Here is a 57,671-nt window from a genome sequence, read left to right on the forward strand (position 1 = left end):
GGGTTCTCGGCTAGGGGTGAAGTTTTCATTGTAAATAGCTCGTTTGCTGATGCGAATTTGGTCTAGGTAGCCTTTCATTGAGTAACCGTCTTTTCCGCTATTTCGTGTTCCAATGGCTAACTTTACGTCTTCGGGATAAAAAGCATAATCAATATTGTCGTTGATCGTGTGTTTTTTAACTCCATCCACAAAAATAGAAACCACACCATTTTTCTTCACAAAAGCAGCATGATGCCATTTATTATCACCTACATTCAGATTGTTAGGATATCCGTGGCTCATTCCCGTTTCACGCGATTGAAAGGCATGATAAACCAATACACCATTATAGCTATTGCCTGCTTGATAAATACTTAACGATGACCCTTGACTAGAAGTATTCATCATATCAATAAATAGATTGGCAACGTTGCCAGTGTTTGCTTTAAACCAAAACTCTATCGTAAAGTCTTCTTTACCAAATTGGAATTTATCAACAGGAGTTGTTAAATACGAGTTACCATCTAAATATAGCGCTTTACCTGTTACAGTGTCAGGATCATCTACAATTTGAGGATTACCTACTTTATTCCACTTGGTGCCAGTCTCATCAGTAAAGTCATTAAACTGCAATAATGCAACATCTTTGCCTTTATAATTTTCTACTTCATGATTGTTGAGTTCAAAGCGTTCATCATTAGGAGCGAAGTTTTCTGTATAAATAGCCTCTTTGCTGATACGAACTTGATCAATATAACCTTCTACGGTGCTTGATTCACCAACATTTCGCGCTCCAATTGTTAACTTTGTTGACTCTTTATCAAACTGATAGTTAATTGAATCATTTAAAGTGAGTCTCTTCACTCCATCATAGTAGACCGTTAGGACATTATTCTTTCTAACGTAAGCAATATGGTGCCATTGATCATCTAGTATATTTAAATTGTTCGGGTAGCCATGTACCATTCCAACACTTGCTGACTGATACGCATGATAAACTAAAGCACCTTTTGGGCTGGAATTTGTCGCATAAATGCTAATGCTTGAGTCAGGGGTTGCCATATTCATCATATCAATAAAAACATAGGCTTCTCCTGATGAAGGTACCCTCGGTTTTACTTTTGCTCTAAACTCAATCGTAAAATCTCCTGTACCAAATTGGAACTTATCCATGGAGGTAGTTAAATAAGATTTACCATCAAGGTATAAAGCTTTCCCCATCACAGCATCATCCACAATCTGTGGATTACCTATAGTTTGCCAGATATTGCCTGCCTCATCAGTAAAGTCATCAAATTGCAATAGTGCCACATCTTGACCTTTGTTGATTTCACTCTGATCTTTAAAACCATTGGTATATTCAACTAGTCGTCCATTGCTATCGTATTGGAAGCTTTGTCTTTGTCCATTATTGTTGATTTCTATTGGTAAAGGTAAAGTGTTATGCCATTTAGTCGTGCTTTCATACCTTAAAACACTGCCGTCGAATTTACGTTTGGTTTGTAACCCACGGTCATTGTATTCGTAGTAGATAGTGGCATTGTTTTTGGTATTTTCTGAAACAACCAGTCCTTTCGCATTGTAGTTAAAGGATTGGCTTGTAGCGGTACAGGAGTTAATCGCTTGTCCCTCGATCTTTTTAATTTTCTTTTCTAAACGAATATCTTGGAACGTATAAAGTGCCGACTTACCCAATGGATTGGTTACGCGAGTTTGGTTATTAGGCAGGTATTCAAAGGTGTATTTTTCTGCTCCTCCCGCATGTTCACTGCTAATGGCTTGCCCGTTATCATTGTATGTCCATGTGGCATAACGTATACCACGCTCATCTGTGATACCAGTTAATAGTTGAGGATGTTTGGTATTTTCATAGTGATAGGTTTGTTTATTGCCCTCTTTGGTAAAGCTAATCAGTCTATTTTGTGTATCGTAGCTGTAGATGATGGTACTTCCATTGCTGGCTGTGACATTAGTGATTAAGTTTTTAGCATTGTAAGTCAACGCTAAACTTCGGCCTTTTGTATCCTTTAAACTTATTAGTTGTTGGTTCGCGTTATAAATCAAAGTTACTGTAGGGACACCTGGTTTTTCATAACTAATTAGCTGGCCTAGATGATTGTAAAGCTCTATTTCCCCTGTGGCTGTTTGTACTTTCCAACCTTGGTTATTGGTCAGTTTTGTGATGACTTCTGTATCTTTGCTATCACTTTCCCAACGTCCGTTGCGAGGTGTAAAGATGATGCCTCGACCGTTATCGCGGTATAGTTTAATACGGCCTCTGGATTGGAGTTCTTTGATGTGCATTTGCCAGTTATGCTGCCATGCCAACCCCGTGGTGTCAGTGTCTAAGCGACTGCTCCAGTAGTTTCGAGTAAAGTTGAGTGCTGAATTAGGTAGCGTAATATCTGTAACGATTTCTACTTTTTGACCCGTAGCAATAAAGACTGGATTGCCCGCTATATCTGGACAGCTCTTTGGGTCATTTTGTGGATAACATTGCCCATCAGGATCTTTACCGCTATCTGGACAGTTTTCTTTTTTGGAATTAGGCTCAGGCGGCTCACAGGACATTTGCTTATAATCATAAACTTTTCCAGTAGGGCAGCTATCTCCTAATCTAAAAAAACCAAGTCCCCCAGGAGTATCACACCTTCCAGCTGATGTTCCATTCCAAGAAATTAGCCCGACTGGATCCATATCCAGTATACCTGCGCCTTCGGAAGCACAAAGCTCTTCTGGACTACTAAAGGGTCCAACGAGAGATAGAGGATGATGATACCACCCATAATCTTCACTCAGGGCTGTATTAGCACAAACAGCCAGTGTGAATGGTAGTATATAATGTTTTAGTTTCATTGTATTTTTTACCTTTTTGCTTAAGTTGTTTTGCATAAAGGACTGGTGTGATAACACCGCATCTTTTTATGCCTATAAAAAAACCGCCATTAGGCGGTTTTTTTGGTTGAGTGTATTACTGATTAATGATTGCTCATCCGTTGTTTTATCAGGAGGGATGATTTTCCTTTTTTTGATGCTATTGTTTATCCATTTTTTGATTGATTACTTTTAATAAGTTGTCTCGTAAAGTAGTGACGCCGAGAAAACCTATCGCTCCCCCAATGGTAACAGTTGCACTGCCCGGTAAGTGTAGCATTTCAACAATGCTACTTACGCACAAAGCCAGAGCACCGCACAGAAAGGCTTCGAGAAGTACTCTAAAGAGTTTCGTTTCTTGATCATCATAGAGCACTCTGAGACTAGCAATAATGGTCGCTAAAATCCCTCCTTGCCATGTTTGGTTGGTGATTAGTGCTGTATAAACGGATTGCCAAAAGTTAGGATCTTTGTCTGACATTGCTTCCTCTTTGATTTAGATTGTGTTTGGTTTCTTTTATGATTTGTTCCACGGGGCTTAGGGCCTGTTGGTCTAATGCCTCACAAATACTCAACAATCGGCTGTACAATGGTTGCCAGAACACTTTCCATTCATTACTAACAATAACTGTTTGTCCATAAGCTTGTAGTTGCTGATTAATCTTTTTTAATGTCTTAACCAGTTTTTTTTGTCCCATGATAAAACTACGATAATTATTGATAGCCAGTAAAATGAGATAGTCTAATACTGTTTGCTGCTCTGAGTCAGAAACTATCGGTGCTTGCTGGTTATAAATACATTTAACCAGTTGATGAGCGACTTTAAGATCACGGCTGGTAGACAACGGTGAATAAAGATAGTGTCCGAAACTTTGTAAGGTTTTAGGTAACTTGGAAATTGCCTGCTGTACTTTACCCGCTAAACAGTTGTGTATGAGTTGATAGTCATGATGGTGTTTTAATGCTTTGCAAGGATAATGACTAAAAGCTAATACTTGCTCCCCCCAAACATTAGCTGACTTTATCTGTGGATAATAAGCATCATGCCATGCCTGCCGACTATGTTGTAACTTCATTTTATACCCATACTTCTGTCATGATGGGAAAATATTAACTTTTTTTATTGGAAGGTTATTTTGGCTTGAGCAAGAACTTTTAGACGCTATGAATTAATTCGATGATATAACGGTTTTTGATTATTTAAAATCTCTTATTACCACAAAATGATGAGGTAATACTGGAAGTATTTTGAGAGATTTATTTTAGGGAGTTAGAGAATATTGTGAGCTAATTAATTATTAGCTGAATTGTCTGCTATTGGCACTGAACCGATTGCAAGATACAATTGTATTCATATTGGGCTGTATGTATCCCTTGAAGATAAAAATTAAAATAAGAATAACACTAAATATTAATAATACTCCCATTAGCTTAATACTATTAGGTAGTGTAGAAACATAGATAATCCATAATTGCTGATACAACATACAATATAATATCTACAAGAAAACAATATTCACTGAAAATATTTACATTGCTTTTCTCTGGTTACACATACGAATTAACACTTTCTAGAAAAGTGAGAATCTCAGACGTTTTGTTCATATATACATTGTCCTAGTTATCAATCCCTATTCAATTTTATTTATTTTATCATGCTATTATTTATAGCTTCGTTTTCCTTTGAAATAAATCCTCTTCAGTAGCCAAATCATAACCAATAAATATAGATTCTTTAACTTTCTTAAACTCCCCAGTAAAAGGCAAATAAACTAATATCATCCATTCATCACCTTCTTTTTCTGCTGCATAGGGATGGTAGATTTCGCCAGACTCATCTACTCTATTAATACGAAACAGTCTTTTATGAGGGTAATCACTAAACTGATGTCGTATATCCATCATTTTCCAAACAACTTCAGCAGAAAAACTTGGATGATTTGATTTAATATGGTTTTCTAATCTTTCTGTTATGTGTTCTTCCTCATTTCTGAAACACATTTCCATTTCTTCTTCATCAAATACAACTTCTTTAACGGCATATGGAGGGCCTTTAAACCAATTTTTATCTAGTTTAGGGTCTAATTCAATAGCTAGGATAGTTCTTATCCCAACATCAGTGCATAACCAACATTGTCCTGTTGTTGTATAAAATTTACTTCCTATCTCAAAACTTGCATTCTTCATCTATAGTTATCTTGAAATATTTTTATCTAATTACAATAATTATCAATTACACAATATCCTTTAATATTATTATTTCTTTTAATGACTCTCTAGAAAACACTTTAAGCCTAAGCTTTTTATCACTCAAGTGATCAATAGGATAAATTTCTTTTTTTGCTAAATACGTTATTAACGTACGAGAGGTTATTCTAATAGCTTTAGCTATCTCTGATAAAAAAACATATTCTTTAGTAAATAACTCTAAAAATGTTTCTGATACGAATCTTTTTTTACTGTTGTTATCCAGTTGACAGGTTATTAAACCTATATTCACTAATTGATAAGCAATTTCTTGATTGATATTAAGAAGCTTTGCTACTTGAGGGATGGTTAAGTAGTCTTTCATATCATCATTATCAACAATCCATTGTTTTAGTTGTTCACGCGAAACTCTAAGTGATTTGATATTTTTATAGTTGTCACGTTGTATCGTGACAGAAATAAAACCTTCTTTAATACTTTCTAGTAGTTTAGGTAAAGCAGGTCTTACGCTCCCTCCTACTACTTTCATTGCCTCAGCAATAGTGACAGCTTCTTCTTGTATAGGGGTTTTATTTTTAAATAAACAACGTAAATAGTGTTCAATACTTTCTTTTGAGAACTGCCATTTTATAAAATCATAACCCGGCCTTTTAGCTTCAGGAAAATGATTTGAGCCTATTATCTGACTAAATTGTTTTTTAGTGAGGCCTAATCTTTGTTGTGCCTCTGTAAAATTGACAATGTTACGCAACTTATGTAATTGCATCTTTATTGATTCTGCATGCACCAAGGTAAATATTCTATTTTCTTTTTTACTAATTGAACTAATCACTAACTTTTCTTTTATTGCTTTTTTAAGCAGTGTTGGCGAAATAGAGTACTCTTGCGTAGCTTGTTTAATTGGTATCCAATTATAATTATCTGCAAATTTCTCATTATAAAAAACATTTCGCTTAGTAATCTGCCATTGCCAGTAACAACTAATAAATTTTTCAATAATTTCTCTAAAGATGCGGTATTGAGGTGTATTAAACTGATTATAAAAATCCCTATAGAACTTAACGAAGACAGGTTTATATTTTACTACGCTTTGGTTTGTTTTATCGAACTGATTGAGTTTGTAAAGAAATCGCCAAAAGCCTAATCCTTTAGATAATAAAATACTAGCTAACTCCTCAAGCAAAGGCTTTAGTTCTTTTATCTTATAATGCTTAGAGTAACTTCTCCCTTCTAGTTTCGGAACACTATGGGGCCATTTGATTAGAAATAAAAATAACTCTATTCTTTCTTGAAGCGTTATTTTTGCTTTGTTTGCTAATAAGCTATAAGTGCTTTCAGGTTTAGATAAATATCCACTTAATAAATACTGTTGTAATAAATAAAGTTCCCTTGGTATTTCTTCTGTTATCGCTTGATTTTTTGACACCAGATGACCATTTTTACAGGGGCAATAAAGGTTCGTTTTACTTTGGATTATTTCACCACACTGTGGACAACTATCTATTAGCCAGACTTTATGTTTTAAGCAAGCAAACGATGATTTTAGTTGCCAGATCATCCGATAGTATCTATTTTCTCTTAAACACAGTGGACAATACCTGAGTCCATTATTGACTAAGTTATTAGTCGGCAGCGAACAGAGCTCTTTGATTTTCTCTAAATAGTGAAAGCCTGTCCAAGGGAAGTTAACCAATAGCTGAAACGTTTTATTATAGTTGAGTAAGCCTCCTTTATAGCCACCGCTCTCAGTTCTTATTAACCAACTAGCAGAATTATAACTATTCGCTTCTGCTAAGCGTAGAAGGTAGCTTGTGGGTGACTCATCTTCATAAGCTATAAAAGTTATAAGGGGTTTGTACAAACTAAGCTCTTTAGATTCATTACGTCTTCTCATCACTTAACCTCAAGGATATTTATACTCGCCTTATGAAAAGGCATCCCTCTTTTATCCAGCCGTTGCCATTTAAAGGCATTATTAAATGGGTTAAGATGGCCGATACCATGTACCCAAATACGCTTGGTAAAGGCTACTTCTAGGCAGTATTGGTCTATGCCAAGTAAGTTGTTTTCATAAGCTACTTCATAAGCACCTAATAATAGTTTGACGATATAATCGATGATGCCGTTGGTAGCAAAATGAATACACCTGATAAGGGATTTATCGGTTAGTTCGAGAGGTTTAGGCAGTGCTATTTCTTGATCTATTTTTTTAAGAATTCCTATAAAATATTGCCAGTCTGCTACTTCATCTAAGGCGAAAGGCTTTAAATCAATCCGTCGACTAAACCTTCGCCTAAGTTGCTCATTGACTTGTAAAATTTGCTCACTTCGCTCTAGTCCCATTAACACTGTTGATACCTTGGTTTTATCAATAACGGTTTTAAGCCAATCAGCCACCTTTAACGTATTATGGGTTTTACCTTGATCAATAAAATGTTGTAGCTCATCAAAGACGACGAGTTTGACATGGCACTGTTTGAATAATACCTCGATTCGATTCGTTTTATCGATGGCTGATCCTTTTGAAAACAGTGGATCGCCCAATTTCACTAACACGGCTTCTGCTAGATTTTTAACAGTTGGCATTGCCGGTGTTCCAATCACAAGAACCGAGATAATTGTATTGCCTGATTGTTCAATACGCGGATGGGCTTTTTCCAGTTCTTGCGTTAAAGTAGATTTGCCGGTACCTGCTCCCCCTACACAAACAAGATGTTGAGGAATACCAACCTGACAATTCATGTTATACGCTGTAATTATCTGCTGATACGCTTGCTCAAACTGAGGATGCCTAATCACCAGCTGTTTTACCCTTGCGATGGTGTTAAACAGATTACATGCTTGATCTTTCATTATTGATCCTCATGGGGTGGCATGATAGCAAAATCAGGGATATCCAAGTCATCCAGTAGAAAACCTGCTTCTGCTTTTGGAATATTGGGTAGTTGATCCACATTGATGTCGTAAGCTGCTTTCAATGCAGGTGTATTGAGTCGCTTAGCTCGCGTTCTTTTTCTTAAAGAATTGGTTTGATTGGCTTGTTGGATTTTATGTCTTAGGGCTTCTTTTTGTTGAAACAAACTCTCTGTATCAATACGATCATGTTTATGCGCAATCCGCTCCTTCAATACCGCTTTGTGTTGTCTTAGGGTGATTCCCTCTGCATACTCTGGCTCAGTACAAGGAATTATTAGATACTGGCCTGAATATTGGTCATACACCCATATCTTACCTAGGTTTTCTAAATTAACTCGAATCGTAACACTGGATTGGTTTCCATACCTTATACGGATAGTCCTTAATTCTTCTGTGTTATAAAAAAGCTGTAAAAACTGGATACCTTGATGTGATAATTTACGCTTAACTTCATGACTTAAAATAAGTTCTAGGGCTTGTTTGCTTTCAGGTAAAGAAGGTTCTGTTTGTTTCAGTCCTTCTTGCCAAGCAATCAAAGGATTAGCTGTTAATGCTTTATGGGGGGATTGGCAATAATCATCTATCAGCCATTGGTAGATGATTTCTTTCAGTTGTTCTAAAGTAATACAAGCTTCTTGAGCAGAGTTATAATCACCTCTTTGATTAATATTAGAAAAGGTAGTGCCTTTTAATTGATGGCACACTTGGTTATTGAGTGTGCCTAAGAAACGTTCCACACTGCCTTTGTAGTTTGGTTGTTGTTTAGGACAGTAAATCAGTTCTATATTGAGCTCTGCACAGACCCTTGTTAGTTGTGCTGAATGAAATTCTAAACCGTTATCACACACTAAGGTGTTAGGGATACCAAAAGCAGGCCATGTATTTTTAATCTCAAGATAGCATTGGCTTATAGATTCTTTTGGCAATATCGCTTGCCTCAATGCTCGAATAACTGACAAATAAGAAGGTGGTTCAAAGCCTATTTCTATGCCAAGCGGCATACGTGCTTTTACTTCAAATAAACAAGTTAAATAAGGCCTACCAATAACTAATCCTGTTATTTCATCCACCACCATGACATCCAATGGTGTATGATCTACCTCGACTCGCTCTAAAATATACTCTGGAACAATACCTTTACCCACCGTTCTAAAATATTGTTCTGCCTTTCTACGACCATACTTGGCTGCCATTACGGTGTATTTATCGACATTGTCTAGCATTCTATAGCTAGTAGCTTGACTTGGGATATTTATTGGCTCTCTAGTTATTTGATTATGTTGTTTAATTTTATGGCATAGCGCTAAATGAAAACTTTGCCGAGTACATTTTTCTCTTTTAAGGTAAATAGCTTCTAATAACTCATTAAATAATGCTTTAAACTGATCATTGAACTTGCGATGACCTTTACTTCCCCTCTGATAATTAACAAGTGAGGTAATATTGCGATCGCCCTTTCGCCAACGTTGCCACCAACGATAGACTGTTATTGGTGAGGGAGGATTGTTATCAGCTAGTTGTTGGCTGACCTTGGCAATGATAGACTCAAGTCCTACACAACAAGGTTCTAGATGTTGTTTTTCAGCCTCTTTAATGTATTCATAGCGTTTTAAAGCAATGATTTGTTGCTTTTCAGGGAGTGTCTTTAAATCCATGGCTTGTTTATTCGTATCAGTCGGCTTTTTATCAGTTTCTTTGCCTTGGAAAACTACCTTTTCGATCAAGAATAAATTTATTAACTCTGCTTTTGTGCGAGTCAAGATAGCGCGATCTTTGGTTCTTTCTAGGGAACAGAGATCATTTTCTGTAATCCTAACGATGGTGCAGTGTTCTTGGTCTAAAATCAGGGCTTGTCCTACCTGTAAAGAGGCTATTTTCATGGGTATTTTCCTTAATATAAATAGGTGTATGATCAGTCAGTGGCTGTTCTAAATTGAAAGAGAGATAACCTTGGGCCAGTAAGCTATAGGCCTGTTGGTAAGAACCCGTGTAACGAATTAATTCAGTTAAGTTACAATCGATTTTTTGACTTAACCAATAAATGGCTTGCATGATAAGTGCTTTCGATAAAGGAATATCTTGATAACGCCTTAATCGAACAAGATTGCGTTCACGTATCGGATGGTTTAGTTCTTGGTCAGTAATAATGACAAACGCATAGCCTTTATTGGCTAATTCTTTAGAGGCTGCTTGACAGAAAGCTAATAACGACAAATCTAGCAATTTATTAGCAGGTTTTATTTCTACATACCAAATCTCTCCTGTTTGCAGAATCAACTCAAAATCAGGGGTATATCGCTTTATTACCTCGTTAAAAGGAATATAAAGCCGAATAGGCTGTTCTCGAAAGGCTTCTACTGCTTTACAGAACTCAAAAAGATAACAAGCTCTACGCTCTAATTGCGACTCCCATGCAATCATCCGCCCCATTTTGGTGGAAGGAAATTGCCCTCTTACTTTACCTCTAGATCGGGTAATAGGCTCCCTAACCCTCGTACTTGAGGTGTTTTTTAAGGATGAGTTTATCCTTTGTGCTGTGCTATTTGGCTCAGCAGCATTTTTTAAAGACATAGATAATCCTTACTAAATTAGTAATCAATATGACTGACTATGGTTTATTTAAATAAGGTTAACTTGACGTGTTATATAAGAAGGGGGATACTTAAGGTTCTCAATCGTAAGGTACATCCTTGCAAATATAACGGGGCCAATTAACCATATTGTGCTCCGTTTTTACATTTTAGAACCTCCATTTAGGTTGTGAGCTATCATAGGTTTGATTCATTCTTAAAACTCTATTGATAACTACTACCTGATCTTCATTTAATGTTCCTAATTTGTCCCATAAGTTTTTTATAAGGGCACATTCTTCCAAACTAATATTTTTAGGAAGCTTCCTAATAGGCATAGATTGCTCAACAGCTAGCCAAAGTTCTGTCTGTTGTTCTTCGTTTAGTCTGAATGCATCGATTATCTTTTTGATAACTTTATCAGTAGGTGGGCCTTTTTTACCCTTCTCCATTGCACTTACATAACAAGCAGTTATTCCCAATGCATCAGCAACCTGCTTCTGTTGGAGATTTCTTACTCGTCTTAATTTTTCAAAGTAATTAGCAAATGGTGTCATATCCGTTTAGTTTATTAATGTATTGAATAAGTAAAGGATAAACTTTTTTTGATAAAAATAAAATAAAAATTTTAGTTTTTTAAAATTATAACATATTGTTTTATTTAAAAATTAACCTATGGTTTCTTTATATACTACAGCTTTATTTTTTATATTTTATTAACACAACATAGTTATATTTATTAGCATTCAAATCAAACTCATCAAATTTCACTAAAAAATTATTGACTGTTAATATTTGTTATATTATCTATATTATTAGTCCCTACAAAGATATTAAATCTTTTATTAAGTTTTATTTTTATTTCATTAATCTTGAGAAGATTTATCATTATTTATGAGAAACCATTTCACTTATTATGAGAAATGGTTTCACTATTTTGAGAATTTATTTCATTAATTATGAGAACCGACACAAACAATCAATCAAACATCTAAGTTTGATACAGCTAATGCATTAGTCTCAATAAACTCTCTTCTTGGTTCTACTTGGTCGCCCATTAGGGTATTAAAGATTTGGTCTGCTGCAATAGCGTCTTCAATAGTGACTTGTAGCATACGACGAGTATTAGGATCCATGGTAGTTTCCCATAATTGTTCAGGATTCATTTCTCCTAGTCCTTTATAGCGCTGAATATCGTAGCGTTTGCCACCTTCTGTTTTTAGCCATTCCATAGCTTCTTTGAAGGTAGTTACTGCTTTGGTGCGTTCACCACGCTGGACATAAGCACCGTCTTCAAGAAGGTTATTAAGTTGTTCACCTAGGGTTGTAATTGATTTATAATCATTACTCGCAAAGAATTCGCGATTAAATAATGTATCATGTACTAATCCATGAGAAATTGTTTTTACTTTAGGTAACCATAGATTTTTTTCTTCGTCATGATGCAATGTTACATTGTACTCTAAACCTGATTGATGATCCGCTTTTAAACGTTCCATTAGGTTATTAGCTATCGTTTGCATGGCTTGCTGGTTGCTTAACTCTTCTAATGTAACTTTTGGCATGTACATAAAGTGCTCAGTCAAATCTTTTGGATAAAGCCTTGATAAACGATCTAAGGTTTTCATGATTTGACGATAGTCATTAATTAGCTTTTCAAGCTGTGTACCTGCTAAAGGTGGTGCGTTTTCATTAACATGTAAACTGGCATTTTCTAATGCTAATTGAATTACATACTCTTCTAATGCTTCTTCATCCTTTATGTATTGCTCTTGTTTACCTTTCTTAACTTTATATAAAGGTGGTTGTGCAATATAGATATAACCACGCTCTAATAGCTCTGGCATTTGTCTAAAAAAGAAAGTTAATAATAATGTCCGAATATGTGAACCATCGACATCCGCATCGGTCATGATGATAATATTGTGGTAACGTAACTTTTCTATATTATATTCTTCACGGCCAATTCCACAACCTAATGCTGTAATGAGCGTGCCCACTTCTTGTGAAGATAGCATTTTATCAAAACGTGCTTTTTCTACATTAAGAATTTTACCTTTCAATGGTAGGATAGCTTGTGTTTTACGATCACGCCCTTGTTTAGCTGAACCTCCCGCCGAGTCTCCCTCTACAATGTAGAGTTCTGAAAGCGCTGGGTCTTTTTCTTGGCAATCTGCTAATTTCCCAGGTAGGCCTGCAATATCTAGTGCACCTTTACGACGTGTCATTTCACGTGCTTTTCTTGCTGCTTCACGGGCACGCGCTGCATCAATCATTTTACCAACAATTGTTTTTGCATCATTAGGGCTTTCTAATAAGAAATCAGCAAAGTATTTACCCATTTCTTGTTCAACAGCTGTTTTAACTTCAGATGAAACAAGTTTATCTTTGGTTTGTGAGCTGAATTTAGGGTCAGGTACTTTAACTGAAATGATAGCTGTTAACCCTTCTCGAGCATCATCACCCGTAGTGCTAACTTTAAATTTTTTAGCTAATCCTTCTTGCTCAATGTAGTTATTTAGGTTACGCGTTAGTGCTGAGCGAAATCCTGCTAAGTGTGTACCACCATCTCGTTGGGGGATATTATTGGTAAAACAAAGTATATTTTCGTTAAATCCATCATTCCACTGAAGTGATACTTCAACAGTAATACCATCATCTCGTTGGTTTGATGTGAAGTGGAATATTTGATTAACGGTGGTTTTATTTTTATTAAGGTACTCAACAAATGCACTTAAGCCACCTTCATATTTGAAGCTTTCTTCTTTACTTGTTCTTTCATCTTTTAAGAAAATACCCACACCTGAATTTAAGAATGAAAGTTCTCGTAAACGTTTTGCCAGAATATCCCATACAAACAGTATATTTGAGAAAGTTTCAGATGAAGGTTTAAAGTGAACTTGTGTTCCTGTTCTATCGGTTGTACCTATTTCGTGTAAGGGTGATTGTGGAACTCCGTGTGAATACGTTTGTTCCCAAATTTTTCCATCTCGATGGATAGTTAGAATAAGTTCTTCCGAAAGAGCGTTAACAACAGATACCCCTACGCCATGAAGTCCACCAGATACTTTATAGCTATTATCATCAAATTTACCCCCAGCGTGGAGCACTGTCATAATAACTTCAGCAGCAGATACACCCTCTTCATGCATATCAACAGGAATACCGCGTCCATTATCTGATACAGTAATTGATTCATCACTATGGATAATTACATGGATATCATTGCAATAACCTGCTAGTGCCTCATCAATGGAGTTGTCAACAACTTCAAACACCATATGATGTAATCCTGTACCATCATCTGTATCTCCAATATACATTCCTGGACGCTTGCGTACAGCATCTAATCCTTTTAGAACTTTAATACTGGACGAATCATATTCGTGTTTTTCAGTCATGAAATTACTCCAAATAACGCTTATTAAGCTATTTAAAGATATAATGTTTCACGTGAAACATTATATCTTTTAAAATCTATATTAATCTGGATTAATTATACCATTTTTATTATATTCTTGTTGTTAATCTCTGCAAATTATTGTTTATTATTAGTTTCTAATAATATCATAAATAATATTTTTATCTTTCAGGGAAGTTATTTGTTCTTTAGTTAATGTTATAACATCATTTTCATCATATTTTATTGAATTTCGTTCTAGCATCTTATTTAACCCAGATTTTTTATTTGATGCTTGAGTAGATACAGTAAAATAGTATTTGTCATTGTCTAAAACTTTCTGTAATTTTAATATTCCGTAAGCCTTTTTTTGATCGTCATAACCTGAATTATCAATTTGTGCTAGATTAGCTAGGTATCTATCATTTTCTAGTGGTGTAACTAAATAGCTTTGTATTTGTGCTTGATGTTGTGATGAAGAGTAACTCCCAAACACAATAAATGCTGCAATAATCGCAACAACAATTAACCAACCAAGCTTTCTAATAAAAGGAATATGGTTTTTCTTAAAATATTTTGAAAACTCTTCTTTAGATACTTGATAACCATTATTACAATGGCTACATTCATAAACATATTTTTTTGAAGTTAAAAAACTAAATAAATACCAAAGATGAAAATATCTATAATAAATAACACCTTTCATTTGTGTAATATTTTTACATGTATCACACTGGCAAACCTCCGGCAAATTGCCTTCTTCAGATCTACCACCACCACTCCCCCAGATAAAAAACATACTAATTCCCTTTTATAATATTAAAAGCAGATATTATACTTTAGTGCAAGATTTTTAAAAAATTATATAGTACTTGTTTCACGTGAAACAAATATTTTTATGAAAATGCTGGAAATAAATACGACTGAAATAAAAAAAATTAGCTTAATCTCATTATTATATATTAGATTAAGTTTATACTAATATTGCCAAAATTAAAGAAATTATTAGATTTAAAAGTTAGTTGCAAAATATTCTTTAAGAACTAAATTTATTTAAAGATGAAGATTATTTCTAAATTTTCCTATTGTATATCTGAAACTAATGGTAATGTTAAAATACTATCGTATTATGTATTATTAATATAATAGATCATTTAACTTACCATAATGATTCAGTATATAACTACTATCTAACAATACCACGCGATGAACAATTAAGTAGCGAGTCTAAGAAATTTTTAGCCACATCATATTTTACAGATAATTCTTGAATTTTTTCTTTAGCTTCTTCTAATGTTAACCCATGGCGATAAAGTAATTTATAACAATCTTTAATAATTTGTATATTTTCATCGGAAAAATTATGCCTTTTTAGGCCAATAACATTTATACCAAAGGGTACTGCATGATTTCCTTGCACAATGATGTAAGGAGGAATATCTTTAACCACAAAAGATCCTCCTCCCATCATGACATTGTCTCCGATACGACAAAACTGATGTATTGCACTAAGACCACCAATTATAGTGTAATTTCCTACAGTGACATGTCCAGCTAATGTTGCACTATTAGCAAATACACAGTTATTACCTACCAAGCAATCATGAGCAATATGTGCATTAACCATAAATAAATTATTATTGCCTATAATGGTTTTACCATTATCTTGGACAGTTCCTCTGTGTACAGTTACACCTTCATGAAAGGTATTGTTGTCACCTATTTCTGTTGTTGTTGGTTCACCTGAATATTTTAAATCTTGATTGACTTCACCAATGGATGTAAATTGAAAAAATTTATTATTTTTGCCAACTTTTGTAATACCATTAATAACAACGTGAGACTTTAGAATAGAACCTTCACCTATTTCAACTTGTGAAGCAATAAAGCAAAAAGGGCCTATTTTTACGTTTGGTCCTATTATAGCCCCTTCTTCAATAACTGAAGACGGATGAATTGTAGCTGTTTTATCAATCGTCATTTAAACTGATCCAGTTAATAATTTATATAAATAGAATAAAAATATATTTAATATAATATTTTTAAAATCTTTATCTATATCTACTAATGTAAAGTCAATAGTAATTATAAAGGTAGTATTGTATTTTAATACGCCTTATAAAGCCATTAAAAATAGATGAATATGAATATTTTAATGTTCATTAACAGCAGCTATATGACCATGTTCCACGTGAAACATTGAAATTTTTGTTTGAGATTGCCATAAAGAATAAATAGGTTCTTTTTCAACACCGGTTATAAATATTTGGCATTTTAAATCATCTAATAATCGGCATAATGATGTGCGGTGTTTCTCATCTAATTCTGAGGCTAAATCATCTATCAAGTAGATAACTTGCCCTTTTTTATAATTATCAATGATATATCCTTGTGCTATTTTTAATGCACAGACTACTAACTTTTGTTGCCCTCTTGAAAGCACATCCGCGGCATTAAAACCACCTAATTTTAATCTCAATTCTGCACGTTGCGAGCCTGCTTGAGTATGTCCCATTTGCAAATCTCTTTCTAAAGTATTATTCAAAATGGTTTCTAATTTTGTTTCTTTATCCCAACCTCTATAATAGCTTAAAGTAAAATCTTTTATATCAAGTAACTCAGCTAAAACTTTTTCAAATATAGGCAACAGTTGTTCAATATATTGTTTACGATATAAATCAATTTCTTCACTAGCATTACAAAACTCATTATTCCAAACCGCTAATTCATTAAAGTCTTTTTTATTTTGCCTTAACCATGAGTTTCTTTGTTTTAAAGATTTTTGAACACGTTGCCAAGCAGCTAAAAACCTTTTTTCAGAATGAAATACTCCCCAATCAATAAATTGCCTTCTTAACTTTGGTGAACCCTCTAATAAACGAAAACTATCTGGATTAATAATTTGCAAAGGAAGAATATCAGCAAGTTGTATAGCTGTACGAACCGTTTGTCCATCTAGACGAATTTGTAAATCACCTTGTTTATTTCTATTAATACCTAATTGATGAGTCACATTCGCTGTTTGTTGTACTTTTGCGAAAATAGTACAATCACTAACATCATAATTAATGACCGTATTAATTTTATGGCTTCTAAATGATCTGGCCAAGCTTAGTAAGTAAACAGCCTCTAAAACAGAAGTTTTACCACTTCCATTATTTCCATAAAATATATTGACGTGAGGAGATAGGGACAATGTTACTGGTTTAAGATTACGTAAACCAGTAATATCAAGGCGTATAAGCGACATTTAGCCTTATAAGCGCATAGGCATAACAACATAAGAAGAATCACCATTGTCTTCTTCTTGTATTAATGCACTGCTATTAGAATCTGCTAAAAATATACGTACTTTTTCTGTCGTTATTACATTAAGTACATCTAATAAGTAACTAACATTAAAGCCAATTTCTAGTGAAGCGCCTGTGTATTCAACAGCAACCTCTTCTTCTGCTTCTTCTTGTTCAGGGTTATTAGCTTGTATTTTTAGTAATTCATTTTCTAAATTTAAACGAATTCCACGGTATTTTTCATTGGATAAAATAGCAGCGCGACTAAATGAATTTTTTAATGCTTGACGATCAGCAATGATGATTTTATCACTGCCTTTAGGTAACACTCTTTCATAATCAGGAAACTTACCATCAATGAGTTTTGAGGTAAACGTAAAATCACCCGCTGTGGCACGAATATGATGTTCGCCTAAAACAATTGTCACATTAGCTTCCTGATCAGTTAATAATTTAACTAATTCTAAAATAGCTTTACGAGGTAAAATAATTTGTTGCTTTTCTGAAATTGCATCATTTAATTCTAAAGAAACAGAACAAACAGCCATTCGATGACCATCTGTCGTTACTGTTCTTAAATAATTATTACTTAATTCTAACAGCATCCCATTTAGATAATAACGTACATCTTGCTGAGCCATAGCAAAACTAGTATGTTCAATAATTCTACGTAATTTACTTTGTTCAACTTCAAATTTTAATGAAGTAGGCCCATCATCTACAGTTGGAAAGTCATTCGTTGGTAATGTTGATAATGTAAAACGTGATCTACCTGCTTTAATCAAAAGTTTTTGTTCATCTAACTTTATATCGATTAAAGACTCTGCAGGTAAACTCCTACAAATGTCCATTAATTTTTTAGCAGGTACGGTAATTTCACCTTCTTCTTTTACATTTTCTAAAGAAACCTTACCAATAAGCTCAACCTCTAAATCCGTTCCTAATAGAGATAATTGATTATTTTCTACTGTTAATAAAACATTAGAAAGTATAGGTAGTGTATGACGGCGTTCAATTACACCTGTTACTAATTGTAGAGGTGTTAATAACTGTTCACGTTTAATACTAAAGTGCATATGCATAATCCTATTGATATCTACTTAAAACTTCCTGCTAACCTATACTTTCCATAAAACAAATTTAACTTGCTAATTTTGCCTTTTATTAACCATTCACGCAAGCCATATCATTCTAATTACGTGGTTAATGTTCTAAGTAAATTTTTGTAATCTTCTAATATATCAACATCTGTCTTTTTTAATTCTTCAATTTTTCGACAGGCATGTAATACTGTGGTATGGTCTTTACCCCCAAATGTATTTCCTATTTCAGGTAAACTATGATTAGTTAACTCTTTAGCTAATGCCATAGCCACTTGCCTTGGTCTTGCCACTGATCTTGAACGTCGTTTAGATAATAAATCAGATATTTTTATTTTATAATATTCTGCAACTGTACGTTGAATATTATCAATACTAATCAGTTTATCTTGTAAAGCAAACAGATCCTTTAATGCTTCCTTTATTAGCTCAATAGTAATAGGCTTTCCTGTAAATTGAGCATGTGCCATGACTCTTTTTAAAGACCCTTCTAGCTCTCTAACATTTGATCTAATTCGCTGAGCAATAAAAAAAGCGTCTTGTTGATTTAATAAAATTTTAGCCTGCTCTGCCTTCTTCATTAAAATGGCAACCCTAGTTTCTAACTCAGGTGGTTCAATAGCAACTGTTAATCCCCAACCAAAACGAGATTTTAAACGTTCTTCCAAACCATCAATTTCTTTTGGATAACGATCACTGGTTAGAATAATACGCTGTCCCCCTTCTAAAAGGGCATTAAATGTATGAAAGAACTCTTCTTGAGAACGTTCTTTATTAGCAAAAAATTGAATATCATCAATTAATAAAGCATCAACAGAGCGATAAAACTTTTTAAATTCATTAATTGCATTCATTTGTAATGCTTTAACCATATCAGCAACAAATCGCTCTGAATGCAAATATATAATTTTTGCTTCTGGATTTTTTGATAACATATAATTGCCAACAGCATGCATCAAATGTGTTTTTCCTAAGCCTACACCACCATACAAAAATAAGGGATTATAGCCATGTTTCATATTATCAGCTACTTGCCAAGCAGCAGCTCTGGCCATTTGATTAGATTTGCCTTCAACAAAGTTATCAAAAGTGAAACTTTTATTTAAATAATTTGAATAACGTAATTTTGTAAGTTCTTCAGGTTCTTCAACTTTTAATGTAGTTTCAGCAACTTTATTATCAACAGCAATTTTTTCTTTATTATTATCTGGGCTTGATTTAACCTTATTTATAATAGCTTTACTACCTATTACCAAGGTTAATAGTGGAGGTGTATCTGTGGACCTCTCAGCAATTAATTGCTGTAATCGATCAAAGTACTTTTCATTTACCCAATCTAATACGAATCGATTAGGTGCATAAATAATCAACTCACTTTCATTATTAACATCAACTTGTAGAGGCCTAATCCAAGTATTAAATTGTTGACTTGGTAATTCATCACCTAAAATATTTATACACTGTTGCCAAAGTTCTAATAACACAACACATCCTAAATATATTTAACATATATTATTGATTTTATGAAAATTACCTTTCAATAAATTATAACATAAATATTGATAATACAATCTGTGGATAAATAACTTTAAAACAACTAAATAACCCTGTAAATAAAATACTGAATAACTAGACTGTGAATAAAACAACTTTTTATACACAATAAAATGACATCAATTCCACAAATTAAAAAGAACTTATTAACTGCTTTATAAATTTGTAGAAGCTTTACAATATAGACACATATAGAGGTTATCCACAGAAATACGTTAGTTATATAATAATAACAAAATTAATCTTTTAAAATATATAAATTAATTAATACTACTATTTAATAAAAATATAAAAATTATTTATTAATTGACCTTCTTAACAGCTTCACATAAAATTGGGGGCTATTTTTTAAAAATTAATCTTTTTATTAATTCAAGGTAATAAATATGAAACGTACTTTCCAACCTAGTAATTTAAAACGTGTTCGTGTACACGGTTTCCGTGCTCGTATGGCTACAAAAAATGGTCGTCAAGTTCTTTCACGTCGTCGCGCTAAGGGTCGTAAACGTTTAGCTGTTTAATTATTATTGTGGTAGGTTTAGATTTTTCAAAACAAAAGCGTTTACTTGAAGCACATCAATTTAAGCGTGTTTTTGACTTGCCAGATAAAAAATTATCAACCAGTTATGTATTGTTATTAGCTTGTAAAAATGATTTTAATCATTCACGTTTAGGTCTAGTTATAGGCAAAAAAAACGTAAAATTAGCAGTACAGCGAAATCGACTAAAAAGACAAATACGAGAATTATTTCGTCTTAACCAACATCTAATTTCTAATTATGATGTTGTTGTTATAGCTCGTAGAGGGTTTGACGAAGTTCCAAATGATGAATTGCAAAAACAATTTATGAAATTTTGGAAAAAATTTTGTTTATGAATCCTCTTAATAAATATGGCAACTAGTATGCGAAAAATAGCATTACTGATGATAAAGTTTTACCAATATGCTATTAGTCCTTTAATGGCAAATCATTGCCGTTTTTATCCTAGTTGCTCAAGCTATACTTACGAAGCAATAGAACAATATGGTTTTTTTCGAGGTATCTATTTAGGTATACGTCGTTTGCTTCGTTGCCATCCTTGGAATCCGGGTGGATACGACCCAGTTCCTCCTAAAACTATTTCTAAACATTCATCGAAGATTAAATAACCATGGATATTCAACGTCCTCTTATATTAGTTGCATTAGCCATTGTAGGCTATTTAATGTTATTACAATGGAATGATGATTATCATAAAGTTCCTGAAGAGACAGAACAAGTTGCTACAGTTCAGCAACAACAAAATGAAAATACTTTAGATCAAGGTATTCATCAACCTGCTCCAGATATTGGACAAAATACTAATGATAACCATGTATCCACCGCTAATCAGCCTACAACAACTCAAGTTAATGATGAAAAATTAATTAGTGTAGAAACTGATGTATTAAAAGTAAAAATAAATCCAAAAGGCGGAAATATTGTTCAGTTAGATTTAATACAATATCCAAAAACATTAAATTCGAAAGTACCTTTTAGATTATTTAGTGATTCTGGTAATGTCATTTATTCAGCGGATACACGGGTATTTTCTACAACAGAAGCTAATGACATTCCGCTTTATAAAAGTGTACAAACTAATTACCAATTAGCCAATAATGAAAATGAGTTAAAAGTTAACTTAACTTATAGCAATAATGGTATAAGTTATTTAAAAACTTATACATTTATGCGTGGAATGGATAAAGCTTGTGCTGATAAGAAAAAAGATAGGGTTTCTTGTGTTAATCCAAAATCTTATGAAGTAAAAGTAGATTATCAAATTATTAATAACAGTGATAAAGAGTGGAAAGGTTATTTTTTAGCCTCTTTAACACGTAATAATGCTGCTGACCCTTCTTCAACTACTGCTACGAGTATGACAACCTTTTTAGGTATGGCTTATTGGACACCAGATAAGCCTTATACTAGAGTATCAACAAAAAATGTTGATAGCATCATGAATGAAGCTAATCAGAAAAAAGCAGAAGAAAATCTTAATTATCTACCAATACCCTCTGCTACAGTTCAAGGTGGTTGGATTGCATGGTTACAACATTATTTCGTAACAGCATGGATTGGTGAAAAAGGCCAAAACCATATTGTTAAAACTTATAAAAATCAACAAGGTAATTATATTATTAGCTTTACAACACCACTAATGACAGCAAAAGTGGGTGGTGAAGTAAAAGAAGATTTCACACTTTATGCAGGACCAAAATTACAAGATAGTCTAAAAGAACTATCGCCTGGTTTAGATTTAACTATTGACTACGGTATTCTTAGTGTCATTGGAAAGCCAATTTTCTGGTTACTACAAATTATTCATTCATTTGTTGGTAATTGGGGATGGTCAATTATTATATTGACGATTATTATTAAACTGATCTTTTTCCCTCTTTCTGCCACAAGTTATAAATCAATGGCAAGAATGCGTGCAGCTTCACCGAAAATGCAAGCAATAAAAGAGCGTTATGGTGATGACAGAGCAAAAATGTCAGAAGCCATGATGAAACTTTATAAAGAAGAAAAGCTCAATCCTTTAAGTGGCTGTTTACCTATTATTATTCAAATGCCAGTATTTATCGCTTTATACTGGGTATTATTAGAAAGTGTTGAAATACGTCAAGCCCCTTGGTTAGGTTGGATTCATGATTTATCAGTGAGTGATCCATACTTGATATTACCTATTATTATGGGTGCTACAATGTTCTTGCAACAGCGTTTAAATCCAACACCTCCAGATCCTATACAAGCAAAAGTATTTAAAATTATGCCAATAATGTTTACTTTCTTCTTTATATGGTTCCCTGCTGGTTTGGTTCTTTATTGGATCGTTAACAACATCTTATCAATACTGCAACAATGGGTTATTACTCGACAAATTGAAGCAGGAAAGAAAAAGTAAAATAAGTAAAAAACGCCTCATAAGAGGCGTTTTTTATAATGGTTAAACTAGGAAATTTTATTTAAAATTTTAACTGAAAAAACTATCCAGTGGACAAATAATGTGACTTTATCCATTTTATTTATTTATGCTATAGCAAGTTTTTCTGTCATTATTATTCCAGGTCCAACAATGTTATTAGCATTAACCAATGGGACTACTCGTAATAAAAAAATAGTGATGGCAGGTATTCTTGGCGCTGTAATGGCTGATCTAGTCTTAATGACGATAGTATTTTTAGGTTTGGGAACACTTTTAATGGCATCTGAGATGCTATTTAATTTAGTTAAATGGTTAGGTGTTGGTTATTTAATTTTTTTATCAATACAGCTTTGGTTATCTAATAATCAGCTAAAAAAAATAACAGTAGTGGCTGATAAACAAGTGAAAAAAGCGTTTTCTAGAGCTTTGTTTGTAGCTATTTTTAATCCTAAAGCATTATTATTTTATTCAGCTTTTTTTCCACAATTTATTAATATATCAGTTCCACAAGTACCACAATACATGGTTTTAGCAATTATAACAGTTATTATTAATATGGTTATTATGACTTGCTATGCTTTGGGTGGATTTCATGCAGCAAGATTATTAGCTAATAATGGATTGAAGCGAATGAATCAAGCTTGTGCGCTGATCATGTTAAGTTTAGCTATATTTTTAGCACTTTATCGCAAAAGTAACTAAATTAAAAATTAGGAACTATTAAATAAATGATATATAAAAAAGATACTATTGTAGCCATAGCTACTGCACAAGGTAGAGGAAGTGTAGGTATTATTAGAATATCAGGCTCATTAGCTAAGGAAATAGGTCTAAAATTATCTAAAAAGGCAGACTTAACGCCTAGATATGCTCACTACGGTCCTTGGTATAACAAACAAGATCAAGTAATAGATCAAGGTATTTTACTTTACTTTGCAGCGCCTAATTCATTTACGGGTGAAGATGTATTAGAGTTACAAGGTCATGGTGGCCCTATTGTTTTAGATTTATTGTTAGAAGCTTGTTTAGAAATGGGAGCAAGGCAAGCAAATCCTGGTGAATTTAGTGAACGTGCATTTTTAAATGATAAATTAGATTTGGCTCAAGCAGAAGCTATTGCAGATTTAATTGATGCCAGTTCAAAACAAGCGGCACAAAATGCAATTAAATCTTTGCAAGGAGAGTTTTCCAATAAAATTAATTTCTTAACAGAAAGCCTTATAGCTTTGCGTATCTATGTTGAAGCAGCTATTGATTTCCCAGAAGAGGAAATTGATTTTCTTTCAGATGGGCATGTATTAAACAAAACGGAACAATTATTACAACAGCTAAAAAAAATAGAAAAAGAAGCTTCACTAGGTACATTGTTACGTGATGGTATGAATGTTGTCATAGCAGGTTTACCTAATGCGGGGAAATCAAGCCTGTTAAATGCATTAGCAGGCCATGAGGCTGCCATTGTAACGGATATTGAAGGAACAACCAGAGATATTCTTAAAGAACATATTCAAATAGATGGTATGCCACTGCATGTTATTGATACAGCGGGATTAAGAGATACTCATGATCCTGTAGAAAAAATAGGTGTAGAGCGAGCGTTAACTGCTATTAACGGAGCAGATCAAATATTACTAGTGGTTGACTCAACAAAGCCAGAAGTTAATGATCCACTAAGTATTTGGCCAAAATTTCTGAATGCAAAGCCGTCCATGGAAAAAGTAACTGTTATTTGCAATAAGGCAGATTTAAGTGGTAAACAAATTACTTTAAATACTAATCAAGACGGTCATACAACAATCTATTTAAGTGCAAAAGTAAATAATGGAATAGATTTGCTAAGAAATCATCTAAAATCTTGCATGGGTTATCAACAAACCACAGAAAGTAGTTTTAGTGCAAGACGTAGACACTTACAAGCTTTACAAGAGGCTAAAACAGCGATTGAGCATGGTTATAAACAACTGACAGAGCAAGGAGCAGGTGAATTACTTGCCGAAGATTTAAGGCAAGCACAACAGCATTTAGGAAATATAACTGGCGAATTTACTTCAGATGATTTATTAGGAAAAATATTTTCTAGTTTTTGTATAGGTAAATAATAAAGTGAATGGCTTCACTTTTTAGGATGGATTATGTCATTTTTAATAAATAAAAAATTGTGGTTAAAGATTAATGCTATAAAGTGGAATCTATTAACATTTATAGCATTAATATTCACAATAAATTATATGGGGAGTAAAGATACTCTAAGTATTATTTCTAACTATTTAGTTATTTTTTTATTTATTTTTACTATTGCTCGATTATTTATTATTAATTTTATTTTAGCATTTATCATCAGTGTACTCATCTCACTAGAATTGACATTTTTTGTTGTTACAGGCGAAAGAGTTAGTGTAACAGTATTAAGCGCTAGTATTGATACAGATTTGTCTATTGCATCAGGGACGAGTCAACCTTTTTTAATAAAATCTATTCCTTTCCTATTAGCTTTTAGCTTTCTATTTATAATGTCTCTAGTAGAAATAAGAAAGCTTAATTATAAGAAATATTTTACATTATTATTTTGTGTAGCCTTAATCACTATTACTAGTATTTATTACAAATTAGAGGTATATAAGGCTTATTTAGTTGAGTGGGGTGGTTATACAGAGAATGATTATGGTAGTAAAAAATTATATTTTCAGAAGTTATTTTATCATCAATATTATCCTGCTTTATTAGGTGATGCTTTTTATATAGGTTCTGAGTTTTATGAACTTTGGCAGGCTAAAAAATTAATGAATCATGAGGCTCTACCAGAAGGTGTTGTGTTTAATAAAGTAAAAAACTCACCACTAAAAGTGATTATTATTATAGGAGAGAGCTCTACTAATAGTCATTATTCACTCTATGGTTATCCTTATAAAACAACACCCAGACTTGAACAATATTATGCTAATAAAGAAATTATAAAATTAGATAATATAATTTCAGGAGCAGCACTAACTAGGGATTCATTAAGATTTATACTATCTTATGCAGTACCTTTAGATAATAGTCGTTTTTTCAAATATAAAAATACCATGGACATGGCGAGAGCAGCAGGTTATAAAACTGTTTGGATTTCGAGTACTTATGAGAGTGGGCCTTATACAGGGTATGTTGCTTCTATAGAACAAAGCAGTGATAGGTATTTCAATAATAGAAACAATGATATTCTAAAAGATAAAGATGATTTATCAATACCCAAAGTTTTAGCAAATGAATATAAAAAAGGTGAAAAACAATTTTTTATTCTTCATATGCTTGGTAGTCATATTCCTTATAGCATACGTTCTGATGAAAAAGATAAGCATTTAGTTACTACTAAAGAAGCGACAGACTATGATAGATCCATTCATCATACAGATCGTATGTTGGATAAAGTAATAAAGCTTGTTAAAGAACAAAATGAAAATACAATAGTTTATTATTTTCCTGATCATGGTGACCTTGTTAACAGAGGTCATGGTTTAGTTTTTGGTGATGTTATAGAACAATACAATATTCCTATTATTATTTTTCAAAATAAAAACAAGCTGGATATGGAAAAATTAATTGATAAATATAGAACTAAAGAAGGTCTATTTAACACAATTAATAACCATTATGTAATACCTGAGATATTAGGTTTTGATATTAGTTCTGAGGTAGTTAAAGAAGCCAAAGAGGACGGACAATATATCTATCACCCTAATGGAGAAGTTTATAAGTATATAGAGGTACTTGAAAATGGATTTAATAAGAGCCGAACATATAGTCAATGATCAGTTAATTGAAAAGAAAGAGTTTATTCCAGCAGGCTATCTTTATAAAAAAATAACCAAGAAACCTGAAGATTTAAATATTGATAATGCTGTTGAATATATTTTTTCAGCATTCAGTTGCATGTCTGCCTTTTTTCAAGATTATACAAATTATTGGCAACATAATGCCTATTGTATATTTAATAAACCTTCTATCATGCAAGAAATTGCGAAAAATGAAGGGATAGATCTATCATCATGTTGGTTATTTTATTATGAAGTCTATGAATTATCGTTTGATGATAGTAATAATACATGGATCCCACTAGTGCTAGATAATAATGATTATCTTCAAGCTCCAGATGTTGTTATTCCAGCGCATAAAATATTAAAAGGTTTTGATGTTGTTATTTTTTCAATGGGATATCTACCTCCAGAATGTTCGCCCCTTTCATGTAATGAACTAGCTGCAACGATTAAGGTTAATAAATATTGTTTATTTGATACCTTTAATGAAGCAAAAGCAGCATTAGATAATGGATTATTTAACGATGCAGAGCCTGGATCTTATAGAATTTTAGCTACTTATCAAATAGATTAAAGTTTATTTTGTAAAAAAACGACATAGCCTTTGAAATAAGGATTTTTTTCTAAAGAAAGCAAAGGTTGCCAATCGCCATACTGGATAATACCTATTTTAAAAGGGAGTTTGATTGCTTCTAGTTTCTTTAAATAGACTTGATAATCTTGAATCGTTTCTTTTCCTTGATAGGTTTGGAAAATAATTTCATCAACTGTGTTGGAAAGTTGATTAATAATAATGGGATCACTGTTACTCCCCCAGTCTAATAAACCAGTAATACTGAGTTGATAGTTTTTGGGTAACCATGTTCGAATCTTTTCTAAAAAGGTAATGTAATCAGACAACTTTTGGGTGGGCACATCAAAATCAATTTGTATGCCTTTAATTGGAATATTATTAACCTGCCAATGTTTCAATTCTCTATTGATAGCGGTAAATATAGATTGATCCCAATTTAGGGTATGAGCCCTATAAACTAACCAAATGTGTTGATTAAAATGGGGTGTAATAAAGTTTCTTTGATTTATTAAATGGATATTATTATTGTAATTAGTAACTATTTGTCCTTTGAGTAGGTAAATGGTAGAGGCTTTCTCTAATACAGGCTGTGCTTTAACTCCACTCCATAGCCAAAATTCGTTGTAGTGAGTGACATCTAATTGAGCAAAACAATGAGTGTTTATTAATAAGTAGCCGATAAAAAGAGTTACCAATAGATGGGTTGTTGTTTTGCCCATGTTGTTTTTGCATATTTTGTGTGCAGTTGTTGAAACCATTCTCTTCTTTTAGCCTGTGGTATTATCTGTTTATCACATCGATTATAGCCAGACCCTGAAAAGCAACGGATAGCCTTGTAGAGTGCATATGCTTTATCTTCTTCTGAAGCATTTTTATCATCAATAACGAATTGGTAACCTTTCAGAGGGGAATAAAGGTATTGTCCAAATGTTGTTGGATTATTACTACCTAATTCTCCAATATCCTTCGGTGAGGGAAGCATATAACGGGTGTAGGGTAATTTATAAAACTGACTAAATTCACCTAAACAATTAAGTGATCTGGCTTCTTTAGGGTTTAACTTTAGTATATTGGCCAAAATGATGGGTGATGGGCAAGAATAGTCTGGATGACTAGGAATAGATTCTGAAAATAAGGTTAAATAAGCTTTTCCATAAAGTGAAATGTTTTCTAGTGGTGTCGTGTCTAATTGATTATTTGTTAGTAAGGCGGTGTCTTCTAAGAAATCATCATAATGTTGTGATAACAAATCTTTATAAAGAATCAAATAAATAATAGAAGACTTTTCAGTGCTACTTAATGCATTATTTAATAATAATTGCTTAAGTTGTTCTCTACTTGCACTTTTCCTCAATAAAATATAACGTAATTGTGCTGTTTTAATAGGAGAGTTTGTATTAAAAGCAGCGATTATTCGGTTGGTTTTTTCATAGTTTAAAGCAAGCCCTAATTCAACCAACGATAATTGATAAGGAGAGCTTACAGTACTATTTAAGTGCTCCCATAAATTTTCAGCTGCTAGCCATTGTCCTGTATTTTCTAAAGCTAGAGCACGCAATACTTGGAGACTGAATAGAGTAGAATCATTAAGATCATGTCTGTCTTCTAGTTGGTTAGATAATAGTAAAACTTTATCAGGGTTGGGTTCGTTATAAGTAAAGTAAGTGGCTTGTAAAAAAGTAAAAAGCTTAGGATATTTTTTGAAGAATTTCTCTTGGCTATCTAAATCTTCTTTACTAAGTTGATTTGACCTCATTTTAAGTAAATCATAAACAGCCAGTAATTTAGGTGTTTTAGATAAAGAATAAGATAGTTTAAATTGGTTATTAAAGAAAATTTTATTATCAATTTCTAGTATTAAGTCAGCATAGCTATTTGATGGGTTGTTTTTACTTAATAAAGTTTCATAACTCTTAGCCAATGCAAATTGGTTACTATTTAACCAGTAAATTCTTCGTAATAAAGCATAGGCTGAATAGGTATATTTACCTGTTGGGTATTTTTTTAAATAGTGATTAAATGCATAGTAACTTTGAGTCATTATTTTTTTATTAATTTTTTTAAAATCTATTTCATACCAATGATTAAAAGCACCGTTTTGGCCTTTATTTAATAAAGTTCTTGCTATCATGTAAAGTGACGCTTCTTTAACCCATGGCTGAGATGCAGTACTGGCGTCAGTAAAATACTTGAGTGCTTTATCATAGTCCTTTTTGTAAAAATGACTGATACCTTGTAGATAGTTAACAAAATATTGTGCTGTAAAGCTTTTGCTGTTATTGATGAAAGAACTTATATCGGCTGTTGGGTTATCAAATAAGAGATAACGAGCAGAAAAGAGATCTTTACGCTCTTGCTCATTTAGCCCATAAGTTTTAGAAATTTGCTCAATAAAAGGTAATGCAGGAGAAGATAAAAAATCATTATTATCTAATAGAGAGTCATTCTTCATGACATCCAAGATAAGATGTTTTGTTTTTTCATCTATTTGTTTTTTTATTTTATTGATTTTTAATTGCTTAGCATATTCTACTTCATCAAGATAAGCATCATAGATAGTAAATTCAAAGGGTATTTGAGCAATATTTTTGCGAATATCGTTTGGTAAATAAGGTGCTTTATTTTGAGGAGATGAAAGTGATCTAAAAATGGCTTTTTGTGTGTTAACATTATCTATTAATAGCGTTAAATTAGTACGGCTATCATTGAAGGGGCTTAAAAAAGGTAAATTACTGCAAATATCATTCTTAGTATTGGTTAATGACAAAGAAAAATTACAGTAATTAATATCGTTACTTGCATTAGCAAATAATATAAAAAAGTTATTAAATATAAAGCTATAAAATAATAACTTTAATAATTTCATAAAAATAAAGCCTTGATAGCAGAGTTAATCATTAAGTGGTTTATTGACGCTATATTGTAGTAGGTATGAATAGACATGTGTTTACAAATAAAACAGATATTATAAGACTTTATGATAAAAAACATAATCACTAAACAAAAATTACTTACAATTGCAGGATTAGGTTGGTTATTTGATGCCATGGATGTTGGCCTTTTATCTTTTGTTTTAGCAGCCTTAGCAAGTGACTGGCAGCTGACTTCAAAAACTATTGCATGGATTGGTAGTATAAATTCTATTGGTATGGCTGTAGGGGCATTTCTATTTGGATTATTAGCAGATCGTTTTGGTCGACGAGCTATTTTTATTTTTACATTACTTTTATTTAGTATTGCCAGTGGACTAACTGCATTAACAACAGGGCTAACACTTTTTTTGATCTTACGTTTTTTCATTGGTTTAGGGCTAGGAGGAGAACTTCCCGTTGCGTCTACACTAGTTGCAGAGAGTGTTGAGTCCCATGAAAGAGGAAAAATTATTGTATTGCTTGAAAGCTTCTGGGCATTTGGTTGGATTATTGCAGCATTAATCGGCTATTTTATTATCACCGATTATGGTTGGCGTATTGCTATGCTACTCAGTGCATTACCTGCCTTTTATGCTGTGTACTTACGGATTAATTTACCCGATTCACCTCATTATAATGCGCAAAAAATAAAGCCAAAAATCATCAATAATTTAAAAATGTTGTGGAGTAAAGATTACAAGAAAGCCACATTAATGCTCGGGATTGTTTGGTTTTGTGTTGTGTTTTCTTACTATGGTATGTTTTTGTGGTTACCCTCTGTTGTCATATTAAAAGGATTTGATTTGGTTAAAAGTTTCGAATACGTATTAATAATGACATTAGCACAACTACCAGGGTATTTCACAGCCGCTTGGCTTATTGATAGAGTCGGACGTAAATTTGTGCTTATTACCTATTTATTAGGGACTGCTATTTCAGCTTACTTTTTTGGTATTGCAGAAACGGTGATACAGCTTGTTATATCAGGTATGTTTTTATCTTTCTTTAATTTAGGTGCATGGGGTGCTTTATATGCCTATACTCCAGAGCAATACCCTACAACAATACGTGCAACAGGTGCTGGAACAGCAGCAGGAATAGGGCGTATTGGTGGTATATTAGGCCCTTTGATGATTGGTTACATGGTGAGCTATCAGTTTAGCACCAGTACCATTTTTACTATTTTCTGTTTGGTTGTCATGATTGCAGTAATAGCAATTATTTTTCTCGGTAAAGAAACCAAACAAGCCCATTTACTATGAGTTATTCAAACAATGCCTCTAAAGCTTGGTCGAGCCTTGTAACAGCAACCACAGTTAAACCTTCAGGAGCTGTTTTAGGTGCGTTGGCTTTGGGGATAATAGCTCGTTTAAAACCATGTTTTGCCGCTTCCTTTAAACGTTCTTGACCACTAGGAACAGGTCGGATTTCACCTGATAATCCCACCTCACCAAAAACTAATAGGTCGTGTGATAAAGGTCGATTACGTAAACTAGAAATAACCGTCGCTAATAGCGCTAAATCAGCCGCCGTTTCAAGCACTTTAACGCCACCCACCACATTAATAAAAACATCTTGATCGTAAGTAGGAACACCACCGTGACGATGTAACACAGCTAATAGCATAGCTAATCTATTTTGATCTAAGCCAAGTGTAACACGGCGTGGATTTCCTAAGTGGCTCGTATCAACCAGTGCTTGAACTTCAACCAACATGGGGCGTGATCCCTCCCATGTAGCCATAACAACACTACCGGGTACGGCTTCTTGAGTACGGCTTAAAAAAATGGCTGATGGATTAGAGATTTCTTTTAATCCTTTATCTGTCATTGCAAATACACCGAGTTCATTGACTGCACCAAAACGGTTTTTAACAGCCCTTAAAAGGCGTAAGCGACCATCGGATTCACCTTCGAAATAAAGCACTGTATCGACCATGTGTTCTAGAACACGAGGGCCAGCTAAAGCCCCTTCTTTGGTGACGTGACCAACTAAGAAAATAGCGGTGTCGTTTTGTTTAGCATAGCGTGTTAGTAAGGCAGCACTTTCCCTTACTTGAGCAACCCCACCGGGTGCAGATTGTAATTGTTCGGTAAAAATAGTTTGAATCGAGTCAATCACCATTACTTTAGGTTTTTCCTGTTTGGCGGTGTGAATAATTGACTCAATACACGTTTCAGTCATTACTTTTAGCTTATCTTCGGGTAAGCTAAGACGGCGAGCACGCATCGCTACTTGCTGCTGTGACTCCTCACCTGTCACATAAAGGGCGGAATGATAATTGGCAATATTACATAAGGTTTGTAATAAGATAGTTGATTTACCAATACCGGGATCACCACCGATAAGTACAATAGAACCATCCACTAAACCACCGCCTAATACACGATCTAATTCAGATGAATGGGTTGTAAAGCGAGGTGTTTCTTCAGTGCTGACTTCAGCTAACGTTTTTATTTGTGCACTTTGCCCTGTCCAGCTTTTACTGCTACTAGACATAGGGGAATTATCAATGACTGTTTCAACCATTGTATTCCAAGCACCACACTCAGGGCATTGACCTGACCATTTAGGAAAAGTAGCTCCACATTCAGTACACCCATATAAACGTTTAGCTTTAGCCATATGCCCCTTCTGTATAAAATAGAGAATTTTACTAAAATGCTATTGTAAAGGATTCTAAGCTATAGCATCATTAAAAATTGAATTTTAATTAGAGAGTTTTATTATGAGTTTAGCGCAAGAGTTTAAAAAATTTGCAATGCGTGGCAATGTGATGGATATGGCGGTGGGTATCATCATTGGTGCAGCATTTGGTAAAATAGTATCTTCTTTTGTTGGCGATATTATTATGCCTCCTTTAGGTATATTAATTGGTGGTGTAGACTTTTCAGATTTATCCATTACGTTAAAAGCAGCCACTGAAGGTGCTCCAGCTGTTGTATTGGCTTATGGTAAATTTATTCAAACCATTGTTGATTTCTTAATTATTGCTTTTGCCATTTTTATGGGAATTAAAGGCATGAATAAACTCATGCATAAAGAAGAAGAGAAGAAAGTTGAAGAACCTGCAAAACCAACACAAGAAGAGTTATTAACACAAATAAGAGATTTACTAAAAGAGCAAAAAAATAACGATAATACTTAGTATTATTGCTTTGGTAGACTAAAAATAAAGTCCATGGTACGGATAAAAAGTGGACTTTTATACAATTAAATCAATTAATAAGTATAATTATTATATAGAGTAGTGATTATGACTAGACAATGGTCATTAATTGCGGTTTACTCTAACGATCACTTTCTGAATATGCGATAATAAAAAAATTATAAATGAATAAAGTAATTTAACTAAACTTTCATTAGTTAAAAATAAAGAGTTAGATAATATGACCGTGGTTTCTCACCCTTATGTACACTTCCGTAATATTCAAAAAACCTACGATGGTGAGCAATTAGTTGTAAAAAACCTTAATCTTGAAGTAGAAAAGGGAGAGTTTTTAACATTACTTGGCCCTTCTGGTTCAGGAAAAACTACCTGTCTAATGTTGTTAGCAGGCTTTGAAATGCCAACAAAAGGTGAGATTTTTTTAGAAAATAAGCCTTTACACACCTTACCACCGCATAAAAGAGACATCGGTATGGTATTTCAAAATTATGCGTTATTTCCTCATATGACAGTGGCTGAAAATTTAGCTTACCCCTTAAAAGTCAGAAAGATTAATAAAGCATTAATAGCTGAAAAGGTAAAACAGTCGTTAGCGCTTGTTAAATTAGATAATTTAGCTTCTCGTTATCCGGCACAACTTTCTGGTGGCCAACAGCAACGAATTGCTTTAGCGAGAGCACTTATTTTTCAACCCCAACTGGTTTTAATGGATGAACCTTTAGGTGCATTAGATAAGCAATTACGCGAGCAAATGCAACTTGAAATAAGACACCTTCATAAAGAGCTAGGGGTTACTATTATTTTTGTGACCCATGATCAGTCGGAAGCACTGACCATGTCAGATCGTATTGCTGTATTTAATGAAGGAATTATTCAACAAGTGGATACACCTCAGAATCTTTATGAGCACCCTTGTAACTCTTTCGTTGCCCATTTTATTGGTGAAAATAATGAATTGACTGGCGTGGTGGTTGATATTGAAAATAACCATTGCCGTGTGCGTCTGAAAAATGATGCTGAAGTGCTTGCTCGAATGGGTATTCCAATGAATATCGGCGATATAACTTCGTTATCTATTCGTCCAGAGCGAGTAATTTTAGCGCAAGCAAAAAATAATTGTTTAACTGGCACGATAGAAGAACTTATCTATTTGGGTGACCATGTTCGTGTTCGTTTGAATGTTATCGACAATAATACATTTATGGCTAAAATTCCTATTTCTGCGATGCAAAAACATTGGACAGCGGGTGTCACTATCCCTGTCAGTTGGTACAGTGATGATGCGTGTGCACTTAATCCCCTTTAAAATAACGGAACTTTTATGAGGTCTTTTGTGGTAAAGAATACACTGCTTATTATTTTACTTATAAGTACTGCTATGCAAATACAGGCAGAACCATTAACAGTTATTTCGTATGGTGGCTTACATGTTAAAGCCCAAGGCGAAGCTTTTTATAAGCCTTTTGAAGAGCAAACAAAAATAAAATTACTCACGGGTGAATACAATGGTGAAATGGCCAAAATACGATCCATGGTTGATACAAAAAATGTTTCTTGGGACGTGGTACAAGTCGAAACAGGTGATCTTTACCGTGGCTGTAGCGAAGGCTTATTTGAACAAATTGATTGGTCAACTCTAAAAATTGATGAAGAAAGTGATTATGTTGATGGTTCTCTTTCAGACTGTGGTGCAGGGTTTTTCATTTGGTCGATAGTTTTGGCTTATGATACCCATCAATTTAAAACACCCCCTAAGGATTGGAAAGATTTTTGGGATATCAAAAAATTCCCAGGCAAAAGAGCCTTAAGAAAAAGCCCTATTCTTGCTTTAGAAGCCGCTTTGCTGGCAGATGGTGTGAAGCCTGCTGATATTTATACTGTACTTGCAACGCCTGAGGGTGTAGACAGAGCATTCAAAAAGCTTGATGAAATAAAACCTTATATTCAGTGGTGGGAATCTGGTTCACAACCAATGCAATGGCTAATTTCAGGTAATGTAGTGATGACTTCGGCCTATAATGGCCGCGTGTATGATGCACAAGAAGAAGGTAAGCCAGTAGGCATTGTTTGGAATGATAGTTTCTATGACATGGATAGCTTTGCGATTGTAAAAGGAACAAAGAACAAAGAAGCAGCTGAACGTTTTATAACCCTGACGATGCAACCTGAAAATCAAAAGATATATTCAGAAGTGGCAGGTTATGGCTTTTCAAATAAAAAAACAGCGGCATTATTAGATAAAAAGACGCTTGAACACTTATCGACAGCACCAGAACACATGGAAAATGCCCATAAATTAGATCCTGATTTTTGGATAGACCATGGTGAAACATTGCAACAGCGGTTTAATATATGGATATCTGAGTAAATTAAGGCGAGTGGCGTGAAAAGGAAAATAGGACTGTTGTTAGGCTGTTATTTATTAATGGCCTGCCAGAAACAAAACGATGCATTAACTGTCGTTTCATTAGGAGGAATTCATGCCAAAACCCAAAAAGAGACTTTTTATAAGCCCTTTATGAAACAAACACAAACATCGATTGTGGCCGATAGTTATAATGGTGGCATGGCAAAGATTCGTTCTATGATAGAAACTCAGCAAATAGACTGGGACGTTGTTCAGGTAGAAACTGCTAATTTAATTAGAGGTTGTAGTGAAGGCCTATTTGAGCCGCTTGATACCAATTTAATTAGTAATAAGAATGACTTTATCAAAGGTAACTTTTCTGAATGTGGCATAGGTTTTTTTAGTTGGTCGATTATTTTTGCCTACAACAAAGATAAGTTACCTCGTGAGCCTAAGACATGGAAAGATTTTTGGAATATTAAAGATTTTCCGGGTAATCGTGGTTTACAAAAAATACCGATGATAGCATTAGAGGCGGCACTATTAGCAGATGATGTAAAACCAGAAGATGTCTATACCCTATTAAAAACGCCTGAGGGTGTAGATAGAGCATTTAAAAAGCTTGATGAGATAAAACCCTATATTCGTTGGTGGGAAAAAGGCTCTCAACCTTTGCCCATGTTATTAACGGGTGATGTGGTGATGACCACAACTTTTAATGGACGAGGTGTTATTGCTCAACAAGAAGGAAAACCCGTGGGACTGGTGTGGAATGATAGTTTTTACGATGTCGATAATTTTGCCATTATCAAAGGTAGCCGCCATAAAAAATTGGCAGAAGACTTTATAGCCTTTGCCGTTTCATCGGCACCTCAAAAAGCATTTTCAGAATACTCGCATTATGGTTTTGTTAATGAACAGGTTATACCACTGATCAACCCTATATTGCTTAAAGAATTACCTAATAATCCTGATGTGATGCGACATGCCCATAAAATTAATGCTAATTTTTGGGTTGAGCAGGGCGAACCATTAGAAAGACGTTTTAATATTTGGGCCTCCCAGTAGTGAGTTTAATAATGGAACAAATAATCAAACAACAAATACTTAAAAAAGGGCTGAAAAAATCAGGCCGTAAAAAAAGATGGCTATCTCGTGTATTAGTCATGCCTGTTGTTATCTTTTTGATTGTTTTTTTTGTTGTACCGTTGGCAGATATCTTATGCAAAAGTATCATCAATCCGGAAATTCATCGGAACTTACCACAAACATTGCAAGCATTGGCAACATGGGATGGTAAAACAACCCCCGATAACACTGTCTTTATGGCTCTTGCCAACGATTTACGAGAGGCCAGAAAAAAAGGGGTAGCAGGGGCAATTGGTAGAAGATTAGGTTATGAAGACGATAAATATCGTATTATGATCAGTACAACACTACGCAAGCTACCAAGAAAGCCTGTTGATGATATTAAAAGTAAAATCGTTGCTGCATCGCCCCTTTGGCAAGATCCGACCACATGGCAAGTGATTAAACAAGTATCAGGCAGTTTAACAACACATTATTTATTGCAATCATTTGATTATAAAACTGATTACAACACAGGTAAGCTAGTGCCTATAACCATTAAAATGCACAATGAACAAGTAGCTAATTACCATATAAAAATACTGCTTCGTACACTTTGGATGTCTTTTATTATTACTTCCTTTTGTGTGTTAATTGGTTATCCACTTGCCTATTGGCTTTCTTGCCAGCCGACGAAACGTGCTAACTTATTACTTATTTTAGTACTATTGCCTTTTTGGACTTCTTTACTGGTTCGCACGACAGGATGGTATATCTTATTACAATCGAATGGATTAATTAATTACCTCTTACAGCTATTTGGCATCATTAGTCAGCCCATTTCTTTTATTCCTGGGCGCTTTGGTGTATACATTGCGATGATTCATATCTTATTACCCTTTATTGTTTTACCCCTTTATGCGGTGATGAAAGGTATTTCCACTACACACTTACGTGCTGCTATCTCATTAGGTGCACACCCATTGTATGCATTTTCTACAGTGTATGTGCCACAAACGTATGCAGGACTCAGAGCTGGGGTTTTATTAGTCTTTATTATGGCCATTGGTTATTATGTGACGCCTGCATTATTAGGTGGGCCTGCTGATCAAATGATCAGTTATTTTATAAATTATTATACCAATGAAATAAATAACTGGGGGTTGGCTGCTGCACTGAGTTTACAGCTTATTGTACTGGTTGTGATATTAAGTTGGATTTACAGTAAAATTTCTTATAGGAAACGAAAAGTTTAATATGTTTAAACATTATTATCGTTCCACTAGCTGGAAAATTGGACGATTTATATTTAATAGTTTTGCTGGTTTAGTATTAGTTTTTTTAATTACGCCTGTGCTTATTATTATTCCGCTTTCGTTTAATAGCAGTTCGTTTTTAACTTATCCTATGGATGATGTTTCGCTTACCTGGTATAAGGCTTTCTTTACATCAGATACATGGATGAGCGCCCTTAAAAATAGTTTTATTATTGCTCCCATTGCAACACTATTTGCAACGGTATTAGGAACCTTAGCGGCAATGGGGATTGCTAAAACTAAATTCAGAGGCAAAATGCTCTTTATGAGCATTATCATGTCTCCGATGGTTACACCAATTGTGATTACAGCAGTTGGTATGTATTTTTTCTTTGCTCAATTACAATTAACCAACAGTTATTTAGGGATTATTTTAGCCCATACCGTATTAGGTATTCCTTTTGTAGTCATTACCGTCACGGCTTCTTTACGTGGTTATGATGATAATTTTTCTCGAGCAGCCATTAGCTTAGGTGCATCCCCTCTTACTGTGTTTAGAACAGTAACCTTTCCTTTAATTGCCCCAGGTGTTATTTCAGGCGCTTTATTTGCTTTTGCAACCTCATTTGATGAGGTTGTGGTGACACTCTTTTTAGCCAGCTCTAGTCAGCGAACACTTCCTATGCAGATGTTCAGTGGCATTCGTGAGAATATCGAACCAACCATTGCAGCGGCCGCAACCATAATGCTGGTTTCATCTGCCGTATTGTTATTAACCATTGAGTATTTACGTAGGCGAAGTGAGCGATTAAGAAAACCTACCCACTAACGTCTATGCAGAGAATAAAAAGGGAATTTCCTCTGTAAGAGACTCAGGTACAAATAAAAAATGTAATACACAGCGACCATTAGCATGCGTAGCTCTAGATGATGAATGTAAAATAAGTGGGCTCATGATGACTACACCACCAGCATTGACGGTGCACTCTTTCTCTCCTTTCTCATCACGAACGGCAATCCATTGCTTTTCAGGAATACGCTCTAACTGATGCGATGTTGGAACAACTTTTAAAGGCCCATGGGCTTGTTGGCAATCATCAATATGTAATCTTACGGCGATAATTTGATTAGCCATAGTTGAAGGAGGCTGTACAAATAAAGTCCCTTGTTTTTTTGACCAACCTGTAAAACCCTCTTTTGTAAATTGCTCTTTGACAGGAATGCTAAGGTCTTGGTGTAAAGGTACTAGCTAGTTTTTTTCTAATGACTTTTGAAAATAAGTACACTGTATTGCTTTGCTTGAATTGGGGAGTATGGTGGACAATTCAGGATGTTTTTTTAATTGATTAGCCAGTGTTTTGCACCACGTTTCAGACAATAATTCTCTACTGCCCGCTCCAACAACATCAATACCGATTAATTGTTGTTTAATAGCATTGAGTTTATCAATCGTTAAGATATTTTCTAAAACTAAATAGCCCTCATCATTAAAAATTTGCTGACTAGTTTTCATAGCTAAAATCTCCTTTATTTATATAAGCATATCCATTTAATTTAGGTATAATATAAATTATTTATAACAAAATATATCAAAATCCCCATAGTAGACCCTAGGAGTCTTTATCTAATGCAATCAACTAAACGTGTTGCGTTATTAGTAATTAGCTGTTTAACGTATTCTCAATTTTTATTAGCTAGCGAACAGAGCGAGAGTAAAGGATTTATTGAAGACAGTAAATGGAATGCTCATGCACGGAGTTTGTATTTTAGCCGAGATTTTAAAAGTAGCCATAATACAGGGCAAAGTAAAAGAATGGCTTGGGGACTTGGTTTAAGTACTGTATTTGAGTCAGGATTTACAGAAGGAACCGTTGGCTTTGGGTTAGATGCATGGGGATTGCAAGGGATTCGTTTAGATGGTGGTAGAGGCCATGCTAATGCAGCAATGGATGTAACACCTGTTGGTGATTCGGGGCGTGCCGCTCACGATTGGAGCCAATTAGGCGGCGCGGTAAAAGCAAGAATATCCAATACAACCATTAAATATGGTAACCAATTTGTCAGCTTACCGATTTTAATGACCGATAGCTCAAGATTACTACCTGAGTCAGTCACCGGTACGTTAATTACCAGTAAAGAAATCGAAAATTTAGAAATTAATGCAGGGCATTTTACAGCCATTAGCGGTGCACATAGCACGGGTCATGATAACTCAGGTTACCCAAGTGCCTATTATGTGGGTATGAAACGTTTAGATTTTATTGGTGGTACTTATCAATTTACAGATAATCTAGCAACGAGCTTATACTATTCATGGAATAAAGATATTGCTAAACGCGCCTACGGTAATATTAATTACACTTACCCAATTGATAATCAACAAAGTGTCAATGTTGATTTTAATATTTATCATACCGATTATGATAAAAAGTATGTTCGTCGCACTAGTGAAGGCGATATTGATAAAAGCATCAATAATACAATCTGGAGTTTAGCTGGTAAGTACAGCTATGATGCACATTCATTTATTGTGGCCTATCAACAATCTATGGGTGGTTGGTATGGGCATGGTTATGACTATGGTTCAGGTTATGGTACTAATGATGGTGGAAGTAGTATTTGGCTAGCTAATTCTTACGAGTCTGACTTTAATGCAAAAGATGAAAAGTCATTACAATTAAGTTATGAGTTAAGTGGTGCTGGTATCGGTATTCCTGGGTTAGCCTTTAAGTCAGCTTATGTTTATGGTTGGAATGCAGACACAGCTGCTTATAGTGGCGGTAAACGTGGTAAAGAAAGAGAGTTGTTTAATCAAGTTTCTTATACTATTCAGCAAGGCGCTGCAAAAGATCTTGCATTTAAAGTAAGAAGTTCTTTTTACCGTGCAACCAATCGATTCTCTTATGGTGATAATAACGAATTACGTGTTTATGTCGATTATCCCTTGGATTTGGTGGCGTTGATTAAAAACAATAAGTAATAAAAAAAGCCCTTCATTTGAAGGGCTTTTTAATGCGCGATTAGTTATTTCGCTGTGGTTTCTTGTGTTGTAGTTTGTTCATCAGCTTTGACAGGAGCTTTTACTTCTACTGTCCAATTGGCAGGCCATTTATAACCTTCAAATGTTTTATGGGAGTAGTCTTTAAACTCATCAGAGTTATAAGCAGCTATCACGTCTTTAGCCCATGGCTGATCAATATCTTTAGTACGCATTACACCCCAGTTTACATAGGCAAAGCTAGGCTCTTGATAAAGTGCAGTCGTTAACTTGACACCGGAACTAACAGCATAATTACCATTGATAATGGCGAAGTCTACATTATTACGTGATCTTGGTACTTGTGCTGCTTCAAGTTGAACTAGTTGGATATTGTACTTATTGTCTTTAATATCACGTTCAGAAGCAGTTAACGGATTAATGCCTTCTTTTAATGTAATCCAACCTAAGTCATTCATCATAACAAGCGCCCGAGCGAAATTGCTAGGGTCATTAGGTACAGATACGCGCATATCTTTTTTAGCGTCTTCTAGCTTTTGCAGACGACCAGAATAAATACCAAGAGGTGCTGTAGGTACTTGGAATACAGGTGATAATGCAAGATTTCTTTCTGCTTTAAAACTATCTAAATAAGGTTTATGCTGAAAAATATTAACATCGATATTTCCATTCGATAGGGCAAGATTAGGTTGCACATAGTCTGTGAACTCTATCAATTTAACATCATAGCCTTTTTTCTCTAAAATAGGCTTAATAGAAAATTTAACCATGTCACCAAAATCACCAACGGTGGTACCAAAAAGAATAGTTTTTTTGGCGGTAGGCTCATTGGCTTGTGCCGTTTTATTTTCAGCAGTTTTATCACCACAAGCGGCTAGACTTAAACAAGCAGCTAATAAACTTGTCGCTAAAACTTTTAAAGTAAGTGTTTGATGCATGTTATTTAACCCTAACGTTTATCAATTTTACGGGTAATAAAATTACCCAGTGCTTGTATCATAATAACAATAATAGAAAGCAGTACAACGACTGCAATCATTATATCGGTTTGGTAGCGATTATAACCATAACGAATAGCAAGATCTCCTAAGCCACCACCACCAATCATACCAGCAGCTGCACTGTAAGAGAGAATACTAATAATTAATACCGTTGTACTAGAAACAATACCTGCTCTTGCCTCTGTTATTAAAACCCGAAAAATAATGGTTGTATTGGATGCCCCCATTGCTTGAGCTGCCTCGATGATACCTTTAGGTATCTCTCTTAGGTTCTGTTCAACTAATCGTGCAAAATAGGGAATGGCTGCAACAGATAAAGCTACTGAGGCGGTATATGTTCCAAAAAAAGCTGTGGGGTTATTTCCCGATAATACATTAATAAGTGACTCAGAGAAGGGACTAATAGCAACCATTAAGATGACAAAAGGAAATGCTCTTAGAAAATCAACCAGTGTTCCGAGTGTTTTATTAGCCCATTTATTTTTCCATAGTTGGTTAGGATTAGTTAAATGTAAACAAATACCAATAGCTAAACCAAATAAAACAGCAATAACTGTTGCAATAATAACCATTATTAATGTTTGTTGGCTAGCGACCCAAAACTCACCTTTTATAGACCAGATATTATCTAAGTAATAAAAAATACCTTTGCTATTTTCCACTTAAAAGCCCTCAATCAATTTACTTGCCAATGTTGAGTTGGCTAGAATTTGGTGATCTTTAATCTCAGCAATTTCAACAATTTTCCCTTGCTCCATGAGCGCTGCACGATTACAAATATTACGAATCACTTGCATTTCATGAGTTACCATTACGATGGTGACACCAAATTGTTTATTGATCTCTTTTAAACAGTCTAACACACTGCGTGTAGTGAAAGGATCAAGGGCACTGGTTGGTTCATCTGCTAAAATGACATGAGGACTAGGGGCTAATGCTCTAGCAATACCTACACGTTGTTTTTGACCGCCTGAAAGCTGTGCTGGGTAATGATTAATACGGTCTTCTAAATCAACAATAGCTAAACATTCTTTAACACGTTTATTAATATCTGCAGTTGACCATCCTGCAATTTTTAAAGGAAATGCCACATTATCAGCAACGGTTAAATTACTCAGCAAATTGAACTGTTGAAAGATCATGCCAATATTTTGACGAGCTTTACGCAGTTGTGCAGTGGATAAGCTAGTTAAATTCTGCCCGTCAACAATGACTTTTCCACCATCTGGACGCTCAAGTAAATTAATTAAGCGTAACAAGGTTGATTTACCTGCTCCAGAAAAACCGATTAAACCGAACACTTCACCTTGATCGATAGTAAGAGACGTTGGGTGTACTGCATCAAACCACCCGTTTTGGTCGGGATGGGAATAACGCTTGTAAACCTGATCTAATACAATCATATAATAAAAAACTCCATATCTATTTACTAGATATTATAAACAGACTCAATTAAGGAAGAGGGTAAAGTAACTGATTGTTGAGTAAAGATAAAATAATATTCAGTTATTTCAATATAAGCGAATTATTATATAATAAAATTTATATAAAAGCGTAGGCTATATTTATCGTTTCTATAACGCTACGCTTTTTTAAATCAACAAAGCAGCCATTTGAGATTAAATCGCTTTTTCAAATACTTTCGAGTTTCGTTGAAAGTTGTAAAGTGATGCCCTTGCACTGGGGAGTCTATCCACACTACTTGGCAGAAAGCCGCGCTCTAAAAACCAGTGAGCCGTTTTGGTGGATAATACAAACAATGTTTTAATACCTTGCTGTTGTGCACGCATGATGATTCTTGCTAATAATTCATCGCCTTTACCATCATGACGATATTGAGGGTTAACCGCTAAACAAGCAAGCTCTCCTGCTACTGAGTCAGCGATTGGGTACAGCGCTGCACAGGCAATGATCATTCCTTCGCGCTCAATAATAGTAAATTGCTCAATCTCACGCTCTAATACTTCACGAGAGCGACGTACCAAAATACCTTGTTCTTCTAACGGCCTAATGAGCTCCATTAAACCGCCAACATCTTCAATGGTTGCTTCTCTAATCGTTTCAAACTGTTCTTGTGCTATTAGGGTGCCATTTCCTTCGCGACTAAATAATTCCTCTAATAGAGCGCCATTTTCTGCATAAGATACAATTTGAGCCCTTTGTACACCTTGCCGACAAGCTTCTGTCGCGGTTGTTAATAATTTTGCTTGATAATGGTTGGCGAGTCTTTCTATATGGGACACTGCCTCATGAGGGCGTAGTTCTCTAATTAGCTGCCCTTGCTCATCGAAAATACCTTTTTCTTCTCCGTAGAGGATAAGTTTATCCGCTTGTAGTTTGATTGCTGTAAACATGGCGATGTCTTCCCCAGACAAGTTAAAAATCTCGCCTGTGGGGGAGTAACCTAAGGGAGAAAGCAAAACGATATTGTTTTCATCTAGCTGGCGGCAAATACCTTTTCTGTCAATACGGCGAACTTCACCTGTGTGCTGAAAATCAATACCATCAACCACGCCAATGGGTTTGGCAGTTACAAAATTGCCACTGGTTACACGTAATCTTGCACCTTGCATCGGTGATGAGGCAAGATCCATTGATAGTTTAGCTTCAAATGTGCTGCGAAGTCGCCCTACAACCTCTATGACGCAGTCTAGTATTTCAGCATTCGTCACACGTAATCCGTGGTGATAATGGGGTGATATTTTTTTGTCCGCGATCTTTTTATTAATTTGTGGGCGAGAACCATTAACTAAAACAAGTCGAACACCTAAACTATGTAATAACACAAGGTCATAAATAATATTATTAAAATTTGGATGCTCAACTGCCTCGCCAGGAATCATTACCACAAAGGTTTTACCCCGATGGGCATTGATATAAGGGGAAGCTTGGCGTAGCCATTGTACGTAGTAAGACATAATAAGAACCTATGATTAAAACAAGAAAATACAGTTATTTATTTAAGTGTTTGTTATTTCGTCGCTGTTTCAATGCGTAAGGCTCCTATGATAAGCAGTAATGTGTTATTAGTTGGCGCAATAATAACGTATAAGGCTCTATTTGAGAAAGTGATAAGTACTCATTGGGTTGATGGGCTTGGTCAATAGAGCCCGCACCTAGAATGATCGTATCACCAACAACTTGTTGAATAAAGGGGGCTTCGGTTGCAAATGCAACAGACTCACTGGTGAGTCCTGTGAGTTTTTCGGCAAGTTTGACTAGTTCACTGTTGGCATTTTGTTCAAAGGCTGGAATATCTCCAAACAGTGGTTGATAATTAAGGGATACTTGGTGCTTTTCAATGATAGGTGTTAACTGTTGAATGATCGTTGCTCTTAAATCATCAGCAACCATGGTTGGTAATGGCCTAAGATCAAACTCTAAGGCACATTGCCCACAAATACGGTTGGGGTTATCGCCCCCATGAATGCAACCTAGGTTTAATGTAGGGTAGGGCACAGAAAAAAGAGGATTTTGATAATGTTGTTGCCATTTACTACGTAATTTTAGCAGTGTTGTCATGGCCTCATTCATTGCTTCCAGCGCACTGTGACCTAACGTAGGATTAGAAGAGTGGCCACTTTGCCCAATCATTTCGATACGGTCCATCATTATGCCTTTGTGCAGGCGAATGGGGTGTAGGTTAGTGGGTTCGCCAATGACGGCAGCACGTCCAAATTTTTGTTTGCTAGCTAACAAGGTGCGAGCACCGTTCATGGAGCTTTCTTCGTCACAGGTTGCTAAAATAAATAAGGGTTGCTTAAAAGGTTTATTTAACAAAGGTTGTAAGGCTTTTATTGCGATTGCGAAAAAGCCTTTCATGTCACAACTACCTAAACCGTACCAACGATTATCCGCTTCGTAAAGGTCAAGAGGATTACTTGCCCAGTGAGTTTCATCATAAGGTACCGTGTCAGTATGCCCTGCTAAAACAAAACCGCCTGTACCTGAGCCATATTGTGCAAGTAAATTATATTTACCCTCTGCAACGGCTTGTATTTCAAGTTTAAATCCTAACTCGTCTAACCATGAAGCCAGTAAATCGATCACTTCTTTATTGCTTTGATCAAGATTAGCTTGGGTTGAGCTGACGGAGTTTGTCCGTAGTAGCTGTTTAAACTGTTGCTTAAAGTCAGGTAGCATTCTTTACTCTTCGCTAGCCAGTGATTCTAGCGCTTCATTTACTGCACTGATTAATGTTTTTAACGCTTCTTCATCGGTACAATAAGGGCTTTGAGCAATGAATTCATTTTCCCAATAGAGAGTTACTTGTGAATTTTCACTGGTGAGCTGGCGCGATGTAGGTGTATTAATCAATTGTTGGGTTAATACGCCAATTTCTTTAGGGTTTGTAAAGCCTTTTGATAGTAAAAGCTCATCACCATTAGCAGCTACTAAGCGGAAATGGAAATGACCGTCTTTTTCTCTAAAACTAACAAAGCGCGCTGCTTTGGCTGCTTTTTTCTTTTGTTTATCATTAGTTGTGAGCTGTTGATTAAAATTACGCAAACCTACTGACTCTCTAAGCTCTTGTAAGAAAGGTTTAGCAAGTTTTCTTGCTTTAGCTGCACCTGCTTGTAAAATATCTTCAATATCATTGGGTTTAGCCAATAAAGCATGATAGTGTTCGCGAGGCGCACTTAGCTCATTGTTAATCAGTGTAAATAATTGTTGTTTAGCCTCACCCCAGCCTAAGCCCTGTTTAAGGTCGTGGTAGAAGGCTTCTGTTTGTTGTAGTGTTGCAAAGGCTTTGTAAAGCGTGAATAAGTGTGCCTCATCAGGGTCTTTGGGTTCACCAGGGAGCTTTGAGTCAGTAACTATCTTCGAAATGGCCTCTTTTAGTTCTTTTTCTGGGCTAAATAAAGGAATGGTATTGTTATAGCTTTTGGACATTTTACGACCATCTAAGCCAGGAAGTGTCGCAACAGCTTCTTCAATGAGTGCCTCTGGCAACGTAAATAGATCTTTTCCTTGACCATAGAGCATATTGAAACGTTGGGCAATGTCTCTCGCCATTTCAACGTGTTGGATTTGATCACGACCCACAGGTATTTTATTGGCATTGAACATTAAAATATCAGCTGCCATAAGCACCGGGTAGCAGAATAATCCCATGGTAATCCCTGCATCAGGGTCTTCATTTTGCTCTAAGTTCTTATCTACCGAAGCTTTATAAGCGTGAGCGCGATTAAGTAATCCTTTAGCTGAAACACAGGTTAATAACCACATGAGTTCAGGTATTTCAGGGATATCTGACTGACGGTAGAAAGTGACCCGTTCAGGATTTAGGCCACTGGCTAACCATGTGGCGGCAAGTTCTAGACGAGACTTTTGTATACGCAAGGGGTCATCACACTTAATAAGTGCATGATAATCGGCTAGAAAATAAAAAGAATCAACATCTGTTTGTAGGCTAGCTCTTATTGCGGGACGAATAGCCCCTGCATAATTACCTAAATGAGGTGTACCTGTTGTTGTAATACCTGTAAGAACACGAGTTTTCATAAAATGACCATTTTGTTTAAATTAAATTATTGAAGATAAGGTGCTACCAAGTCTTTAAGTTCGGTTAAGCGTCCATGAAAGAAATGGCTGCATTCAGGAACAGTAAGCAATGTATGCTCGATAGTTAAATGGTTGCTCCAATCATAAACGATTTGGGGGGTGACGACTTCGTCAGCCTCAGGTTGAATCACTAATAAAGGGCAGCTAGTGGGTAGTTTCCCCTTAATATCAAATCGCTCAACAGGTGGTGCTATCATGATTAGTTGTTTAATAGGCGTTCCTTGTTGCTCTAATTGTCCCGCCAAGCATGCGGCGACACACGAGCCAAAAGAAAATCCCATGATGATAATGGGTTGATTAGGATTTTTTGCTTGTAGCCACTCAAGTGCTGCTTTAGCATCGGCTGTTTCACCCACACCTTCACCGTAAGTTCCTTCGCTTTTTCCTACGCCCCTAAAGTTAAAGCGTAGCGTTGACCATTGATTATCTCGAGCAGTACGTTGTAATGTTGCGACTACTTTGTTTTGCATCGTTCCTGCATAGAGTGGATGGGGGTGACAAATAAGAGCAATACCTTTAGCATCAGGTTGTTCGCAATAGAGTGCTTCAAGCTTACCCGCTGGGCCATTAATAAATAGTACAATTTCTTGAGTTGACAACGTTAAGCTCCGTGTCCAATATATAATAAATGATTTAACTATATTAAAAATAAATTTTAAATCAATGGTTTTTTGTTTGATACAATTACTTTGTAATATTTCCTTTGTGGGTTAATTATATAGCAAGAGAGGCACGAAGATGGAGATGGGCTTAGTAGTAATTATTGCGATCGTAGCATTTTTAGTAGGTGTGCTGGGTGGTTTTTTAGTGAGTAAAGCAACTGCTGGACGTGACAGCTCAGGTAATTTGAAGAATCAAATGGATAGTTTACAGGGGCGTTTTTCAGACTATCAAACGGAAGTGGCTAATCATTTTAATAAAACAGCAAGTATCGCTCAGAAGTTCTCACAAAGTTATCAGGAAATGCAGTCACATTTACAGCATTCGGTGGAAACTCTTGTGTCTGATAGTGAGTTAAGATCAAGATTATTATCTGAAATTAAAATGGATGAGTTGAAAGCTTTGGATTATTCCGCTGAAGGCCAAGTTGAACAAGATATTCCAGAGCAAGAAACTACGGCAGTTAACACATATAACGATACCCCTCGTGATTATGCGCCTAAAGTACCGGGAGAGGTAGGTACTCTTGCTGAAGAGTTTAGCGCTAAACGTAAGTAAGCTATTATTTCCTTAACCTTAATTATCTTAAGGTTAAGGAAGCTTGATAAATGTTTATTAAATAACGTTTGACCCATTATAAAAATAGCATTTTTAATTAGTTAACATTTTCCAATATTTCAATAAGATAGTTAAGTAGTATTGGCTTATTTTAGTGTGAATATATTTCATCTTGAATAAAACGCAAATTCAAAAATAACTATTTTCTTTTAAAATAAACTATTACTCCTTTAATCTTCGTAATAAAATAACCTATACTATACGGCTATTTTCAGCCAGTGCTTTGTTCTTCTTAAGAGGTTAAATAGTGGACTTTCCCAGTCGATTTGGAGTCATTGTAGTAGGTGGTGGTCATGCAGGTACAGAGGCAGCGTTGGCTGCTGCGCGCATGGGAGTAAAAACACTTCTCCTGACTCATAATATTGAAACATTAGGCCAAATGAGTTGCAACCCTGCTATTGGTGGTATTGGGAAAAGTCATATTGTCCGAGAAATTGATGCGTTGGGTGGTGAGATGGCACATGCTGCCGATAAATCAGGCATTCAGTTTCGTATCTTAAATAGCCGCAAAGGGCCTGCCGTTAGAGCAACCAGGGCTCAGGCTGATCGCATACTCTATAAAGCGGCTATTCGTTATAAGTTAGAGAACCAGCCTAATCTTTGGCTATTTCAACAAGCCTGTGATGATTTAATTGTTGAGGGAGCTGATGTTAAAGGCGTTGTTACACAAATGGGCGTTAGGTTTTTATCTGATACCGTTGTGTTGACTGCAGGTACTTTTTTAAATGGTTTAGTGCATATTGGTTTAGAGCATCATTCTGCTGGACGGGCAGGGGATCCTCCTGCTATTGCATTAGGTAGTCGATTAAGAGAATTACCTCTTCGCGTAGGGCGTTTAAAAACAGGGACACCGCCTCGTATTGATGCAAGAAGCGTTGACTTTTCAGTTATGATTGAGCAACCGGGCGATTTTCCTTTGCCTGTGATGTCTTTTTTAGGCAGTGTTGATGAGCATCCTCAGCAAATTAGTTGTTGGGCTACCGCAACCAATGCGCGCACCCATGAAATTATTGCAGCCAATTTGGATCGTTCACCTATGTACTCAGGTGTTATTGAGGGTATTGGTCCACGTTACTGCCCTTCTATTGAAGATAAAATTCACCGTTTTGCGGATAAAGAAAGTCATCAAATCTTTTTAGAACCAGAAGGTTTAACGACAAACGAATTATACCCCAATGGTATATCTACCTCGTTGCCTTTTGATGTGCAATTGGATTTTGTACATAGCATGAAAGGGTTAGAAAATGCTCATATTCTTCGTCCTGGTTATGCCATAGAGTATGATTTTTTTGATCCCAGAGATTTAAAAACAAGCTTAGAGACAAAACACTTAAATAATTTGTTTTTTGCGGGTCAAATTAATGGGACAACAGGCTATGAAGAGGCTGCTGCGCAAGGTTTGTTGGCGGGTAGTAACGCGGCATTAAAATCACAGGGTAAAGAGAGTTGGTGCCCTCGTCGTGATGAGGCGTATTTAGGCGTTTTAGTTGACGATCTTATTACATTAGGTACTTCTGAACCTTACCGAATGTTTACCTCGCGTGCAGAGTATCGCCTTATTTTAAGAGAAGATAATGCGGATTTACGTTTGACGGAGAAGGGGCGCGAGTTAGGATTAGTTGATGATGCCCGTTGGGATGCATTTTGTCGTAAGCGTGAGAATATTATAAAAGATACAGAGCGCTTAAAAACGACATGGATATTACCTAATACACCTAAGGGTGATGCGGTTATTAAAAAGTTTAATACAGCATTAACGCATGAATATAACTTACTTAGTTTACTGGCTCGTCCTGAGGTGGATTTTAAATCACTGATGGAAACGGTTGGTATTGATGATATTGATGACCAAGTTGCAGAGCAATTAGAAATTCAAACGAAGTACTCAGGTTATATTAATCGGCAATATGAAGAGATAGAGCGGTTGCGTGACAGTGAAAATGTTGTATTGCCAGATAGTCTTGATTTTACTGCTATCTCTGGGCTTTCGAAAGAAATTCAGCAAAAATTAATAACTGTAAAGCCTCAAACATTAGGGCAAGCTTCTAGAATACCAGGTGTAACGCCTGCAGCTGTTTCATTGCTCATGGTTTATTTAAAGAAACATAATATGAGTCGTCAACTGGAGCGGCATTGATGGCGTTAGTTACCCAACAGCAGGTTGATATCTTAAAGCATGGTATAAAGCAGCTAAATATAGCTGTTTCACCAGAACAGCAACAGCTATTGTTGAGTTATTTAGCGTTGTTGGCAAAATGGAATAAAGCATATAATTTAACGGCTATTCGGGATATCAACCAAATGGTATCACGCCATCTGTTGGATAGTTTAAGCATTGTTCCGTATATTAAGGGTGAGTATTGGTTAGATGTGGGTAGTGGTGGTGGTATGCCCGGTATTCCATTAGCCATTATGTTTCGTGATATACAGTTCGTATTGCTGGACAGTAATGGTAAAAAAACAAGATTTTTAACTCAAGTGGTTCTTGAGCTAAAATTGGCTAATGTTAAGATTGTTAATGAGCGTGTTGAATCGTTTCACGTGAAACAAACTTTTTCCGGTATTGTATCGAGAGCGTTTAGTTCAATAGAGGACTTTGTCACGTTGACTAAGCATTTAGCTAATGAGAGTACAAGATGGTTTGCAATGAAGGGGATTTACCCTGAAGATGAGTTGCAAGCACTTCCTGAAAACTTTAAAGTAGAAGCAAATTATTCGTTGACGGTGCCAAATTGTGAAGGGCAACGACATTTGCTTATTATTCAATATCACCCATAAAAGGTAAGTGAATGGCTAAGGTTATTGCAATTGTTAACCAAAAAGGGGGAGTAGGAAAAACTACTACCTGCATTAATCTGGCCGCTTCTTTGGTAGCATCTAGAAAGCATGTATTACTTGTTGACCTTGATCCACAAGGCAATGCAACAACGGGTAGTGGCGTTGATAAGCTAGCCTTGGAGCGTTCCATTTATGATGTTTTGGTAGGAGACTGTAATTTTGTAGAGGCAATGTTTTTTTCCGAGCAGGCAGGTTATCAATTACTTCCTGCTAATAGGGATTTAACAGCGGCTGAGGTAGAGCTATTAGAAGTGAATTCGAAAGAGAATCGACTTCGTGAAGCTTTGGCTCCTATCCGCGATAATTATGATTTCATTTTAATAGATTGCCCACCCTCTTTATCTATGCTGACGGTTAATGCGTTGGTTGCTGCCGATAGTGTTATAATTCCAATGCAGTGTGAGTATTATGCCTTAGAGGGTCTAACTGACTTATTAAATACCATTGAAAGGATAAGTCAGTCGCTTAATCCTACACTATGTATTGAAGGGCTGGTGCGGACAATGTATGATTCAAGAATGAGTCTTACTAATGATGTGTCAGTTCAATTAGCTGAACACTTCGGTGATAGGCTTTATGAAACGGTAATTCCTCGCAATATCCGCCTGGCAGAAGCCCCCAGTTTTGGATTACCTGCACTAGTGTATGATAAGCAGTCCAAAGGTGCTGAAGCCTATTTGGCTTTAGCAAAAGAATTAATTAAAAGACAACGTAAGACAAAATCATAAGGAACGACAAAAGCATGGCTGTAAAGAAAAGAGGTCTAGGCCGAGGGTTAGATGCATTACTTGGGGGGAACTCAGCATCGATTATTCCGGATCAAACGGCTATTGTAGCTCAAAGTGAATTACAACAGTTGCCTCTCGATATTATTCAGCGTGGAAAATACCAGCCTCGTCGAGATATAGATCCTCAAAGTCTTGAAGAGTTAGCTCAGTCTATCAAAGCGCAAGGAGTTATGCAGCCTATTGTGGTAAGACCTATAGGAAAAGGGCGTTATGAAATCATTGCAGGTGAAAGGCGCTGGCGAGCTAGTCAGCAAGCTGGCTTGGATAAAATTCCTGCCCTTGTTCGAGAAATTCCGGATGAAACGGCAATAGCATTAGCGCTGATTGAGAATATTCAACGTGAAGACTTGAATCCAATCGAAGAAGCTGTCGCTTTACAACGATTACAGCAAGAGTTTGAATTAACACAGCAACAAGTGGCGGAAGCAGTCGGTAAGTCTAGAACAGCCGTTACTAACTTATTGCGTTTGATCAGCTTACCAGAAGACATAAAAGTAATGTTAGCTCATGGTGATTTAGAAATGGGACATGCCCGTGCTTTGTTAGGCTTACCTGCGGAAAGACAGGCAGAGGGGGCACGTTTTATTGTGGCAAGAGGGTTATCTGTTCGTCAAGCTGAAGCATTGGTTCGTCAATGGCTAAATGAGACTACAGGTAAGATCACTCAAACACAGATTGATCCAGACATAACAAGGCTAGAGCAGAAGCTAGCAGAGCGATTAGGGGCGCCCGTTGTCATAAAGCATAATAAAAAAGGAAAAGGTGAACTTGTTATACGCTATAATTCTGTGGATGAGTTGCAGGGTGTCTTAAAGCATATTCATTGACTGAAGTAATGATTTATAAAAATAATACAACTTTGTATTGAAGCTTTGCTTGGATACCCCTATACTTTACGTTTAACTAAGTAATAATGATTAGTGCTAATGAAATATAATAGTATTGATTTAGAATAGCTGAGTTGATAAGTGGCTTTTCGTAATAAAACACCTCTGCATCAACTGGCGATTTCAAAACTACTTTTGGCTCAGGTACTAATGAGCGTAGTAATAGCTGTAGTTTTCTTGCTTGCTGAGGGTATAAGCGCAGCAGGAAATGCAATGTTAGGTGGATTAATAGTCTTGCTGCCTAATATCTATTTCGCGTTGAAAGCTTTTCGCTATTTCGGTGCTCGATCTGCCTTAGATATCACCTTGTCCTTTTGGTCGGGTGAAATGGGCAAGTATGTTTTGACTGTAGGGTTATTTATATTTGTATTTTTGGTAATAAAACCAAATAATTTTATAGCACTTTTTATTGGTTATTTTGCAGTATTAATAGTTTCAGCTTTAGGGCTGTTACTGGTAAAAAAGAGTTTTAGAAAATATTAAAGATAGAGGCGATTATGGCAGCAGACGCGGATCCATCAGCAGCAGGTTATATTCAGCACCATCTGCAAAACTTGGTCTTTGGTAAAACACCGGACGGTTGGATGTTGGCAAGAACGCATGAGCAAGTTGAACAAATGGGTTTTTGGTCTATCAATCTTGATACGATGTTCTTTTCTATTTTAATGGGTATTATTTTCTTAGGCCTGTTCCGCTATGTAGCAAAACGTGCTTCTATTGATAAGCCAGGTACATTGCAGTGTATTGTAGAGTGGACGGTTGAATTTATTGATAACACCGTTAAAGATGTTTTTACTGCAAAAAATCCACTTATTGCTCCTCTTGCCTTGACTATTTTTGTCTGGGTCTTTTTGATGAACAGCTTGAAATGGATTCCTGTTGATTATCTTCCTGATCTGGCCAGTGCCATAGGGCTTCCTTATTGGAAAGTTGTTCCTACAGCAGATCCTAATGGTACATTTGGTATTTCTTTAGGTGTGTTTGTTTTAATTCTTTATTATAGCTTCAAAATTAAAGGGGTCGGTGGATTTACTAAGGAATTGGCCTTTACTCCCTTTAATCATTGGTTATTGGTCCCTTTCAATTTGTTTCTAGAGCTGATTGGACTATTCACAAAGCCACTTAGTTTAGCCTTGCGGTTATTTGGTAATATGTATGCAGGGGAAGTTATATTTATCTTAATTGCCCTGTTACCGTTTTGGATTCAGTGGATCCTTAATGTGCCATGGGCAATTTTCCATATCCTTGTGATACCATTACAAGCTTTTGTATTTATGGTATTATCAGTGGTTTATTTGAGTGCGGCACATGAGCATCACTAATATTATGTTAGTAATAGATGCTTTTTATCAACATTAGTTTTTATTATATTACTTTTAGGAGTTTATATGGTTTACATAGCAGCAGCTTTAATGATCGGTTTAGGTGCTTTAGGTACTGGTATCGGTTTCGCTATTCTAGGTGGTAAATTACTTGAGTCTACAGCACGTCAACCAGAATTAGCTTCTACATTACAAACAAAAACGTTCTTAATGGCCGGTTTACTTGATGCGGTACCAATGATTGGTGTAGGTATTGCAATGTACCTTATCTTCGTAGTTGGCCCAGCTGGAGTTTAAGTTATTTGTTATTTAGGGATAAGCAAAGTGCTTAACTTAATAATAGAAACTAGCACCAACTCAGATAGCATGGGGTAAATTGTTATGAATATAAATTTGACGCTTATCGGTCAAACAATTGCTTTCGCTATTTTTGTCTTGTTTTGTATGAAATATGTATGGCCACCTATTAGTCAGGTTATGCAAGAACGCAAGAGAAAAATTGCTGAAGGTTTGGATGCTGCTGGTCGTGCAGAGCACGAACTGAAGGATGTCCAACAACAAGTTGAACAGATAATTCGTGAAGGTAAAGAACAGGCTACAGATATTCTTGATAAAGCTAATAAAACAGCATCATCAATTATTGATGAGTCTAAAGCTCAGGCTCGTGCAGAGGGTGAAAAGTTAATTGCTAATGCACGATCTGAAATAGATCTTGAAATCAACCGTGCTAGAGATCAACTTCGCTCACAAGTAGCGGATTTAGTTGTGCAAGGTGCTACAAAGGTTCTTGAATCTTCTGTAGATGCAAAAGCACACAGTGATCTGGTTGATAAAATGGCTTCTAAATTATAAACGAGGCAGGTAATGATAAATAACCATACACTTGCCAGACCTTATGCAAGGGCTGCGTTTGAGTTTGCTAAAAGTGCGAATCAAGTTGATACATGGTTTAGCATGCTTAAAGCCGCGGCTTATGTTTTAGAACAACCAGCAGTTGTTCTAGAGTTAGGAAAGCCAACATTAACACATGCCCAAAAAGCTAAATTTTTAGCCACTTTGTTGGCAGGTTATGTAGATGATTCCTTTAGTAATTTTTTAAATGTGTTAGGTGATAACGGGCGTTTATCTTTACTACCTACTCTTTGTGAACTGTTCAAAGATTACAAGCTAGAGGCAGAGCGTATAGTAGATGTTGAAGTGGAGACAGCTTTTGCTTTAAGCGAGGAGCAGCTTCATAAAATAACGAATGCGTTATCGAAAAGACTTGATCGAACTGTGCAAGCTAAACAAACAGTAAATTCTGCATTGATTGCTGGTTTAATGATTCGTGCAGGTGATTTGGTAATAGATAGTTCAGTTCGTGGTCGGCTAGATAAACTCGCCGAAGCAATGAATTCCTGATTAAGGGGCATGGCATGCAGCAATTAAATCCTTCTGAAATAACTGAAATTATTAAGGAGCGCATAGCAAACCTTGATATTTCAACGCAAGCGCGTAATGAAGGTACTATCGTCAGTGTATCAGATGGTATCGTACGTATTTACGGACTTGCAGATGTAATGTATGGCGAAATGATAGAGTTCCCTGGCAGTGTTTATGGTATGGCACTGAACCTAGAGGAAGACTCTGTTGGTGCGGTTGTATTAGGCGAGTACTTAAGCCTTTCTGAAGGCATGAGCGCTAAATGTACTGGTCGTATCCTTGAAGTACCTGTTGGCCGTGAATTATTAGGTCGTGTGGTTGACGCTTTGGGTAATCCTATTGATGGGAAAGGACCATTAGGCACAACGCAAACGGATGCTGTTGAAAAAGTGGCACCTGGCGTCATTTGGCGTAAGTCAGTTGATCAACCTGTACAAACAGGTTACAAATCTGTGGACTCAATGATCCCGATTGGTCGTGGCCAGCGTGAGTTAATCATTGGTGACCGACAAATTGGTAAGACTGCTTTAGCAGTTGATGCGATTATCAATCAAAAAGATAGCGGTATCAAATGTATTTATGTAGCAATTGGTCAAAAACAATCGACTATTGCCAATGTTGTGCGTAAACTTGATGAAAATGGTGCTTTACAAAATACAATTGTTGTTGTGGCGAGCGCTTCAGAATCAGCTGCCTTACAGTATTTAGCTCCATACTCTGGCTGTACTATGGGTGAATATTTCCGTGATCGCGGTGAAGATGCACTCATTATTTATGATGATTTGTCAAAACAAGCAGTAGCTTATCGTCAAATTTCATTATTATTACGCCGTCCACCTGGTCGTGAAGCGTATCCTGGTGATGTGTTCTATTTACATAGCCGTTTACTTGAGCGTGCTTCTCGAGTATCAGAAGAATATGTAGAAGAGTTTACAAAAGGCGAAGTAAAAGGCCAAACAGGTTCCTTAACCGCATTGCCTATTATTGAAACGCAAGCAGGTGACGTATCAGCATTCGTACCGACTAACGTTATTTCTATTACCGATGGCCAAATTTTCTTAGAGTCTTCTTTATTTAACTCAGGTATTCGTCCTGCGGTTAATGCGGGTATTTCAGTTTCTCGTGTTGGTGGGGCTGCACAAACTAAGATCATTAAAAAGCTATCTGGTGGTATTCGTACTGCACTTGCTCAATATCGTGAATTAGCAGCATTTGCACAGTTTGCTTCTGATTTGGATGAAGCAACACGTAAACAATTAGAACATGGTGAGCGTGTAACAGAGTTAATGAAGCAAAAGCAATATGCTCCATTCTCTATTGCAAAAATGGCTGTTTCGCTATACGCCGCAGAACGTGGCTATTTACAAGATATTGAACTAAACAAAGTAAGTGCATTTGAAACGGCTTTATTAGAATATTTTAGTAGAGATAAAGTAGATTTAATGGCAAAAATTAACGTTAAAGGCGACTTTAATGATGAAATTGATGCTGAAATCAAAGCGGGTATTGAAACATTTAAAACAACCCATACTTGGTAAGAAATAGCAGGTATGAGAATACCTGCTTGTTAATGCTAAAGGTGTAATATGTCAGGCGCAAAAGAGATTCGCAC

Annotated in this window: 54 protein-coding genes and 1 pseudogene (2 of these 55 running past the window's edge); 28 read left to right on the forward strand and 27 right to left on the reverse strand. The window is 35.5% G+C overall.

Annotation, left to right across the window (positions count from 1 at the left end):
* The 15 genes from DM558_RS12280 to dnaA form a co-directional block, all read right to left on the reverse strand.
* Nucleotides 1-2,835, reverse strand: the 5' portion of a protein-coding gene (locus tag DM558_RS12280; protein WP_164731459.1) for a LamG-like jellyroll fold domain-containing protein. Its footprint begins 33 nt before the window's first position; the window shows 2,835 of its 2,868 coding nt (coding positions 1-2,835); it begins with the start codon at nt 2,833-2,835; the stop codon falls past the left edge of the window.
* 178 nt (nt 2,836-3,013) lie between these two features.
* A complete protein-coding gene (locus tag DM558_RS12285; RefSeq protein WP_127164269.1) occupies nt 3,014-3,334 on the reverse strand; it encodes a phage holin, lambda family in 321 nt (106 codons plus the stop codon).
* A complete protein-coding gene (locus DM558_RS12290; RefSeq protein WP_127164270.1) occupies nt 3,315-3,929 on the reverse strand; it encodes a hypothetical protein in 615 nt (204 codons plus the stop codon). Before DM558_RS12290 ends, DM558_RS12285 begins: the two co-directional genes overlap by 20 nt.
* 589 nt (nt 3,930-4,518) lie before the next feature.
* On the reverse strand, nt 4,519-5,040 hold the full coding sequence (locus DM558_RS15710; RefSeq protein WP_177412511.1) for a hypothetical protein: 522 nt from the start codon (nt 5,038-5,040) through the stop codon (nt 4,519-4,521).
* 46 nt (nt 5,041-5,086) lie between these two features.
* A complete protein-coding gene (locus DM558_RS12300) occupies nt 5,087-6,955 on the reverse strand; it encodes a TniQ family protein (RefSeq protein ID WP_127164271.1) in 1,869 nt (622 codons plus the stop codon).
* A complete protein-coding gene (locus DM558_RS12305) occupies nt 6,955-7,914 on the reverse strand; it encodes a TniB family NTP-binding protein (RefSeq protein WP_127164272.1) in 960 nt (319 codons plus the stop codon). The genes DM558_RS12300 and DM558_RS12305 overlap by 1 nt, the downstream gene beginning before the upstream one ends.
* On the reverse strand, nt 7,914-9,857 hold the full coding sequence (locus tag DM558_RS12310; protein WP_127164273.1) for a Mu transposase C-terminal domain-containing protein: 1,944 nt from the start codon (nt 9,855-9,857) through the stop codon (nt 7,914-7,916). Before DM558_RS12310 ends, DM558_RS12305 begins: the two co-directional genes overlap by 1 nt.
* Nucleotides 9,790-10,548: a TnsA endonuclease N-terminal domain-containing protein gene (locus DM558_RS12315; protein ID WP_127164274.1), complete on the reverse strand. Its 759-nt coding sequence runs from the start codon at nt 10,546-10,548 to the stop codon at nt 9,790-9,792. Before DM558_RS12315 ends, DM558_RS12310 begins: the two co-directional genes overlap by 68 nt.
* Nucleotides 10,549-10,717: 169 nt before the next feature.
* Nucleotides 10,718-11,104: a helix-turn-helix domain-containing protein gene (locus DM558_RS12320; protein ID WP_127164275.1), complete on the reverse strand. Its 387-nt coding sequence runs from the start codon at nt 11,102-11,104 to the stop codon at nt 10,718-10,720.
* Between the two features lie 426 nt (nt 11,105-11,530).
* The gene (gene gyrB, locus DM558_RS12325) at nt 11,531-13,948 is read right to left on the reverse strand and encodes a DNA topoisomerase (ATP-hydrolyzing) subunit B (RefSeq protein ID WP_127164276.1); all 2,418 of its coding nucleotides are present in this window, start codon (nt 13,946-13,948) and stop codon (nt 11,531-11,533) included.
* A 150-nt stretch (nt 13,949-14,098) separates the two neighbouring features.
* Nucleotides 14,099-14,746 (reverse strand): zinc ribbon domain-containing protein, encoded by a 648-nt coding sequence (locus DM558_RS12330; RefSeq protein WP_127164277.1) that lies wholly within the window; start codon nt 14,744-14,746, stop codon nt 14,099-14,101.
* A gap of 387 nt (nt 14,747-15,133) precedes the next feature.
* Nucleotides 15,134-15,928, reverse strand: coding sequence for an acyl-ACP--UDP-N-acetylglucosamine O-acyltransferase (lpxA, locus tag DM558_RS12335; RefSeq protein WP_127164278.1), 795 nt, complete (start codon nt 15,926-15,928; stop codon nt 15,134-15,136).
* Between the two features lie 171 nt (nt 15,929-16,099).
* Entirely contained in the window at nt 16,100-17,197 is a 1,098-nt protein-coding gene (recF, locus tag DM558_RS12340; RefSeq protein ID WP_127164279.1) for a DNA replication/repair protein RecF, read from the reverse strand.
* 6 nt (nt 17,198-17,203) lie between these two features.
* Entirely contained in the window at nt 17,204-18,313 is a 1,110-nt protein-coding gene (gene dnaN / locus DM558_RS12345; RefSeq protein ID WP_127164280.1) for a DNA polymerase III subunit beta, read from the reverse strand.
* Nucleotides 18,314-18,432: 119 nt separating this feature from the next.
* Nucleotides 18,433-19,821 (reverse strand): chromosomal replication initiator protein DnaA, encoded by a 1,389-nt coding sequence (gene dnaA / locus DM558_RS12350; protein WP_127164281.1) that lies wholly within the window; start codon nt 19,819-19,821, stop codon nt 18,433-18,435.
* Nucleotides 19,822-20,277: 456 nt separating this feature from the next.
* Here dnaA and rpmH point away from each other — a divergent pair, with 456 nt between their 5' ends.
* The 8 genes from rpmH (at nt 20,278) to DM558_RS12390 (ending at nt 27,208) form a co-directional block, all read left to right on the forward strand.
* On the forward strand, nt 20,278-20,412 hold the full coding sequence (gene rpmH / locus DM558_RS12355) for a 50S ribosomal protein L34 (protein ID WP_109704256.1): 135 nt from the start codon (nt 20,278-20,280) through the stop codon (nt 20,410-20,412).
* Nucleotides 20,413-20,420: 8 nt separating this feature from the next.
* Nucleotides 20,421-20,768 carry a ribonuclease P protein component gene (gene rnpA, locus DM558_RS12360; protein WP_109704255.1) on the forward strand — a complete coding sequence of 116 codons (348 nt, stop codon included), beginning with the start codon at nt 20,421-20,423 and terminating at the stop codon, nt 20,766-20,768.
* 27 nt (nt 20,769-20,795) lie between these two features.
* Nucleotides 20,796-21,041: a membrane protein insertion efficiency factor YidD gene (yidD, locus tag DM558_RS12365; protein WP_109704254.1), complete on the forward strand. Its 246-nt coding sequence runs from the start codon at nt 20,796-20,798 to the stop codon at nt 21,039-21,041.
* Between the two features lie 2 nt (nt 21,042-21,043).
* Nucleotides 21,044-22,819 carry a membrane protein insertase YidC gene (yidC, locus tag DM558_RS12370; protein ID WP_127164282.1) on the forward strand — a complete coding sequence of 592 codons (1,776 nt, stop codon included), beginning with the start codon at nt 21,044-21,046 and terminating at the stop codon, nt 22,817-22,819.
* Between the two features lie 102 nt (nt 22,820-22,921).
* Nucleotides 22,922-23,542: a LysE family translocator gene (locus tag DM558_RS12375; protein WP_127164283.1), complete on the forward strand. Its 621-nt coding sequence runs from the start codon at nt 22,922-22,924 to the stop codon at nt 23,540-23,542.
* 26 nt (nt 23,543-23,568) lie between these two features.
* Nucleotides 23,569-24,939 (forward strand): tRNA uridine-5-carboxymethylaminomethyl(34) synthesis GTPase MnmE, encoded by a 1,371-nt coding sequence (gene mnmE, locus DM558_RS12380; protein ID WP_127164284.1) that lies wholly within the window; start codon nt 23,569-23,571, stop codon nt 24,937-24,939.
* Between the two features lie 33 nt (nt 24,940-24,972).
* Nucleotides 24,973-26,628 (forward strand): phosphoethanolamine transferase, encoded by a 1,656-nt coding sequence (locus DM558_RS12385; protein ID WP_127164285.1) that lies wholly within the window; start codon nt 24,973-24,975, stop codon nt 26,626-26,628.
* Nucleotides 26,594-27,208, forward strand: coding sequence for a hypothetical protein (locus tag DM558_RS12390; protein ID WP_127164286.1), 615 nt, complete (start codon nt 26,594-26,596; stop codon nt 27,206-27,208). The genes DM558_RS12385 and DM558_RS12390 overlap by 35 nt, the downstream gene beginning before the upstream one ends.
* Here DM558_RS12390 and DM558_RS12395 read toward each other — a convergent pair.
* Both DM558_RS12395 and DM558_RS12400 read right to left on the reverse strand, forming a co-directional pair.
* Entirely contained in the window at nt 27,205-27,927 is a 723-nt protein-coding gene (locus DM558_RS12395; RefSeq protein WP_164731460.1) for a DUF3142 domain-containing protein, read from the reverse strand. The two genes, DM558_RS12390 and DM558_RS12395, sit on opposite strands and share 4 nt — an antisense overlap.
* Nucleotides 27,897-30,074 (reverse strand): tetratricopeptide repeat protein, encoded by a 2,178-nt coding sequence (locus tag DM558_RS12400; RefSeq protein WP_127164288.1) that lies wholly within the window; start codon nt 30,072-30,074, stop codon nt 27,897-27,899. The genes DM558_RS12395 and DM558_RS12400 overlap by 31 nt, the downstream gene beginning before the upstream one ends.
* Nucleotides 30,075-30,185: 111 nt before the next feature.
* On the opposite strand from DM558_RS12400, the gene DM558_RS12405 reads away from it, so the two are divergent.
* Entirely contained in the window at nt 30,186-31,382 is a 1,197-nt protein-coding gene (locus DM558_RS12405) for an MFS transporter (RefSeq protein ID WP_127164289.1), read from the forward strand.
* A 1-nt stretch (nt 31,383) separates the two neighbouring features.
* Here the strand turns inward: DM558_RS12405 and radA are convergent, their stop codons facing one another.
* Nucleotides 31,384-32,745 carry a DNA repair protein RadA gene (gene radA, locus DM558_RS12410; protein WP_127164290.1) on the reverse strand — a complete coding sequence of 454 codons (1,362 nt, stop codon included), beginning with the start codon at nt 32,743-32,745 and terminating at the stop codon, nt 31,384-31,386.
* A gap of 103 nt (nt 32,746-32,848) precedes the next feature.
* Between radA and mscL the strand changes: the two genes are divergently transcribed.
* The 6 genes from mscL to DM558_RS12440 all read left to right on the forward strand — a co-directional run bounded on the left by mscL (nt 32,849) and on the right by DM558_RS12440 (nt 38,789).
* Nucleotides 32,849-33,268, forward strand: coding sequence for a large-conductance mechanosensitive channel protein MscL (mscL, locus tag DM558_RS12415; protein ID WP_127164291.1), 420 nt, complete (start codon nt 32,849-32,851; stop codon nt 33,266-33,268).
* A gap of 241 nt (nt 33,269-33,509) precedes the next feature.
* Nucleotides 33,510-34,595 (forward strand): ABC transporter ATP-binding protein, encoded by a 1,086-nt coding sequence (locus DM558_RS12420; protein WP_127164292.1) that lies wholly within the window; start codon nt 33,510-33,512, stop codon nt 34,593-34,595.
* Nucleotides 34,596-34,610: 15 nt separating this feature from the next.
* Complete coding sequence (locus tag DM558_RS12425) at nt 34,611-35,657, forward strand: ABC transporter substrate-binding protein (protein WP_228411747.1); 1,047 nt, start codon at nt 34,611-34,613, stop codon at nt 35,655-35,657.
* Between the two features lie 15 nt (nt 35,658-35,672).
* Nucleotides 35,673-36,704 carry an ABC transporter substrate-binding protein gene (locus DM558_RS12430; protein ID WP_228411748.1) on the forward strand — a complete coding sequence of 344 codons (1,032 nt, stop codon included), beginning with the start codon at nt 35,673-35,675 and terminating at the stop codon, nt 36,702-36,704.
* 11 nt (nt 36,705-36,715) lie between these two features.
* Nucleotides 36,716-37,960, forward strand: coding sequence for an ABC transporter permease (locus tag DM558_RS12435; RefSeq protein WP_127164294.1), 1,245 nt, complete (start codon nt 36,716-36,718; stop codon nt 37,958-37,960).
* A gap of 1 nt (nt 37,961) precedes the next feature.
* Nucleotides 37,962-38,789 (forward strand): ABC transporter permease, encoded by an 828-nt coding sequence (locus DM558_RS12440; RefSeq protein ID WP_127164295.1) that lies wholly within the window; start codon nt 37,962-37,964, stop codon nt 38,787-38,789.
* A 3-nt stretch (nt 38,790-38,792) separates the two neighbouring features.
* Here the strand turns inward: DM558_RS12440 and DM558_RS12445 are convergent.
* Together DM558_RS12445 and DM558_RS12450 are read right to left on the reverse strand one after the other, a co-directional pair.
* Nucleotides 38,793-39,191, reverse strand: a pseudogene (locus tag DM558_RS12445) (phytanoyl-CoA dioxygenase family protein); the annotation flags it as partial.
* A gap of 18 nt (nt 39,192-39,209) precedes the next feature.
* Complete coding sequence (locus DM558_RS12450) at nt 39,210-39,473, reverse strand: hypothetical protein (protein ID WP_127164297.1); 264 nt, start codon at nt 39,471-39,473, stop codon at nt 39,210-39,212.
* 114 nt (nt 39,474-39,587) lie between these two features.
* Here DM558_RS12450 and DM558_RS12455 point away from each other — a divergent pair, with 114 nt between their 5' ends.
* Nucleotides 39,588-40,940 (forward strand): OprD family porin, encoded by a 1,353-nt coding sequence (locus DM558_RS12455; RefSeq protein ID WP_127164298.1) that lies wholly within the window; start codon nt 39,588-39,590, stop codon nt 40,938-40,940.
* A 44-nt stretch (nt 40,941-40,984) separates the two neighbouring features.
* On the opposite strand, the gene DM558_RS12460 is transcribed toward DM558_RS12455, so the two are convergent.
* The 7 genes from DM558_RS12460 to DM558_RS12490 form a co-directional block, all read right to left on the reverse strand.
* Nucleotides 40,985-41,896 (reverse strand): MetQ/NlpA family ABC transporter substrate-binding protein, encoded by a 912-nt coding sequence (locus tag DM558_RS12460; protein WP_127164299.1) that lies wholly within the window; start codon nt 41,894-41,896, stop codon nt 40,985-40,987.
* An 11-nt stretch (nt 41,897-41,907) separates the two neighbouring features.
* The gene (locus tag DM558_RS12465) at nt 41,908-42,621 is read right to left on the reverse strand and encodes a methionine ABC transporter permease (RefSeq protein WP_228411749.1); all 714 of its coding nucleotides are present in this window, start codon (nt 42,619-42,621) and stop codon (nt 41,908-41,910) included.
* Nucleotides 42,622-43,362 (reverse strand): methionine ABC transporter ATP-binding protein, encoded by a 741-nt coding sequence (locus DM558_RS12470; protein ID WP_127164300.1) that lies wholly within the window; start codon nt 43,360-43,362, stop codon nt 42,622-42,624.
* A 216-nt stretch (nt 43,363-43,578) separates the two neighbouring features.
* Nucleotides 43,579-44,877, reverse strand: coding sequence for an amino-acid N-acetyltransferase (gene argA, locus DM558_RS12475; protein ID WP_127164301.1), 1,299 nt, complete (start codon nt 44,875-44,877; stop codon nt 43,579-43,581).
* An 85-nt stretch (nt 44,878-44,962) separates the two neighbouring features.
* The gene (gene argE / locus DM558_RS12480; RefSeq protein WP_127164302.1) at nt 44,963-46,102 is read right to left on the reverse strand and encodes an acetylornithine deacetylase; all 1,140 of its coding nucleotides are present in this window, start codon (nt 46,100-46,102) and stop codon (nt 44,963-44,965) included.
* Nucleotides 46,103-46,105: 3 nt separating this feature from the next.
* Nucleotides 46,106-47,464, reverse strand: coding sequence for a tryptophan--tRNA ligase (locus DM558_RS12485; RefSeq protein ID WP_109704232.1), 1,359 nt, complete (start codon nt 47,462-47,464; stop codon nt 46,106-46,108).
* A 26-nt stretch (nt 47,465-47,490) separates the two neighbouring features.
* Nucleotides 47,491-48,123: an alpha/beta hydrolase gene (locus tag DM558_RS12490; protein WP_127164303.1), complete on the reverse strand. Its 633-nt coding sequence runs from the start codon at nt 48,121-48,123 to the stop codon at nt 47,491-47,493.
* Nucleotides 48,124-48,262: 139 nt separating this feature from the next.
* Between DM558_RS12490 and DM558_RS12495 the strand changes: the two genes are divergently transcribed.
* From DM558_RS12495 to atpG, 12 genes are all read left to right on the forward strand, one after another.
* A complete protein-coding gene (locus tag DM558_RS12495; protein WP_109704230.1) occupies nt 48,263-48,742 on the forward strand; it encodes a YhcB family protein in 480 nt (159 codons plus the stop codon).
* 307 nt (nt 48,743-49,049) lie between these two features.
* Nucleotides 49,050-50,939 carry a tRNA uridine-5-carboxymethylaminomethyl(34) synthesis enzyme MnmG gene (gene mnmG, locus DM558_RS12500; protein ID WP_127164304.1) on the forward strand — a complete coding sequence of 630 codons (1,890 nt, stop codon included), beginning with the start codon at nt 49,050-49,052 and terminating at the stop codon, nt 50,937-50,939.
* On the forward strand, nt 50,939-51,580 hold the full coding sequence (gene rsmG, locus DM558_RS12505) for a 16S rRNA (guanine(527)-N(7))-methyltransferase RsmG (protein WP_127164305.1): 642 nt from the start codon (nt 50,939-50,941) through the stop codon (nt 51,578-51,580). The genes mnmG and rsmG overlap by 1 nt, the downstream gene beginning before the upstream one ends.
* A gap of 11 nt (nt 51,581-51,591) precedes the next feature.
* Complete coding sequence (locus DM558_RS12510) at nt 51,592-52,368, forward strand: ParA family protein (protein ID WP_127164306.1); 777 nt, start codon at nt 51,592-51,594, stop codon at nt 52,366-52,368.
* A 14-nt stretch (nt 52,369-52,382) separates the two neighbouring features.
* A complete protein-coding gene (locus tag DM558_RS12515; protein WP_127164307.1) occupies nt 52,383-53,255 on the forward strand; it encodes a ParB/RepB/Spo0J family partition protein in 873 nt (290 codons plus the stop codon).
* 141 nt (nt 53,256-53,396) lie between these two features.
* Nucleotides 53,397-53,798: an ATP synthase subunit I gene (locus tag DM558_RS12520; protein ID WP_127164308.1), complete on the forward strand. Its 402-nt coding sequence runs from the start codon at nt 53,397-53,399 to the stop codon at nt 53,796-53,798.
* A gap of 14 nt (nt 53,799-53,812) precedes the next feature.
* Nucleotides 53,813-54,637: a F0F1 ATP synthase subunit A gene (atpB, locus tag DM558_RS12525; RefSeq protein ID WP_127164309.1), complete on the forward strand. Its 825-nt coding sequence runs from the start codon at nt 53,813-53,815 to the stop codon at nt 54,635-54,637.
* A gap of 66 nt (nt 54,638-54,703) precedes the next feature.
* Nucleotides 54,704-54,934: a F0F1 ATP synthase subunit C gene (gene atpE, locus DM558_RS12530; RefSeq protein WP_109704223.1), complete on the forward strand. Its 231-nt coding sequence runs from the start codon at nt 54,704-54,706 to the stop codon at nt 54,932-54,934.
* A gap of 84 nt (nt 54,935-55,018) precedes the next feature.
* Entirely contained in the window at nt 55,019-55,489 is a 471-nt protein-coding gene (locus tag DM558_RS12535) for a F0F1 ATP synthase subunit B (RefSeq protein ID WP_127164310.1), read from the forward strand.
* Nucleotides 55,490-55,501: 12 nt separating this feature from the next.
* Complete coding sequence (locus DM558_RS12540) at nt 55,502-56,038, forward strand: F0F1 ATP synthase subunit delta (RefSeq protein WP_127164311.1); 537 nt, start codon at nt 55,502-55,504, stop codon at nt 56,036-56,038.
* Between the two features lie 14 nt (nt 56,039-56,052).
* Nucleotides 56,053-57,597, forward strand: a complete 1,545-nt coding sequence (gene atpA / locus DM558_RS12545; RefSeq protein ID WP_127164312.1) for a F0F1 ATP synthase subunit alpha — start codon at nt 56,053-56,055, stop codon at nt 57,595-57,597.
* 48 nt (nt 57,598-57,645) lie between these two features.
* A protein-coding gene (gene atpG / locus DM558_RS12550) for a F0F1 ATP synthase subunit gamma (RefSeq protein ID WP_127164313.1) crosses the window boundary here: on the forward strand, nt 57,646-57,671 show its 5' end (the start). 868 nt of this gene lie beyond the right edge of the window; only the first 26 of its 894 coding nucleotides appear in the window; its start codon is at nt 57,646-57,648; the stop codon falls past the right edge of the window.

The sequence above is a fragment of the Entomomonas moraniae genome (assembly GCF_003991975.1).
GTDB classification, from domain to species: Bacteria; Pseudomonadota; Gammaproteobacteria; order Pseudomonadales; family Pseudomonadaceae; genus Entomomonas; species Entomomonas moraniae.

Coding starts and splice junctions, on each gene's coding strand:
- DM558_RS12285 (WP_127164269.1), bottom strand. CDS start 3,334: ATGTCAGACAAAGATCCTAACTTTTGGCAATCCGTTTATACAGCACTA.
- DM558_RS12290 (WP_127164270.1), bottom strand. CDS start 3,929: ATGAAGTTACAACATAGTCGGCAGGCATGGCATGATGCTTATTATCCA.
- DM558_RS15710 (WP_177412511.1), bottom strand. CDS start 5,040: ATGAAGAATGCAAGTTTTGAGATAGGAAGTAAATTTTATACAACAACA.
- DM558_RS12300 (WP_127164271.1), bottom strand. CDS start 6,955: ATGAGAAGACGTAATGAATCTAAAGAGCTTAGTTTGTACAAACCCCTT.
- DM558_RS12305 (WP_127164272.1), bottom strand. CDS start 7,914: ATGAAAGATCAAGCATGTAATCTGTTTAACACCATCGCAAGGGTAAAA.
- DM558_RS12310 (WP_127164273.1), bottom strand. CDS start 9,857: ATGAAAATAGCCTCTTTACAGGTAGGACAAGCCCTGATTTTAGACCAA.
- DM558_RS12315 (WP_127164274.1), bottom strand. CDS start 10,548: ATGTCTTTAAAAAATGCTGCTGAGCCAAATAGCACAGCACAAAGGATA.
- DM558_RS12320 (WP_127164275.1), bottom strand. CDS start 11,104: ATGACACCATTTGCTAATTACTTTGAAAAATTAAGACGAGTAAGAAAT.
- gyrB (WP_127164276.1), bottom strand. CDS start 13,948: ATGACTGAAAAACACGAATATGATTCGTCCAGTATTAAAGTTCTAAAA.
- DM558_RS12330 (WP_127164277.1), bottom strand. CDS start 14,746: ATGTTTTTTATCTGGGGGAGTGGTGGTGGTAGATCTGAAGAAGGCAAT.
- lpxA (WP_127164278.1), bottom strand. CDS start 15,928: ATGACGATTGATAAAACAGCTACAATTCATCCGTCTTCAGTTATTGAA.
- recF (WP_127164279.1), bottom strand. CDS start 17,197: ATGTCGCTTATACGCCTTGATATTACTGGTTTACGTAATCTTAAACCA.
- dnaN (WP_127164280.1), bottom strand. CDS start 18,313: ATGCACTTTAGTATTAAACGTGAACAGTTATTAACACCTCTACAATTA.
- rpmH (WP_109704256.1), top strand. CDS start 20,278: ATGAAACGTACTTTCCAACCTAGTAATTTAAAACGTGTTCGTGTACAC.
- yidD (WP_109704254.1), top strand. CDS start 20,796: ATGCGAAAAATAGCATTACTGATGATAAAGTTTTACCAATATGCTATT.
- yidC (WP_127164282.1), top strand. CDS start 21,044: ATGGATATTCAACGTCCTCTTATATTAGTTGCATTAGCCATTGTAGGC.
- mnmE (WP_127164284.1), top strand. CDS start 23,569: ATGATATATAAAAAAGATACTATTGTAGCCATAGCTACTGCACAAGGT.
- DM558_RS12385 (WP_127164285.1), top strand. CDS start 24,973: ATGTCATTTTTAATAAATAAAAAATTGTGGTTAAAGATTAATGCTATA.
- DM558_RS12390 (WP_127164286.1), top strand. CDS start 26,594: ATGGATTTAATAAGAGCCGAACATATAGTCAATGATCAGTTAATTGAA.
- DM558_RS12395 (WP_164731460.1), bottom strand. CDS start 27,927: ATGGGCAAAACAACAACCCATCTATTGGTAACTCTTTTTATCGGCTAC.
- DM558_RS12400 (WP_127164288.1), bottom strand. CDS start 30,074: ATGAAATTATTAAAGTTATTATTTTATAGCTTTATATTTAATAACTTT.
- DM558_RS12405 (WP_127164289.1), top strand. CDS start 30,186: ATGATAAAAAACATAATCACTAAACAAAAATTACTTACAATTGCAGGA.
- radA (WP_127164290.1), bottom strand. CDS start 32,745: ATGGCTAAAGCTAAACGTTTATATGGGTGTACTGAATGTGGAGCTACT.
- mscL (WP_127164291.1), top strand. CDS start 32,849: ATGAGTTTAGCGCAAGAGTTTAAAAAATTTGCAATGCGTGGCAATGTG.
- DM558_RS12420 (WP_127164292.1), top strand. CDS start 33,510: ATGACCGTGGTTTCTCACCCTTATGTACACTTCCGTAATATTCAAAAA.
- DM558_RS12425 (WP_228411747.1), top strand. CDS start 34,611: ATGAGGTCTTTTGTGGTAAAGAATACACTGCTTATTATTTTACTTATA.
- DM558_RS12435 (WP_127164294.1), top strand. CDS start 36,716: ATGGAACAAATAATCAAACAACAAATACTTAAAAAAGGGCTGAAAAAA.
- DM558_RS12440 (WP_127164295.1), top strand. CDS start 37,962: ATGTTTAAACATTATTATCGTTCCACTAGCTGGAAAATTGGACGATTT.
- DM558_RS12450 (WP_127164297.1), bottom strand. CDS start 39,473: ATGAAAACTAGTCAGCAAATTTTTAATGATGAGGGCTATTTAGTTTTA.
- DM558_RS12455 (WP_127164298.1), top strand. CDS start 39,588: ATGCAATCAACTAAACGTGTTGCGTTATTAGTAATTAGCTGTTTAACG.
- DM558_RS12460 (WP_127164299.1), bottom strand. CDS start 41,896: ATGCATCAAACACTTACTTTAAAAGTTTTAGCGACAAGTTTATTAGCT.
- DM558_RS12470 (WP_127164300.1), bottom strand. CDS start 43,362: ATGATTGTATTAGATCAGGTTTACAAGCGTTATTCCCATCCCGACCAA.
- argA (WP_127164301.1), bottom strand. CDS start 44,877: ATGTCTTACTACGTACAATGGCTACGCCAAGCTTCCCCTTATATCAAT.
- argE (WP_127164302.1), bottom strand. CDS start 46,102: ATGCTACCTGACTTTAAGCAACAGTTTAAACAGCTACTACGGACAAAC.
- DM558_RS12485 (WP_109704232.1), bottom strand. CDS start 47,464: ATGAAAACTCGTGTTCTTACAGGTATTACAACAACAGGTACACCTCAT.
- DM558_RS12495 (WP_109704230.1), top strand. CDS start 48,263: ATGGAGATGGGCTTAGTAGTAATTATTGCGATCGTAGCATTTTTAGTA.
- rsmG (WP_127164305.1), top strand. CDS start 50,939: ATGGCGTTAGTTACCCAACAGCAGGTTGATATCTTAAAGCATGGTATA.
- DM558_RS12510 (WP_127164306.1), top strand. CDS start 51,592: ATGGCTAAGGTTATTGCAATTGTTAACCAAAAAGGGGGAGTAGGAAAA.
- DM558_RS12515 (WP_127164307.1), top strand. CDS start 52,383: ATGGCTGTAAAGAAAAGAGGTCTAGGCCGAGGGTTAGATGCATTACTT.
- atpB (WP_127164309.1), top strand. CDS start 53,813: ATGGCAGCAGACGCGGATCCATCAGCAGCAGGTTATATTCAGCACCAT.
- atpE (WP_109704223.1), top strand. CDS start 54,704: ATGGTTTACATAGCAGCAGCTTTAATGATCGGTTTAGGTGCTTTAGGT.
- DM558_RS12535 (WP_127164310.1), top strand. CDS start 55,019: ATGAATATAAATTTGACGCTTATCGGTCAAACAATTGCTTTCGCTATT.
- DM558_RS12540 (WP_127164311.1), top strand. CDS start 55,502: ATGATAAATAACCATACACTTGCCAGACCTTATGCAAGGGCTGCGTTT.
- atpA (WP_127164312.1), top strand. CDS start 56,053: ATGCAGCAATTAAATCCTTCTGAAATAACTGAAATTATTAAGGAGCGC.